Source organism: Sphingomonas sp. GW821-FHT04B01 (assembly GCF_059420425.1).
In genome coordinates, this window is the sequence record NZ_JBWKTR010000002.1 from 338192 (window position 1) to 394899 (window position 56708).

Genomic DNA, 56708 nt, shown 5'->3' on the forward strand with positions numbered 1-56708 from the left:
TGCGCCAGCGGCACGTGGACGGTGATCGGCACGACGCGCAGGCTCGGCCCGGCAAGCATCATCACCGCATCCTCCGCGGCGATGCCGCAGCGTTCGGCGACGAATTCGGTCTGGCCGGGATGGTTGAAGCCGATGCCGTACAATTGCGCTTTGGATACCGGTCCGGTGACCAGCGCCCGCGCCGCGCCGCTGCGGACCAAGGCGATCGACCGTTCCAGCGCCTGCAAGGCCGCCTTCGCACCGCCGACCTCGGGTGCGCCCGGCGTCACCGGTCCGGCATCGCCGACCGCCAGCACCGGCAGCGCACGGTCGAATACCGCCGCGGCCTCATCGAGATCGTCGATCGCCTCGACCGGCCCGCTCCACACCCGCCGCACCGCTGCGGGATCGCCGACGAGCGCGAACTGCGGCAGGCTGCGCAGCGCCCGCACCGCCCAGCTCTTGGCGACGATCTCCGGCCCGATCCCGGCGGGATCGCCCATCGTGATCGCGAGCGGCGCCTGGCTCATGTCAACGATACTCGATGACCGCGTCGCGGCGCAGATCGCGCAGCTTGCTCTGCGCGCGCAGGTTGACGCGCTGCTGTTCGAGCTGGCCCTGGATCTGCGCCGCACCCGGCACCGCCGATTGCTGCGCATCGTCGCGACCGCAGAGCACCAGCGCGCGGACGCCCTCGGTCGGCGAACCGAACGGCGGGGTCGCCTGACCGACCTGCAGCTTGAGCAGGATCTCCTGCAACTGCGGCGGCAGGTCGCGGATGCGGACCGAATCGTTGTCGACCACCTCGGCGCCGATCGTCGCGGCGACCTTCTCGACCGTGCCGCAGCCCTGGATCGACTGGACCGTCTTGGCGAAGGTCGCGGCGCGCACCTGCGCCTGCGCCTGCGTCGTGCCGGCGGGGAAGCCGACCGTGAGCTGCTTCAGGCTGAGCCGCGCATCGCGCGGGTCGGCGGCACCGATCGTGCGCTTGTCGGTGAGATAAAGGATCGAGAAGCCGCCCGGCGTCTCGATCGGGCCGGCGACCTGGCCGACCTGCATCTGCTGCGCCGCATCGGCGAGCGGCTGCGGCAGCGTCACCAGCCGGATCCAGCCGAGATCGCCGCCGACGCCGCGCGTCGACGCTTCCGAATAGTTGCGCGCGAACAGCTCGAACGGCTGCTGCGCCTTCTGGATCTCGCCGATGATCTGCTTGGCCTTGGCGAACACCTCGGCACGGTTGGCGTCGTTCGCGCTCAGGTAGATTTCGCGCAGATTATATTCCTCGGTGCCGCGCGATGCCTCGATCCGCTTCTGGATCGCGCTCACCTCTTCGTCGCCGACGTTGACGAACGGCTCGATCTTGCGGCGCAGATACCGGCTCCAGGCCAGCTCGCCCTCGATCGCACGGCGCAGCGACCGCTCCGACGATCCGGCCTTGCGCAGCGCGACGCGCAATTGCGGCACGGTCATGTTGAACCGCTTGGCGAGACCCGCCTCGCTCTGGTCGAGCTCGGCCGCGGTGACGGTGATCTCGGCGGTCTTCGCCTCCTGGATCTCCAGCGTCTCGTCGATCAGCTGGCGCAGGATCTGCAACTTGAACTCGTCGACCTGCTCCGCCGCCGGGCCGCGGCCGCCGTTGTTGAAGACGGTGAGCGCCAGCCGCTGGTCGACGTCGGTACCGGTGATGACCGTGTCGTTGACGATCGCGGTCGGCTTGCGCACGTTGGGGTCGAGCTTGCCGAAAATCTGCAGATTGGTGGGGATGTTGAGGTTGGTCTCGGGCACCTGCTGGTCGGGCACCGTCTGCGCGACCGCGCCGGTGGCGATCGCCGCCAGCGCGAGCCAGCTCATGGTGCGACCGATCCGGGCGCTGCGTCGATTGTTCTGCGTCACGTTCTTCCGTTACCCCAAAGCTCGGCGTCGCGCATCGGGCACGACGCCTATTCCGGTCATGCCCCGATCCATCTGAACTGCGGCTTAGCGACCGAGGTTGGTCAAGGCCAGCGTCAACAGGAAGCTGTTGCCCGAGCGCGCGTCGCCCGTATCCTGATAGTCGCGCCGCCACGTCATGCCGAGCCGCAGGCAGTCGTCCTCATATTGGACGCCGAGCCGGTGGCGGATCGGATCGAAGCCGTCGGACAGCGACTGCGGGTCCTCGCTGCGGTCGGTGAGGTCGATGACGGTCGAGCCGAACACCGACCAGAAGCGCGCGAACTGCACGCGGCCGGCGAGCCGCACCTCCTCGCGATCCTGGAGATCCTCGATCGCCGGGAAGATGTTGCGGTTGAGCCGCAGATAGCCGGCGAGGACATAGGTCGAGCGCGAGCCGATCGTCGCATCCACCTCGTTGCGGCGCACCGCAAGGCCGTCCTTGTCGAGCCGGTAGCGGTGGATGATCGAGACGAAGTCGCGGATGCGCAGCGTCGTGCGCCCGACGAAGTCGGAAAAGCGGTCGCTCAGCCCGGTACCGCTCGGCAGGATCGTCGGCCGCTCCGACAGGCGATAGCTCTGGCCGATCACCGTGTCGAAGGTCATGCCGGGCACCGCCACCGCCCATTCCGCGCCATAGGTGGCGCGGCTGCTGTCCTCCCACCGGTCGTAGCCGGCGAAGCGGTTGAGCGCGAACAGGTTCGAATCCTCCAGGTCGACCGCACGCGCATCCTCGTTGGGCACGTCGAGATTGGCGACCTTGGGGCTGGCGACGATCTGCAACCGCGGCGTCAGCCGCTGCGTGCCGCCGAGGAACTCGCCGACGAACGGCCATTTGATGTCCGCCGCCAGCGCGCCGATCGCGCGCGCCTGGAAGCCGTCGATGCCGCGATAGCTGGCGACCGTCGTCAGCAGCGAATTGTGCGTGTTATAGGCGTCGGCGCGGGCGTAGGCGGTGAACGTCACCTCCTGGCCCCAGTTGGTCAGCCGCCGCAGGTCCCATTGCCCGGCGACGAACGCGCGCTGCGTGTCCTGTCCCTCGGTACGGGTGATCGCCAGCGTGTTCGCCTGCAACTGCAATTTGCCGCCGGCGAGATCGATCCGCTTGCGGAAGTCCATCTCGGGCAGCGCGATCGGCTGGTTGCCCTGCGGATCGTTGACCCGCAGCGTCTGAATGTACCAGCCGGTCAGCGCGAAATAGGTGTTGGGATCGATCCGCTCGAGCGAGGCGGTGGTGCGCAGCCGGTCGTCGCGCGAGATGTCGTAGCGGCGCAGGAAGGTGCGGTCGCTGGCGATGCGCGCCGATCCGCTGACGCTCCAATTGGGGGTCAATTGGTAGCGTGCGATGCCGTCGATATAGCCGCGGAACGCGCGTTCGGTATCGGTCGGCGTCACCGTGTTGAGATCGTCGCTGCGCCGGCTCTCGGTGACGTAGCCGGTCACCTGGAACGCGCCGTTGGTGCCGAGCGCCTCGTAGCGCGCCTGCATCATCGGCAGCACCGCGGAGAAGACGTGCGGGGTGAGCGTCAGCCCCTTGTTGGGCGCCAGCCGGAAATAATAAGGCGTCACCAGTTCGAGGCCGTTGACCCGGTCGAGCTGGAGGTCGGGCGCGAGCAGGCCGCTTTCCGAACCGCCGCCGACCGGCATCGAGAAAGCGGGCAGGGGGAGCGCCGGCAAGCCGAACAGGTGGAACTGGCCGCCACCGAAATAGACGCGCTCGCGATCGGGCCGATAGGTGATCCGCACCGCGGTGATCTGCCACGACGGCGTCTTCGGGCAGCCTTCGGAGGTCTGCACCGCGCACGGCGTATACGCCGCCTTGTCGAGCTGCATCGAGCCGTCGGTGCGGCGCGTGCCGCGCTCCGCCGCCATCCGGCCGCCCTGTTCGAGCACGACCAGCATGTTCTGGACGACCCCGTCCTTCAGCGAATCGGTCAGCTCGATCGAATCGCCGTAGGCGACGTCGCCCTGCGGATTGGTGACCGCGATGTTGCCGGTCGCGACGACCTTGCCGGTCTTGCGGTTCCACACCACCTTGTCGGCGCGCAGCCGGTCGCCCTGGCGGAACATCCGCACCTCGTCGAGCGCGGTGACCATGTCGGCGTTGCTGTCATAGTCGAGACTGCCGGCGCTGAACTGCACCTGATCGTCGCCGGCGGGCGTCGCCAAGGCGGGATCGCTCGCCGGTGGCGGCGCGACCGGGCGGTTCTGCAGGTCCTGCGCCGCCGCCGGTGCGACGAGGAGGGCCGCGGCGAGCGCACAGCCGGCCATAAGGTCGAAACGCAACACGATTATCCGAATACCCTTTCGGCGTGGCCGGCCCCGCCCTGAACGGCGCCGCACCCCACGCCCGCCTATCGCATCACCCGCGCGGCGCTGCAATCGTTGTGCTTGCCGCCCGGCGACCTTAGATCATGCGCCTGTTCTCGTCCCAGGAAGTCACCCTATATGCAGATCGCCTTCTCGTCCGCCGCTTCCACCGCCCCTGCGATCCTCGCGCTGCCGATCGAGAAGGATCTCGCCGGCCGTGCCAGCTGGGCGGGGCTCGGCGACGGGCATCAGGCGCTCGCCACCGCCGCGGCCCGCGCCGCGCGCTTCGACGGCGAGGCCGGCGCGATCGTCGAGCTGTTCGTCGCCGAGGGCGACGCCACGCGCCAGGTGCTGCTGCTCGGCGTCGGTGCCAATGGCGAGGCGGATTGGGAGAAAGCGGGCGGCGCGCTCGTCGCGAGATTGCTCACCTCCGGCGCCACCGAGGTTACCACCGATCTTTCCGCCGCCAGCCCGACCGCGAAGGCCGCCGCGCGCTTCGCCGCCGCCGCCGCGCAGCGCGCGTGGCGCTTCGACCAATATCGCACCAAGCTGCCCGAAAAGCAGAAGCCGACGCTCGCCACGCTGACCATCGTCGGCGCCCCCGCCGACACCGACGCCGCCTGGGCGGCGCAGCATGCGGTCACCCAGGGTCTCGACCTCACCCGCAACCTCGTCGCCGCGCCGCCCAACATCCTCTATCCCGAAAGCTTCGTCGAACAGGTCCGCGCCAGCGTCGAAGGGCTGGGGCTCGAGATCATCATCGTCGACGAGGCGGAGATGGCTGAACTCGGCATGGGCGCGCTGCTCGGCGTCAGCCAGGGCTCGGTGCGCGAGGCGCGCATCCTCGCGCTTAAGTGGAACGGGGCGGGCGAGGGCGATCCGTCGCTCGCGCTGGTCGGCAAGGGCGTGACCTTCGACACCGGCGGCATCTCGCTCAAGCCAGGCGCGGGCATGGAGGACATGAAGTGGGACATGGGCGGCGCCGGCGCGGTCGCCGGCACGATGAAGGCGCTCGCCGCGCGTAAGGCGAAGCTCAACGTCGTCGGCGTGATGGGACTCGTCGAGAACATGCCCGACGGCAACGCACAGCGTCCCGGCGACGTCGTCACCTCGATGTCCGGCCAGACGATCGAGATCCTCAACACCGACGCCGAGGGCCGGCTGGTGCTCGCCGACGCGATCACCTGGACGCAGAAGACCTTCCGTCCGAAGACGATCATCGATCTCGCCACGCTGACCGGCGCGATGATCGTCAGCCTCGGCAACGAATATGGCGGCGTCTTCGCCAATGACGACGGCCTCGCCGACACGCTGCTCGCCGCCGGCCTCGCGACCGGCGACAAATTGTGGCGCTTCCCGTTGTCGGACGCCTACAACAAGCTGATCGACTCGCCGATCGCCGACATGAAGAACGTCGGCCCGCGCGGCGCCGGCTCGATCACTGCGGCGCAGTTCATCCAGCGCTTCGTCGACGAGGGCGTCGCCTGGGCGCATCTCGACATCGCCGGCATGGTGTGGAGCGACAAGGCCGGCGCCACCTACGACAAGGGCGCCACCGGCTACGGCGTCCGCCTCCTCGACCGCGCCATCGCCGATCATTTCGAAGCCTGACCGCCGTTGCGCCCCTTCCTGCACGGGAGGGGCAGAGCTGGTGCAGATCGCTGATCGGGACGGCGCGACCGTCCTCACACGCCCCGTCATGCCGGACCTGATCCGGCATCCCGCTTCTCCCTATCGTCGGTAGAAGCGGGACCCCGGGGCATGCCCGGGGTGACGAAGCGCATTTGAAAGCGACCGCCGTAGCTCCCCCCAACCACCGACCGCACCGACCCACGCGTCACCACGAGGGGTGACGTCGCCGCACCGCCACGCTACCCCGGCCCGATGCAGGTCGACTTCTACCATCTCACCGCAACCCCGCTCGACCGCGCGCTGCCGCAGATCGCCGCGAAGGTGGTCGAGACCGGCAACCGGCTGCTGATCGTCAGCGCCCGCGACGAGCAGCGCGCCGAACTCGACCGGTTGCTCTGGGTCTATCGGCCCGACAGCTTCCTGCCGCACGCCCAGCTCGGCGCCGGCGACGACGCCCGCCAGCCGATCCTCATCGCACCCGAGGTTCGCGCCGCGAACGGCGCCCGCTACGTCGCGCTGGTCGACGGCGAATGGCGCGACGCCGCGCTCGACTTCGACCGCGCCTTCCATGTCTTCGAGGACGAGTTCATCCGCCCGGCGCGCGACGCGTGGCGCGCGCTCGGCGGTCGCGACGGCGTCGAGCGGCGCTATTGGAAACAGAATGACGCCGGCCGCTGGGAACAGGCGGCCTAGGTCGCGGTCCGGCGCCGGTTTCGCTACCCCGCCGAAGCGGTTGCAAAGCCGGCGCCCCCCGACTAGGGCGGCGCCACTTTCCGCCCGTTCAAGACAGGAGCCCGTGACCATCATGGCCGCGAACCGTACCTTTTCGATCATCAAGCCCGATGCCACCCGCCGCAACCTGACCGGTGCGGTCACCAAGATGCTCGAAGAGGCCGGCCTGCGCGTCGTCGCGTCCAAGCGCATCCAGATGACCCGCGAGCAGGCCGAGGGCTTCTACGCCGTCCACCGCGAGCGTCCGTTCTTCAACGACCTCGTCAGCTTCATGATCTCCGGTCCGGTCGTCGTGCAGGTGCTCGAGGGCGAGAATGCCATGCAGCGCAACCGCGACATCATGGGCGCGACCAATCCGGCGAACGCCGAGCCCGGCACGATCCGCAAGGAACTCGCCGAGTCGATCGAGGCGAACAGCGTGCACGGCTCGGATTCGGACGAGAATGCCGAAATCGAGATCGCCTATTTCTTCAAGCCCGAAGAGATCGTCGGCTGATGACCTGGCGGCTGCGGCGCGCGTCCCCGGAGGATGCGCCCGCGGTCGCACTGGTGGCGGCCGCAAGCTTTCTCACCACCTTCGCCGGCATCCTCGACGGTGCCGACATCGTCGCGCATGTCGCGAAGCACAGTTCGGCCGAGCGCTTCGCCGCATGGACGAACGATCCGGCCAGCGTGGTGACGCTCGCCGAGCATCCCGATGGCGCCGCGCCGGTCGGCTATACGTTGCTCACCACGCCCCATTTGCCGCTGACGATCTATGCGGGCGATATCGAACTCCGCCGCATCTATACGCTGCCGGCCGCTTATGGCTCGGGCCTCGGGCAGGCGCTGATGGCGCGCGCGGTCGACGACGCGCGGGTGATGGGCAGGACCCGCCTGCTCCTCGGCGTCTACGGCGGCAACGATCGCGCGCGGCGCTTCTACGAACGACAGGGCTTCGCGATCGCCGGCCGCCGCCAATATCGGGTCGGCGCGACGCTGTGCGACGACTTCATCTACGCGCGATCACTTTAAATCCTCCCCCGCCAGAGCAGGGCTATCGCATTTGGCCCTCCGTGGGATTCGGAGTACATTCCAAGCCCACTCCGTCACCCCGGACTTGATCCGGGGTCCCGCTTCTCCGGACGGTGCGAAGAAGCGGGATGCCGGATCAAGTCCGGCATGACGGAATAGGAATGCCGTCGCTACACTCCAAATGGTCAACTGCGATTGCCCTGCTCGCCCGGGCGAGGGCTGAATCATTTCGTCACGCCGGTGCGAACACCCCGTCGTCGTCCATCACGTGCAGCTGGCCGTCAGCGATCGCGAAATACGCCCCGCGCAGCTTGAGCGTGCCCGCGGCCTCGCGGTCCGCGACGAACGGGAAGGTGCGCAGGTTGGCGATGCTGACCCGCACCGCTTCATGCTCCAGTTCGCGCTTCGCATCGGCGCCGTCGCCGAACTCCGCCTTCACCTTGTCGCGCGCATCGTCGAGCAGCCCGACCCAGTCGGAGATGAAGCCGCCTTCGCCCGGCTTGCTGTCCTTGAACCCGCCCGACAGCGCCGCGGCGCAACCGCCGCACGACGCGTGGCCCATCACCACCACTTCGGGCACCTCGAGCTGCGTCACCGCGAATTCCACCGCGGCGGAGACGCCGTGATAGCCCTTGCTCGTCTCGAACGGCGGCACGAGGTTGGCGACGTTGCGTACCGTGAAGATCTCGCCCGGCGCGACGTCGAAGATCTGCATCGGGTCGACGCGGCTGTCCGAACAGGCGACTACCATCACCTTGGGGTCCTGGCCCTGGCTGAGCTGGCTCCAGCGCTCGCGCTGTTCGGTCCAGCCATTGGCGCGGAACCGGCGATAGCCTTCGACCATATCGGCGAAATCGGTCATTGTACCTCCATCATGTGTCCGTTTCGGCTGCTATAACGCATATTTGCGGGGAGGGTCCCCCCGACGCGCGGCGGGCAAAGCTTCTTCACAAACGGCATGACGGTTGTTCACAAACCCGGGAGTCGCTATCTCGCGGATCATGAACGAGATGACCCCGCTCGCCCGTCCGGAACGCCTGCGCAAGCCCGACTGGATCCGCGTCAAGGCGCCGACCAGCGCCGGCTTCGCCGCGACGCGCGAATTGATGCGTTCGAAAAGCCTGACCACCGTCTGCGAAGAGGCGGCCTGTCCGAATATCGGCGAATGCTGGTCGAAGAAGCATGCGACGGTGATGATCCTCGGCGACACCTGCACGCGGGCCTGCGCCTTCTGCAACGTCAAGACCGGCATGCCCCGCGCGGTCGATCCGATGGAGCCCAACAACGTCGCCGATGCCGCGGCGCAGATGGGCCTCGAACATATCGTCGTCACCTCGGTCGATCGTGACGATCTGCCCGACGGCGGCGCGAAGCAGTTCGTCAAGGTGATCGAGGCGATCCGCCGGTCGAACCCGAAGACGACGATCGAGATCCTGACCCCCGACTTCCGCAACAAGCACGAGGCGGCGGTCGAGGCGATCGTCGCGGCGCGCCCCGACGTCTACAACCACAATCTCGAGACGGTGCCGCGGCTCTATCCGACGATCCGGCCCGGCGCGCGCTATTATGCGTCGATCCGCCTGCTGGAGAGCGTCAAGAAGCTCGATCCGTCGATCTTCACCAAGTCCGGCGTCATGCTCGGCCTCGGCGAACAGCGGCTCGAAGTGCATCAGGTGATGGACGACATGCGCTCGGCGGACATCGATTTCCTGACGATGGGCCAGTATCTCCAGCCGACGCCGCGCCACGCCAAGGTCGCCGAATTCGTCACGCCCAAGGCGTTCGACAGCTATGCCGCGATTGCGCGCGCCAAGGGGTTCCTGCTGGTCGCTTCGTCGCCGCTGACCCGGTCGAGCTATCACGCCGGCGACGATTTCGCGAAGATGCGCGATGCCCGTGCCGCCAAGCTCGCCCAGGGCGCGGTCGCGCCGACCGCGAGCGTTCGTGCCTAAACATTCCGAGACGCGCCATCTGCCCTACACGCCGGAGCAGATGTTCGACATGGTCGCCGACGTGAAGCGCTACCCGGAGTTCCTGCCCTGGGTCAGCGCGATGCGCGTGCGCCAGGACAGCGACACAGCGACGCTCGCCGACATGATCGTCGGCTTCAAGGGGCTGCGCGAGACCTTCACCTCGAAGGTCGAGAAGACGCGTGCCGAGACGATCCATGTCGAATATGTCGATGGGCCGCTGAAATATCTGCACAATGACTGGCGCTTCCGCCCCGAGGCGGGCGGCTGCGCGGTCGATTTCGCGGTCGACTTCCAGTTCAAGAACCGGATGTTCGAGATGCTGGCGGGGCAGGTGTTCGGCGTCGCGCTGCGCCGGATGATCGGCGCGTTCGAGGATCGCGCCAAGGTCCTCTACGGCAGCAGCAGTTCGAGCGCGACCAGCGCCGCCTGAAGCCGGATTCCGCCGCGGCCGAGATCGCCGAACGCCTTGCGATCGGCATGGACGTCGGACGGATCGCCGCCCTTCTCGGCGCGCGCGAAGACGACGGTGCCGACCGGTTTTTTGATCGAGCCGCCGCCCGGCCCGGCGACGCCGGTGATCGCCACCGCGACGTCCGCGCCGCTGTTGGCGAGTGCGCCCTGCGCCATGCTCCACGCCACCGCGATCGATACCGCGCCGAACGTCTCGAGCACGTCGCTGTTCACCTTAAGCAGCTTCATCTTGGCGTCGTTCGAATAGGTGACGAAACCCGCACCGAACACGTCGGACGAGCCCGGCACCTCGGTGATCGCCGCGGCGACCAGCCCGCCGGTGCAGCTTTCCGCGACGGCGATCGTGCGGCCGGCGGCGCGGTTCGCCTCGACGACGCGGGTCGCCGCCTCGATCAGCTCGCGGGGAAGGACGGTGTCCATCAGCGTTGGCCCTCCGGGCAAAGCGGCAGGTCGGGCACCGCGATCGCCTTGCCCTTCGCCTTCTCCGCCTTGAAATAGCGCAAGGTGGTGACGATCACCCCCGCGGTGTTCTGCGGCGGCAGCGGCGCGAGCTGGGTGACGAAGCGGTCGATCGTCCCGCAGTCCGCCGGATTGATCCGCCCAACCAGCAACGGCGCCAGCGCCGCGGTGAGCAACGGCCGCGCGAATTCCGACTGGAGCAGCGAATCGATCATCGGATCGGACAGTTTGACGATCGCCGCGCGCGCATTCGGCCAGGCACGGTCCGCGGCGTCGCGGTAGCGGCCGAGAAACTCGCTGTCCGTCCGCCGGATCAGGCTGGAGGAGGGCAGGCGCGTCGTGCAGATGATCCCGGTCTGCTGGATGATGTCGGGCAGCGCCACCAGCGTCATCGCCTCCGCCTCGGGCGTGGTGATGCAGCGCGATTGCGCCTCTGCCGACGAGGCGGCGAGCAGCGCGACGATCGCGACCAGCGCCCTCATCGCGGCAGGCTCACGGTCGCGACCGCCTGCGCGGCGATGCCCTCGCCGCGGCCGGTGAAGCCGAGCCGCTCGGTCGTCGTCGCCTTGATGCTCACCCGATTCTCGCTCAGGCCGAGCAGCGCACCGATCCGCGCGCGCATCGCCTCGCGATGCGGCCCGATCTTGGGCGCCTCGCAAATCAGCGTCAGGTCGACGAAGTCGATCCGGCCGCCCTTGTCGGCGATCAGCGTCGCGGCATGCTGCAGGAATTGCGCCGAATCGGCGCCCTTCCACTGTGGGTCGGAAGGCGGAAAGTGCGTCCCGATATCCCCCGCCGCGATCGTCCCGAGCAACGCATCGGTCAGCGCATGCAGGGCGACATCGGCGTCGCTATGGCCGGACAGCCCCTTGTCGTGCGGGATCAGCACCCCGCCGAGCCACAATTCCTCGCCCGCCTCGAGCCGGTGCACGTCAAACCCCGACGCGCTGCGCGTCTCCCGGGTCACACGCGCTTCTGCGGCGGCGAAATCGTCTGGATGCGTTACCTTGTCGAGCATCGCATCGCCCTGCACCAAAGCGACGCTCCCGCCAAGCCGCCGCACCATCTGCGCGTCGTCGGTCGCCTCGTCGGCCGCCGGCCAGCCGGCATGCGCCGCGCGCAGGGCGTCGACGCGAAAGCCCTGCGGCGTCTGCACCCGCACCAAGCCGTCGCGCGGCACCACCGCGCCGTCGCGTACCAACGTATCCGCCACCGCCAGCACCGGCATCGCCGCCTCCGCCTCGTCGAGCGCCGCCAGCACGCGGTCGATCACCGCCGCCGGCACGAACGGCCGCGCCGCATCGTGGACCAGCACTCGCGCGCCGCTCACCGCCGCCAGCCCGCGCGCCACCGACTCGCGCCGCGTCGCGCCGCCCACCACCGTCGGTACGTCGCCGAGGGCCGCTTCGGCCATCGCCTCGGCCCCCGCGGCGATCACCACCACCACCTCGTCCACCGCGGGATGGCGGGCGAAGGCGGCATAGGCATGCGCGAGCAGCGGCTTGCCCGCCACCATCGCATATTGTTTGGGGAGCGCGCCGCCGGCACGCGAGCCGCTGCCCGCCGCCACGATCAGCGCCGTCGTCGAAGGTCGATCCGTCATCGCGTCGCTCTAGCCGCCCGCCCGCAACCTTGCCAGCACCGCCGCAAGCCGCTAGGGAGATGCCCAATTTTCAGGCAGATCATGGCAGCTCTCACGCCCATCCAGATCGGTCCCGTGCGGATCGACCAGCCCGTCGTCCTGGCGCCGATGACCGGCGTCACCGACATGCCGTTCCGCACGCTCGTGCGCCGCTACGGCTCGGGTCTCAACGTCACCGAGATGATCGCCAGTCAGGCGGCGATCCGCGAGACCCGCCAGTCGATCCAGAAGGCGGCGTGGCATCTGTCCGAAGAGCCCGTCTCGATGCAGCTCGTCGGCTGCACCCCCTATGAGATGGCGGAGGCGGCGAAGCTCGCCGAGGATCGCGGCGCCGCGATCATCGACATCAACATGGGCTGCCCGGTGCGCAAGGTCACCAACGGCGACGCCGGGTCGGCGCTGATGCGCGACCTCAAGCTTGCCGCGCAACTCGTCGATGCGGTGGTCAAGGCGGTCAAGGCGCCGGTCACGCTCAAGATGCGGATGGGCTGGGATCTCGACAGCCTCAACGCGCCCGAACTCTCGCGCATCGCGCAGGATCTCGGCGTGCAGCTCATCACCGTCCACGGCCGCACGCGCAACCAGATGTACAAGGGCCAGGCCGACTGGCGCTTCATCCGCACCGTCAAGGATGCGGTGACGATCCCGGTCATCGCCAACGGCGACATCTGCACGATCGACGACGCCGTCGCCGCGCTCGACCAGTCGGGCGCCGACGGCATCATGATCGGCCGCGGTGCCTATGGCCGCCCGTGGCTGCTCGGCCAGGTGATGGAGTTTCTCGCCACCGGCCAGCGTCGTCCCGACCCGTCGCTCGACGAACAATATCGCGTCATCACCGAGCATTACGATGCGATGCTTGACCATTATGGCGACGTCACCGGCGTCAACATGGCACGCAAGCATATCGGCTGGTACACCAAGGGGCTGACCGGCTCGGCCGAGTTCCGCAACGCGGTCAACCAGCAGCCCGACGCCGCGGTGGTCAAGCGCATGCTCGCCGACTTCTACGCGCCGCATCGCGATCAACCGATCCGGCAGGCCGCCTGACGCGTCGATGGAGCAACGCACCGGCTACACCTCCGGCCGGCCCGGTTTCGCCGAGCTGTTCGCGGCGCTGCCGGTCGCGGTCGTGGTGGTCGATCCCGACGATCGCATCGCGCATGCCAATGGCTTCGCCGAACAACTGCTCAACATTTCCGAACGGGTGATGTGCGGCCAGCCGCTCGCGGCGATCCTGCCGCCGCCCGCCGCGGACGACCGCCGCGACGGACAGGGCTTCGCCTTCTACGACACCGAGATCGCGACGCCGCACGGCCCGAAGATCCGCGTCGATTTCGTCGAGGCGGCGGTCCCCGACCATCCCGGCTGGCGCGCGATCACGCTCCACACCGCCGCCAGTACCCGCGGCCTCACCCAGACCGGTCGCAGCGCCGGCGCGCGCGCGGCGAGCGGCGCCGCGGCGATGCTGGCGCATGAGATCAAGAACCCGCTGTCGGGCATCCGCGGCGCCGCGCAATTGCTCGGCACCGGCGAGCTGACCACGCTGATCGTCACCGAGGTCGACCGCATCGCCGCGCTGATCGACCGGATGCAGGATTTTAGCGACACCCGCCCGCTGCCGATCGTGCCGGAGAACATCTATCCGCTGATCGGCCACGCCCGCCGCCTCGCGCTCGCCGGCTTCGCGCGCGGCGTCGCGATCGAGGAGCGGTTCGACCCGTCGCTGCCGCCCGCCGCGATCAATCGCGACGCGCTGCTGCAAATCCTCATAAACCTTCTCAAGAACGCGGTCGAAGCCAGTCGATCGGTACGCAATCCGCGCATCCTCATCACCACGGCCTATCGTCACGGCATGTCGGTGGCGGCCGCCCCCGGCAAGCCGCGCACGCCGCTGCCGATCGAGATCTGCGTGATCGACAACGGTCCCGGCGCCCCCGCCGATATCGCCGACCATCTGTTCGACGCCTTCGTCTCGGGTCGGCCGGAGGGGCAGGGGCTCGGCCTCGCGCTGGTCGACAAACTGGTCCGCGACATGGGCGGCATCGTCCAATATGCCCGCGAAGGAACCCCGGAAATGACGACGCTCCGCCTCCTGCTGCCGCGCGCCGCGGCATGACCCGCATCCTCGTCGTCGACGACGATGCCGCGATCCGTACCGTCGTCGCGCAGGCGCTGCGCCGTGCCGGCCATGACGTGCAGACCGCCGAGACGCTGGCGCAGGTCGACCGCATGCTCGCTACCCGCGTCCCCGACGTGCTGATCACCGACGTCATCCTGCCAGACGGCGACGGCATCGCCCGCGCCAAGGAGATCGGCGAGCGCCTGCCGCAACTGCCGATCATAATCCTCTCGGCGCAGAACACGCTGACCACCGCGGTGCGCGCGGCCGAGGTCGGGGCGTATGAATATCTCCCCAAGCCGTTCGACCTCGACGATCTCACCCGCGCGGTGACCGGCGCGCTCGCCCGCGGCGCGGTGATGCCGCAGCCAGAGGCGAGCGAGGACCCGGCGCTGCCGCTGATCGGCCGCTCGCCGGCGATGCAGGACGTCTATCGCATCATCGCGCGCGTGCTCTCCAACGACCTCACCGTATTGATCTCGGGCGAATCGGGCACCGGCAAGGAACTGGTCGCGCGCGCGATCCACGATCTCGGCGCCCGCCGCGCCGCGCCCTTCGTCGCGATCAACATGGCGGCGATCCCGCGCGAGCTGATCGAGGCGGAATTGTTCGGTCACGAACGCGGCGCCTTCACCGGCGCTGCCGTGCGCAACGCCGGCCGCTTCGAACAGGCCGCCGGCGGCACGCTCTTCCTCGACGAGATCGGCGACATGCCGATGGAGGCGCAGACGCGGCTGCTCCGCGTCCTCCAGTCGGGCGAGTTCACCACCGTGGGCGGCGCGCGGACGATGCGCGCCGATGTCCGCGTCGTCGCCGCCACCAACCGCGACCTCACCCAGCAGGTCGCCTCCGGCCAGTTCCGCGAGGATCTCTTCTACCGGCTCAACGTCGTGCCGATCGCACTGCCGGCGCTGCGCGAACGGCGGCAGGACATTCCGTTGCTCGCCCGCCATTTTCTCGAAATGGCGGCGGCGCAGGGCCTGCCGCGCCGTCAGCTCAGCGATGCGGCGCAGGCATCGCTCACCGCGCACGACTGGCCCGGCAACGTCCGCGAGCTCGAAAATCTGATGCGCCGTCTGGCGGTGCTCGCCCGCGACGAACTGATCGACGCCGCGACGATCCGCGACCTACTCGGCGCCCCCGGCACCAGCGGCGAGACATCCGATCCCGGCATCGCCGAAGCGGTCCGTCATCTGGTCGAGCGTATCGCCCGCGAGCGTCCCGGCGCACTCGACGACGGCACGCTCTACGACCGCGTCATCGGCGAGGTCGAACGCCCGCTGATCGAGGCGATGCTCGCCCGCCACGCCGGCAACCAGCTCCGCGCGGCGCGCGCGCTCGGCCTCAACCGCAACACGTTGCGCAAGCGACTGGACACATTGGGCATCAGCGCACGGGCGGAGGAATGACGGAATAGGGCCTCGTCGTCCGGAACGCCAATCGTTCATTAGAGCCTGCCGTGTTCCAAGCTTCCCCCGTCACCCCGGACTTGTTCCGGGGTCCACCCTGCGGCGAGGAGAACGGCTTGAGGCGACCCCGCTCTCCTGCGGACCCGTGGACCCCGGAACGAGCCCGGGGTGACGAATCTAGCGAGGAAACCAATCGAGCCTCATCGGCGCCGCCAGATGCGATTGCCCGGGGTTCGAAAGGAAAGCGGGATCGGTTCACGCGGAGGCGCGGAGGCGCGGAGGCGCGCAGATGAACCGCCCGCGGCATCGTGGCCTGTTACCGCCAGGGGTGCGATCGAAAGCGCTGCCGCCGCACCGGGGGCGACACCTCCGCGCCTCCGCGCCTCCGCGCCTCCGCGTGAACAAAGTCACGCCCCACCAGCGACGCCCCGCTCATCTTACTGTCACCACAAACCACCGTTGCCGATAAATTATGTGGTTTCCGTGCAACAATCCACGTTGTACGAAGGGTCGAATGAACGCGGCCCCCATGCCCGATCTGATCGCACCCGCCCCGGACCGCCGGCTGCGCATCACGCCCGCCGTCGAGGCGCTGGTGCTCGTGCTAGCCATCGCCATCGCGACGGCGACCTATTTCGTCATCACCGGCAGCAGCAAGCCGGCACAGCCGCTCTCCCCGCCCGCGATCGCCTCGCTGCTCGTCGCCAACCTCGTCCCCAGTATCGCGTTGCTGATGCTGCTCGGCCGCCGCATCGCCCGCAAGCGCGCCGCGGCGTCGCTGGTCGGCGGGGAGGGGGTCCTCCACGTCCGGCTGGTGGCGATCTTTTCGATCATTGCCGCCGTCCCGGCGTTGCTCGTCACTGTCTTTGCCTCGCTGCTCTTCCAGATCGGCGTCGAATTCTGGTCCTCCGACCGGGCCAGCGGCATGCTGGAGAACGCCCGCAAGCTGGTCGGCGAAAACTATCAACGGGAGGCGAACCGGGTCATCTCGCAGGTGCAGGCGATGAGCGGCGATCTCGCCATCGAACTCAGGACCCATGCGATCGACAGCGCATTTTTCCAGAATGCGCTGCTGCTCCAGACCTATCGGCGTGAGCAGTCGGAGGCGATGATCATCGGCCGCGACGATAGCGATCCCCTGATCGTCCTCAATCCCTACGACAAGCCGCTTCAGAACGTCGTTACGCCTGCGGTCGAACAAGCGATCGACAAGGGGGCACGCTACGTACTCGTCCGCAACGACGACCGGATCGGTGCCGTCGTCCCGATTGCCTACGGCAATGGCGCCTATCTGTATTCGTCACGCATCTTCGACCCGCAGCTTGCCAGCCAGATCCGCCGCGGCGATGCGATCATCCGCGATTATCAGGCGCTGCAGAGCCGCTCACGCGCGTTGCAGCTCAAGTTCAACGCCGCGCTGCTGATCCTATCGCTGCTCATCGTGGGCATCGCGGTCTGGGCGGCGTTGGCGGTGGCCGACCGACTCGTCCGCCCGGTCGCCGAGCTGGTGGGGGCCGCGCGCAAGGTGGCCACCGGCGATCTCACCGCGCGGGTTCCCGACCCGCGTCGCAAGGACGAAGTCGGCACGCTCGCCAACGCCTTCAACCAGATGACCGGCCGCCTGCAGGAGCAGAACAGCGCCTTGGTCACCGCCAACGACCAGCTCGAGAATCGCCGCGCACTGATCGAGGCGGTGATGGCCGGCGTGTCCGCCGGCGTCGTCGCCACCGCCGAGGACGGCACGATCCGCCTCGCCAACCGCTCCGCCACCGAATTGATCGGGACGGGGGCGGACGGGCTGATCGGCCGGCCGCTGACCACCATCGCGCCCGAACTCGCCGACCTCGTCCTCGGCCACGAGCGCGAGGCGATCGTCCAGGTCATCCGCAACGGCGAGACCCGGACGCTCGCGGTGCGCATCGCGCGCACCGATGCCGGTCCGATCCTCACCTTCGACGACATCACCCAGCAATTGCTCGACCAGCGCCGCGCCGCCTGGTCGGACGTCGCGCGGCGGATCGCGCATGAGATCAAGAACCCGCTCACCCCGATTCAGCTCGCCGCCGAGCGCCTCCAGCGCCGCTACGGCAGCAAGATCGATCCCGCCGACACCACCTTCGCGCGGCTCACCGACACGATCGTCCGCCAGGTCGGCGACCTGCGCCGGATGGTCGACGAGTTCTCGTCCTTCGCGCGGATGCCCAAGCCGGTGTTCCGCGAGGAATCGCTCGTCGACATCGCCCGGCAGGCGCTGTTCCTGCACGAGGTCGCGCACCCCAATATCCGTTTCGAGCTCGACCACAGCATCCCCGCACCCACGCTCGTCTGCGACCGCCGCCAGCTCGGCCAGGCGTTCACGAACATCGTCAAGAACGCCGTAGAAGCCATTGAAAGCAAAGGCGAAAGTGGTGGATCCGTGATGATGCATGTGCGTGAGGATAGTGATGTTACGACGGTCGAGCTCGCCGACACCGGCGTCGGCCTGCCGCCCGACCGCGACCGGATCGTCGAACCCTATATGACGACGCGCGCCCGCGGCACCGGCCTCGGCCTCGCGATCGTCAAGAAGATCGTCGAGGAGCATCACGGCACCATGACCTTCGCCGACCGCGACGGCGGGGGGACCGTCGTCCGCATGACCTTCGACGCCGCGGCGCTCGCCGCCCTCGACCAGGGGGCCGCGGCGCCCGAGCCGGCTGACGAAGGCCAGCTCGCCGCCCTCACACGCAATCGGAATTAAGACATGCCGCTCGACATCCTCGTCGTCGACGACGAACACGACATCCGCGAACTGGTCGCCGGCGTCCTCGAAGACGAAGGCTATGAGACCCGCTCCGCCGCCAACAGCGACGCGACGCTCGAGGCGATCGCCACCCGCCGCCCGTCGCTGGTGCTGCTCGACGTCTGGCTCCAGGGCTCGCGGCTCGACGGACTGGAACTGCTCGACGAGATCAAGCGCCGCGATCCGTCGATCCCGGTGCTCGTCATCTCGGGCCACGGCAATCTCGACACCGCCGTCGCCGCGATCCGTCGCGGCGCCAGCGACTTCATCGAAAAGCCGTTCGAGGCGGAGCGCCTGTTGCTGCTGGTCGCCCGTGCGACCGAGACCGAGCGCCTGCGCCGCGAGGTCGCCAGCCTGCGCGTCTCGGCGGGGCGCGAGAGCGACCTCACCGGCAGCTCGGGCGCGATCAACGGCGTCCGCGCGACGCTCAAGCGCGTCGCCGCCACCGGCAGCCGCGTGCTGATCATGGGCCCCGCCGGCGTCGGCAAGGAGGTCGCCGCACGCCTGCTCCATGGCTGGAGCAACCGCGCGCAGGCGCCCTTCGTCATCGTCAGCGCCGCCCGCATGACCCCCGAACGCGTCGAGGAGGAGCTGTTCGGCGTCGAGGAAAGCGGCGACCTCGTCCGCCCCGGCCTGCTCGAACAGGCGCATGGCGGCACCTTGTTCCTCGACGAGATCGCCGACATGCCGGTCGCGACGCAGGCGCGTATCCTGCGCGTGCTCACCGACCAGAGCTTCAGCCGCATCGGCGGCACGCGGATCGTCAAGGTCGACGTCCGCGTCGTGTCCGCCACCTCGCGCGACCTGACGCACGAGATCGCCGAGGGCCGCTTCCGCGAGGACCTCTATTACCGCCTCAACGTCGTCCCCGTCGTGCTGCCGGCCCTGTCCGAACGCCGCGAGGACATTCCAGCGCTGGTCGAGCATTTCATGGCGCATTATGCCGCCGATCGCCGCGTGCCGACGCCCGAGATCGCGCCCGACGCGATGGTCGCGCTGCAATCCTACGATTGGCCAGGCAACGTCCGCCAGCTCCGCAACGTCGTCGAGCGGACGATCATCCTCGCCCCCGGCGACCGCATCGGCCGCATCGATCTCGACCTGCTTCCCGCCGAAGTACTCGGCGATCAGGGCGATCTCGGCAGCGGGGGCGGGGGCGCGATCATGGGCGCGCCGCTCCGCGAGGCGCGCGAGACGTTCGAGCGCGAATATCTCCGCGTGCAGATCCGCCGCTTCTCGGGCAACATCAGCCGCACCGCGAGCTTCATCGGCATGGAGCGCTCGGCGCTCCACCGGAAGCTCAAGCTGCTTGGCATCACCGACGTGCGCGAGGATTGAGCGCTGGACGAAGCGCTCCTTCGTTCATAGATGCAAGGTGCCGCCCGACCCGGGCGGCGATCCGACGCCGGGAAACGGCGCGATAGCGGGCAAACGGCTCGCCAAAAACCGAAAGGCTCATCATGGCCGAAAAACAAGGGTCCCTGCAGGACCTCTTCCTCAATGCCCTTCGCCGCTCAAAGACCCCGGTGACCATGTTCCTGGTCAAGGGCGTCAAATTGCAGGGCATCGTCACCTGGTTCGACAATTTCTCGGTGCTGCTGCGCCGCGACGGCCAGTCCCAGCTCATCTACAAGCACGCCATCTCGACGATCATGCCGTCGGGACCGATGGATATCGCCGCGCTGATCGAGTCGGTCGGCGAGGCGCAGCGCAAACAGCCGCTGTTGCAGGAGATCTTCCTCAACGCGGTGCGCAAGTCCGAGGATTCGGTGACGATGTTCCTGATCAACGGCGTCATGCTGCAGGGCCAGATCGCCGGCTTCGACCTGTTCTGCATGCTTCTCCAGCGCGAAGGTATGGCGCAGCTCGTCTACAAGCACGCCGTGTCGACGATCCAGCCGGCGCGCGCGCTCAACCTTGCCGATGACGGGGAGACGGAAGACTGACCGTGACCAATGGCTTCAATCGCGATCGTGACGATTTCGCCCGCGGCGGCCGCACGCTGATCGTCCTGCCCGACCAGGGCGATGCGCATCGCGATGCCGACGCCCGGCTCGACGAGACCGCGGGGCTGGCCGCTGCGATCGGTCTCGTCGTGACCGAAAAGGTCGCGGTGCGGGTGAGGGCGCCCAAGGCGGCGACGCTGATCGGCAGTGGGCAGGTCGAGCAGCTTGCGGTGCAGGTCCGCCAGAACGAGGCCGACCTCGTCGTCTTCGACGCGAGCCTGACACCCGTGCAACAGCGCAATCTCGAAACCGCGCTCGAAGCCAAGGTGATCGACCGTACCGGTCTGATCCTCGAGATTTTCGGCGAACGCGCCGCCACCGCCGAAGGGCGATTGCAAGTCGAACTCGCGCATCTCGACTATCAGGCCGGGCGGCTGGTACGCAGCTGGACCCATCTCGAGCGGCAGCGCGGCGGGTTCGGCTTCCTCGGCGGTCCCGGCGAAACGCAGATCGAGGCCGACCGGCGGCTGATCCGCGACCGTATGGCACGGCTGCGGCGCGAGCTGGAGCAGGTCAGTCGCACCCGCGGCCTGCATCGCGACCGGCGCCAGCGCGCGCCGTGGCCGATCATCGCGCTCGTCGGCTATACCAATGCCGGCAAGTCGACGCTGTTCAATCGGCTGACCGGCGCGCATGTCATGGCCGAAGACCTGCTGTTCGCGACGCTCGACCCGACGTTGCGGCAGATCTCGCTGCCAGGGATCGACAAGGCGATCCTTTCGGACACGGTGGGCTTCGTCTCCGACCTGCCGACGCAGCTCGTCGCCGCTTTTCAGGCGACGCTGGAGGAAGTGGTGTCGGCCGATCTGCTGATCCACGTCCGCGATATCGCGCATCCCGAGAGCGAGGCGCAGCGCAGCGACGTCGAAGCGGTGCTCGCCGAGATCGGCGTGTCCGAACTGACGCCGCGCTTCGAGGCGTGGAACAAGCTCGATCTGCTCGATCCCGAGCGGCACGAGGATGTGCTGGTCGAGGCGGGGCATCGCGACGATGTCGTCGCCATCTCGGCGCTCAGCGGGGAGGGGATCGACGATCTGATCGAACAGGTCGCCGCCAAGCTCACCGCCGGCCATCGCCGCTATTGGATCACGCTCGACGCCGGCGACGGGGCGGGGGCGGCCTGGCTCCACGCGCATGGCGAGGTACTCGGCCAGATGAGCGAGGATCTTCAGACGCAATATGAGGTTCGCCTCGCAGAGCGCGATTACGAACGCTTTTTGCAGCGGTGAGGGGGCGACCTAGCCGCGCTTCACCCGCTGCCAGAGCGCTTCCTTGTCGTCGAGGCTGAGCGCCGGAAAGCTCTCGCCGGCGATCGCCTCCATCGCCCGGAAGCGGCGTTCGAACTTGGCATTGCCGCGGCGCAGTGCCGTTTCCGGATCGACGCCGAGATGCCGCGCCCAATTGACCGCAGCGAAGAGCAGATCACCGATCTCGTCTTCGATTTCATCGCCGGTCGCGGCATCGACCTCTTCGATTTCTTCGTGCAGTTTCGCGCGGGAACCGTCTGCGTGGGGCCAGTCGAAGCCGACACGGGCGGCACGCTTCTGGAGCTTCACTGCGCGCATCAACGCCGGCAGCCCGGCAGCGACGCCTGCCAGCGCACTCGCATCGCTCTTGCCGCTGCGCTCGGCCGCCTTGAGTTCCTCCCAGCCGGGGCTCTGCGCCGCATCGCCGAAGATATGGGGGTGGCGACGTTCCATCTTCTCGCTGATCGACGCCACGACATCGTCAAGCGTGAAGGCGCCGGCTTCCTCGGCGATCCGGCTGTGAAAGACGACCTGAAGCAACAGGTCGCCGAGCTCGTCCTTGAGATCGGCCGCATCGTCGCGGGCGATCGCGTCGGCGACCTCATAGGCTTCCTCGATCGTGTACGGCGCGATCGTCGCCCAGGTCTGCGCGACGTCCCAGTCGCAGCCACGCTCGGGATCGCGCAGCCGCGCCATGATCGCTACCAGCCGTTCAACCGTCATGCGCCCCCTCTCACCGACCCAAGACTAGGATCGATAATAGACATTATGTAAAATTTTGATGGTGGTGTGGTTCGAGGATCAGCGTCTGCCCCTCGACCCGCCACGAGTTCAGCTTGGACAGGAAGTTCATGCCCAGCACGTCGGTATCGCCGAATGCCGGCGAGACGACGACGCGGAGGCCACGCGCGGCGATATCGCCCAGCCGCAATTCGCGGACCGTCGCGGTCTGCGCGCTGATCTGGCCATTGGCGGTGTTGAGGATCATCGGGAACGCGCTGTTGCGCACGTCGAGCGCGGCGGCCTGCGCGGTGCGCGTCGACAGCGCGGTCACCGTCGCGCCGCTGTCGATCAGCATCCGCCGCGGGACACCGTCCAGCGTCACCCGCGCCCAGAAATGCCCGTCGGCGGCCATGCGAATCCGCGTCTCGCGCCCGACGACCGTCTGGTCGGCGATCTTCAGCACGCTGGCGATCCGCTGCAGATACGGATCGAACCGTTCGCGCTGGCCGACGACGATGACGAGCAGACCGATGATGAGCGCCCAACTTGCCAGCGACAGGACGATGCGGAGGATCGGGACGCGTCGGGCGATCAACGCCGAAATCGGGAGGATGAGCAGCACCAGATAGAAGAGCGCCGAGCCGCCCAGATCCGTGTTCATGGCGTGAATTCGAGTCCGTCGTAGCCAGGTTCGACGCCTGGCGGCAGCGTCGCCATCAACGTCGCATAATCCATACTATGGTCCATATGTATGAAGGCTGACCGCCCCGGGCGAAGCTGTTCGATCCAGTCGAGCACCGCCGGTACGTCGGGATGCGTCGGGTGCGGCGCATAGCGCAGCGCATCGACGATCCAGACGTCGAGCCCTGTATAAAGCGCGCGCATCGCCGGAGTGAGTTCGTGAAAGTCGGTGGCATAGCCGACCACCGCGTCGCCGGCGGAAAACCGCAGTCCGGCCGAGGTGATATGGCCATGCGGCTGGTCGACCACGTCAATCGTGATGCTGCCGATCGTCAGTCGATCGGGCAGCTCCGCCGCCTGTAGCGTCGGCGGATACCCCTGCCGGCCGGCGAAGACATAGGTGAACTTTTCGTGCAAGGCCGCCAGCGTCGTCGGCCGGGCGAAGCCTTGTACGGGTCTGCCGAGCGCATGGTAGATCTGGCGGACATCGTCGATGCCGTGACAGTGATCGGCGTGATCGTGCGTCCAGATGATCGCATCGACCGCCGCAACGTCGGCGGCAAGCAATTGCTCGCGCATGTCGGGCCCGGTATCGATGAGAATGCGCGTCCCGTCATGCTCGACCAGCAGCGACGCGCGGGTACGCCGGTTGCGTGGTTCGCCGGGGTCGCAGGCGCCCCAATCGTTGCCGATCCGCGGCACGCCAGACGAGGTGCCCGAGCCGAGGATACGGACCTTCACCGCTGTGCTTTATTGAACAAGGTGAAGAAGTTGTCGGCGGTTCTTGCGGCCAGCTCCTCAAGTGGCTCGCCGCGCAGCTTGGCAAGAAAGGCGGCCGTATCGGCGACGAAGGCCGGTTCGCCCGGCTTGCCGCGATTGGGCACCGGCGCGAGGAACGGCGCGTCGGTCTCGATCAGCAAGCGGTCGATCGGCAGCCGTGCGGCGGTCTCTTGCAGATCGCGCGCGTTCTTGAACGTCACGATTCCCGAAATCGAGATATAGAAGCCCAGATCAAGGGCCGTGTCGGCGAACGCTCCGCTCGCGGTGAAGCAATGGATGACGCCGCGATAGGCCCCCTGCTCCATCTCGTCGCGCAGGATCGCCAGCGTATCCTCCTCCGCGTCGCGGGTGTGGACGATTAATGGCAATCCCGTCTCGCGACAGGCGGCGATATGCGTGCGGAAGCTCGCCTGCTGCCGTGCCCGATCGGAATGCTCGTAGTAATAATCCAGTCCCGACTCACCGATCGCGACGACACGCGGATGCGCAGCGCGATCGACCAGCGTCGCGCGACCGACGTCGGGGTAGGCGTCGGCCTCGTTGGGGTGGATGCCGATCGCGGCCCAGACGTCGGGCTCGCGCTCTGCGGTGGCGACCACCGCATCCCATTCGCTCTCGCGCGTCGAAATGTTGAGCATCGCTCCGACGCCCCTCGCCCGCGCCCGGGCCAGCACCTCGCCCTGCTGCTCGAACACGCCCTTGTAGTTGAGGTGGCAGTGGCTGTCGGCGAACATCATTCCGTCACCGGCAGCTCGAGCCGCGGGAAGACCGGCGACGGGGGTGCGATCACGAAGCCGGACGCCGCCTGACGCGCATACCAGCCGTCATCGTCGATCGCGGCGTGATCGCGCGCATCGGCGCCGATTTGGTCGAGCACCTTGGCCGCCGCATCCGGCACCACCGGCAGGATCGCGATTGCCAACATCCGGATCGCGCGGACGAGCGTGCCGAGCACGGCATGCATCCGCTCGGGGTCGGTCTTGCGCAGCGCCCAGGGTGCCTGCGCATCGATATATTGGTTGCAGGCGAACACGCCGCGCATCCACGCCTCGATCCCCTGGCTCAGCATCAGATCGTCGAACGCGGTCTTGAGCCCAGCACAGGCGACGACGATCTCCTCGATCAGCATCGCATCGGCGGGATCGCTGCGGCCCGCATCGGGTAACGCACCGCCGAGGTTCTTGGCGATGAACGACAGCGTCCGCTGTGCGAGATTGCCGAAGCTATTGGCGAGCTCCGCGTTGACCCGCGTCACGATCGCCTCGGCCGAATAGCTGCCGTCCTGCCCGAAGCTGACCTCGCGGAGCAGGAAATAGCGGACCGCATCGACGCCGAACGCCTGCGTCAGCTCGTCGGGGCTGACGACATTGCCGACCGATTTCGACATCTTCTCGCCGCGATGGAGCACGAAGCCATGCGCGAACACCTGTTTCGGGATCGGCAGGTTCGCCGACATCAGGAACGCCGGCCAGTAGACGGTGTGAAAGCGCGTGATATCCTTACCGATCAGATGCAGATCGGCCGGCCAGAAGCGCGCCAGCGCTTCGCTGTCGTCCGGATAGCCGGCACCGGTCAGATAATTGGTCAGCGCATCGACCCAGACGTACATGACGTGGCCGGGGCTGTCCGGCACCGGCACGCCCCAGTCGAAGCTGGTCCGCGACACCGACAGGTCGGACAGGCCGCCCTCGACGAAGCGCATCACCTCGTTCCGCCGAGTTTCCGGACGGATGAAATCGGGATTGGCGGCGTATAGGTCGAGCAAGGGCTGCTGGTATTTCGACAGGCGGAAGAACCACGTCTCCTCCGCGGTCCATTCGACCGGCGTGCCCTGCGGCGAGAGGCGCTGCCCCCCCTCCCCGTCGATCAGCTCCTTCTCGTCGTAAAAGGCTTCGTCGCGAACCGAATACCAGCCCTCGTAGCGGTCGAGATATAGGTCGCCGCTGTCGCGCATCGCGCGCCAGATCGCCTGGCTCGCGGCATAATGAGCCGGCTCGACGGTGCGGATGAACCGATCGTAGGAGATGTTAAGTGTGTCCGCCATTTCGCTGAAATGGGACGACATTTCGTCAGCGAAAGCGCGCACCTCGACGCCCCGGGCCCGCGCCGTCTGCGCCATCTTGAGGCCATGCTCGTCGGTGCCGGTCTGAAAGCGGACGTCGCGGCCCGCCTGCCGCTGGAAGCGCGCGATCGCGTCGGCGGCGATCATCTCATAGGCATGGCCGATATGCGGACGCCCGTTCGGGTAATGGATCGCGGTGGTGATATAATAAGGATCGGCCATGCCGGGCCTCCTAGTCGATCCTCCGGGCGAGGTGAAGCGGGGTCAGCGCAGCGCCGCGACGATCGCCGCCATCTCGAACACCGTCGCCTGCGCATCGAGCGACAGGCCCAGCGCCGCACCGGCGAGATCGCGCGCCGCCGCCTGCGCGTCGAGCGCCGTCTTGAGCCGCGTGCCCGACCGGGTCCGCGCCTCGCGCGCGATCATCGCCGGCACGCGATCGAGGAAGGCTTCGTAGCGCGCGGCATTGCCCTTCCCCGCCAGCGCTTTGGCGAGCGCGGCGCGACGCGCATTCATCGGGTCGCCATCCTCGGCGATGCCTGCAATCGCCCGGTCGAGCCCGTTGATATCGAGCCCGGCATAACGCAGAGCACGGCCGGGCGCCCCCTCCCCGGTCCGCACCAGCGCGGCGATCTCGTCCCCATCGGCCTCGGGCAGCGCCTGCCGCAGCGCCTTTGCCATATCGTCGTCGTCGAGCGCGGCGAAGCGCAGCAAGCGGCAGCGCGAGCGGATCGTCGGCAGCAGCCGGCCCGGCGCATGGCTGACGAGCAGGAAGATCGTGCCCGCCGGCGGCTCTTCGAGGTTCTTGAGCAGCGCATTGGCACCGTTGCGCTCGAGATCGTCGGCGGCATCGATGATGACGACGCGGCGCGCGCCCATCGACGGCGTCGTCGCGAACAGCGGCTGGAGACTGCGCACCTGCGCGATCGTGATGCTGCGCGCCAGATCCTGATCGGGCTTGTCGGGAACCTTGGGCAGCCGCTGCATCACGCGCAGATCGGGGTGCGAGCCGGCATCGACCAGCGCGCGGGTCGGATGGCCCTCCGGCACGACCAGCCCCGGCGCCGAGACACCGGTCGCGCTGGCCTCGGCAAGCATGCGCAGTGCCGCGGTCTGCGCGAAGCGCGCCTTGCCGACGCCCTCCGGCCCGACCAGCAGCCAGGCATGATGCAGGGCGCCGCCGCGCAGCGCCGCGACGAAGGCGGCCTGCGCGTCGGCGTTGCCGAACAATTCGGTCACGGCCGCGGCATCAGCCGAAGAGCGAGGTCAGCCCCGCCCAGGCGCGACCAAAGAAGCCCGCCTCGCCGATATCCTTGTCGGCGACCAGCGGCAGCCGCTGTTCGGGCAAATCGGGCGCCTTGACGACGAGATCGGCGATATGCTGGCCGGCCTTGATCGGCGCGCGGATCGGCCCTTCGTAGACGACCTTGGCGCTCATCTGCGGCACCGCACCCGCCGGCACGGTGACGGTGAGTTGCCGCGGCGCGACGAGGCCGACGCTGCTCGCGCTGCCCATCTGCACCTCGGCGGTCGACACCTGCTTGCCTGCGGCGACGACCGGCTTGGCCTGCCAGGCGCGGAAGCCCCATTCCATGAAGCGCACAGATTCCTCGGCGCGGCCGTTCGACGAGGTCAGCCCGGCGACGACCATCACCAGCCGCCGGCCGTTCTGCTCCGCCGAACCGGTGAAGCCGAAACCCGCCTCCTCGGTATGGCCGGTTTTGAGCCCGTCGGCGCCGGCGACGCGGCCGAGCAGCGGATCGCGATTGGCCTGGGTGATGTCAGCACCGGCGCCGAGCGTCTTGCCCCAGGTGAAGCTGCGCAGCGAATAGAAGCGCTTGTAGAGATCCGGGAAGTCCTTGATCGTCGCGCTGGCGAGATGCGCGAGATCCTTGGCGGTGACATAGGTCACGCCATTGTCGGGCCAACCATTCGACGTGCCGAAATGGCTGTTGGTCAGGCCGAGCTTCTTCGCCTGATCGTTCATCCGGTCGGTGAAGGTCTGTTCGGTGCCCGAAATCCCCTCCGCGAGCACCACGCAGGCATCGTTGCCCGACAGCGTGACGATGCCCTTCAGCAGATTCTCGACGCTGACGTTCTCGCCGGTCGACAGGAACATCGTCGAGCCGGCCTGCGGCCCGTGCCAGCGCTGCCACGTCTCGGGCCGGACCTGAAACGTCTGGCCGAGCTTCAACTCGCCCTTTTTGATCATGTCGAAGGCGACATAGACGGTCATCATCTTCGCCATCGACGCCGGCGGCATGCGGCGGTCGGCATCGCGCTGATAGAGCACCGCGCCCGACGACAGGTCTTCCATATAGGCGATCGGCGCGGTCCCCTGGAACTGGGGCGCGGCGGCGACCGACGGGACGGCGGCGGCGACGATCGCGAGGGGGGCGGCGAGCAGCTTGTTCATGACGGCGATGGGGCTTTCCGGGAGGTTAAGCGGGAATGATGCTGGCATAGCGCCGCGCGCGGGCGGCGTCAGCCCTCAACCGCATCGGCGAGCAGGCCGACCGATAGCGCGTAGAAGTTCGAGCAATTGTAATCGAGGATCACTCGATAATTGCCGGTAAGCAGATAGGCGGTCGCGCCGGAACCGTCGGGCTCGATCAGCGTCGCCTGCACGCTGTCGGCGGGCCATCCCCTGCCCTGCGGCACCACGCCCAGCGCGCGCCACTCCGCCATCGTCCGCCAGCGGCTGTGCCGCTCGAACACGCGCGGGCAGCGCGGCGACACGAGCCGGCTGGTCAGGCCGCTACGGTCGAGCCCCGCCGGAACGCTGACCGCAAGGCCCCATGGCTGACCGGGACGCCAGCCAGCATTGGCAAAATAATTGCCGATTGAGGCCAGCGTATCCGCCGGGCTGGTCCAGATATCGGCCCGCCCATCGCCATCGCCGTCGCGTGCGAGGCGGAGATAGACCGAGGGCAGGAACTGCGGATTGCCCGTCGCGCCCGCCCAGCTGCCCTTCAACTGCTCGCGCGGAATGCCGCGGTCGAGGATCTTGAGCCCGGCGATGAACTCGCCCGCGAACAGGCTGCGCCGCCGCCCCTCATAGGCGAGGCTGGCGAGGCTGCGCAGCAGATCGAAATTGCCGGTATAGGCACCGTAATTGGTCTCATGGCCCCAGATCGCGACCATGATCGATTCGGGGACGCCGGTCTCGCGCTCGACGCGCGCCAAGCGCGCCCGCTGCGCCTGATAAGTGGTGCGACCGCGGCCGATCCGCGCGGCGTCGACATGGCTCGCCTTATACGGCGCGAACGGCGGCGTCGCGGTGCTGCCGGGATTGCCCGGCTGGGCGCGGTCGAGCTGGATCGTGCGGTCGCTGAGCGTCAGCGTCGGGAAGACGGCATCGACCGTCCGCTGCGTCACGCCCTCGGCCAGCGCCTGCCGGCGAAGCTCCTGCAGATAGGTCTGGAACCCGGCTTCGTCCTGCGCCGCGACGGGCGCGGCGGCGCTAAGCGCCAAGGTCGTTGCCATTACGCCGGTCGTCAGCGCGCGTCGCAGTCGTTGCCCCCACATGCCGGCCGTGGTGCCACAGCGGGCGGGTGGCGTGAACCTCTTATCGTCGCAGGGGTTGCACGGGCAGCCGCGGTGCGACTATCCGGGGTCACCACGGAGGGATGGCCGAGTGGTTTAAGGCAGCGGTCTTGAAAACCGCCGTAGGTGGAAGCCTACCGTGGGTTCGAATCCCACTCCCTCCGCCAACTGCTGCGTCCCCGATCAAAGACCGGGGACGCGCGTAGGTCACTTCGCCGGGCCGAGCAGCTTCTGCGCGAAATAGGTCATCTGGAGCGCCTGCAACCGCGCACCCTGTTCGATGTCGGCATCGCCAGAATGGCCGCCGGCGGTATCCTCGTAGAACAGATACGGCAGGCCGTATTCCTTCAGCCGCGCGGCGAACTTGCGCGCGTGCTGCGGGCCGACGCGGTCGTCCTTGGTTGTCGTCCAGATATAGGGCTCCGGATAGGCCACGCCCTTCCTGATGTTCTGATAAGGCGAGATCGTCGCGAGGAACGCCTTTTCCTCCGGCACCGACACCGAACCATATTCGTCGACCCACGACGCGCCCGCCGCGATCCCTTCGTAGCGCAGCATGTCGAGCAGCGGCACCTGGATGGTCACCGCCTTCCACAGATCGGGATGCTGGTTGAACTCGACGCCCATCAGCAGGCCACCGTTCGAGCCGCCATAGATGCCGAGCGTCTGCGCACTGGTCAGTTTGCGCGCGATCAGGTCCTTCGCGACGCTCGCGAAATCGTCGTAGATCACCTGCCGCTTGGTCTTGCGACCGGCGTCGTGCCATTTGGGGCCGAACTCGCCGCCGCCGCGGATATTGGCGAGGACGTAGCTGCCGCCGCGCTCGAGCCACAATTTGCCGGTGATCGCCGAATAGCCCGGCAGCATCGGCAGCTCGAACCCGCCGTAAGCCGTCATGATCGTCGGCGTCGTACCGTCGAGCGCGATGCCCTTCTTGTGGACGATGAAATACGGCACCTTGGTGCCGTCGGTCGAAGTCGCCTCATGCTGCTCGACGACAAGGTTGCTCGCGTCGAACTTGGCGGGCAGCGTCTTGACCGGCCTCACGGCGCTCGCCGTGGCGGCGTCGAGCGGCAGCAGCGTCGTCGGCGTCAGGAAGCCGGTAACGGTGAGATAGCCGTGGTTGCTCTTGTCGTCGGCGCTGGCGACGCCGAGCGAGACATTGTCGGGCAAGGCGATCGGTTTCGACGTCCAGCCGGCCTTGCCCGGCGTGTAGACCGACGCGCGGCCCCGGACGTTGTCGTTGTAGATCAGGACGACATGGTCTTTCGTCGTCACCACCTCGTCGACCGACTGGCGCGGCGTCGGCGCGAACAGCACGACGGGCCGGATCGCATTGGCCTGCACCTCGGCGAGTGGCGCCGACGCGACCGAGCCGGCGGTCACCGCACCCCATGGATCGCTGGTCTGGAACAGCACCTGCCCCGCGACCATGCCGACCGGACTGGTCCGCGCCGGAATGTCGAGCTTCTTCGTCCCCTCCGGCGTCCAGACGTGCGTCTCGCCGCCGAAGAAGGTGATGCGCCGTTCGATCGCGACCAGCCGGTTGCCCTGGCCATCGGTGATCACGCCGGCATAGGTACCGAGCTGGTCGGTCGGCTGACCGCGGAAAATCTCCTGCGCCGCGTCGAGCGACTGGCCGCGCTTCACCAGCTTGACGACGAAGGGATAGCTCGACGCGGTCATCGTCCCCTGCCCCCAGTCGCGGCTGACCAGCAGCGTGTCCTTGTCGAGCCAGCTCGCGCCCTGCTTCGACTTGGGCAGCGCGAAGCCGCCGGCGACGAACTGGCCGGTGGCGAGATCGAACTCGCGATAGCTGATCGCGTCCTCGCCCCCTTCGGACAGCGCGACGAGGCAGAGGCGTTCCTCGGGATGCAGGCAGGACGCGCCCTTCCATACCCATTTCTTGCCCTCGGCCTTCGACAGCGAGTCGAGGTCGAGCACCGTCGTCCATTGCGGCTGCGGCTGGGCGTAGCTCGCCTCTGTCGTCCAGCGCCAGATGCCCTGCGGATGATCGGCGTCGCGCCAGAAATTGTAGATGCGGCCATAGAGCTGGCTCGGCATCGGGATACGGTCCTTGGCGGACGCGATCGCCAGCGCTTCGGCATAGAAGGTCCGGTAGCGTGGATCGTTCTGCAGCCGCGGCAGCGTCTTGGCGTTCTCCGCCTCGACCCAGGCGAGCGGCCTGGCGCCGTCCTTGTCCTCGAGCCAGATATAGGGGTCGGTTTCGGTGGTCTGGGTGGTCGTCATCGGCCTGCTCTGCGCGAGCGCGGGCGCGGCGGCAAGGATCGTCGAGGCGATCAGCAGCGTGCGGAGGATCATCGGCGCGGTTTCTCCCTGTGATGGACCGGTCTTGCCGGGCAATGCGTTGGCGCGCAATCCGCCCGTATGCCTGGACCCTATCCGATGACCGATGGCCTGACCCTGCCCCGCCGCTATGTCGCGATCGGCGCGATCTCCGCGGGGACCGCGCTGGTCATCCTCGACGGCGGCATCGCGACGGTGGCGCTGCCGACGATCGCGCGCGACCTGCACGTCGGCAACAGCGCGGTGGTGGCGGTGGTCACCGTCTACCAGCTCATCCTCGCGATGATGATTCTGCCCTTCGCGGGGCTCGGCGACAAATTCGGGCTCAAGCGCACCTATCAGTTCGGCCAGCTCGTCTTCACCGTCGCGACGCTGCTCTGCTTCTTCGCCAAGAGCCTGCCGTTCCTGCTCGTCGTCCGCGCCGCGCAGGCGCTCGGTGCGGCGGCGGCGCTCAGCGTCTCGTCGGCGCTGATCCGCTCGATCTATCCCGCCAAGCAATTGGGGCGCGGGCTCGGGATCAATTCGGTGGTGGTGTCGAGCTCGGCGGCGCTGGCGCCGACGATCGGCGGACTGGTACTCGGCATCGCGCCGTGGCCCTGGGTGTTCGCCAGCGCGGTGCCGTTCGCGTTGCTCAGCCTTGCGCTCGGACGCGCGCTGCCCGCGCCCGAGCCGCGCGACGAAAAGTTCGACGTGCTTGGCGCGGTGATGTGCGCGAGCATGATCGGCCTCGTCATCTCGGGGGCGGAAAGCGCGGTACACGGCGATAGCCCCGTGGTGTCGGCGGCGATCGTCGCGGTCGGTGCGGGCATCGGCTGGATCTTCGTCCGGCGCGAGCGCGGCGAGGAAAAACCGATCCTGCCGATCGACCTGCTCGCGCGGCCGGTGATCGCGCTATCGGCGATCGGTGCCTATACGGCATTCACCGCCTCGATGACGCTGCTGCTGTCGACGCCGTTCCGGTTGCAGCACGGTTATGGCTTCAGCGCGGCCGAGGTCGGCGCGGCGATCGCGCCCTGGCCGCTCACCAACATGATCGTCGCGCCGCTCGCCGGCTGGCTGTCCGACCGGGTGCCGGCGGGGCTGCTCGGCGGGATCGGCATGGCGGTGTCGATCGTCGCGCTGCTGCTGATCGCGACCCTGCCCGCCGATGCCGCCTATTTCGACATCGCGTGGCGGATGGCGTTGTGCGGCTCGGGGTTCGGCCTGTTCCTGCCGCCCAATGCCCGGCTCATCATCGGCTCCGCCCCGCGCGAGCGCGCCGCGGCGGCGGGCGGCCTCGTCGGCACGGTGCGGCTGGTCGGGCAGACGACGGGCGCGACGCTGGTCGCGGCGCTGCTCGCGATGAACGTCGGCGCGGGAATGGCGCCGCCGCTGGTCGCCGCGGGCCTCGCTCTGGTTGCCGGCCTGTGCAGCCTCGCCCGGCTGCGCCCGTCGATCCGCAATCCATCGAGCGACGAGGCGGAGGACGAGCAACCGGGGACGCAGGTGTCGCGGTGAGTCTTCCCCTTCCAGCCGACCGGCGACATGTCCGCAACCGTTCGTGCTGAGCCTGTCGAAGCACGATGAGACTCACCTGCCCTTCGACAGGCTCAGGGCGAACGGAAGGACGAAGGCCACGTCGGCCGGTCAAAACACAGCCCGCGCCGTCTCCTCGCCCATCATCCGCTGCCGCACCAGCGGGATCGCCGGGCCGCCATAGCTCAGGAACTGGTCGTGGAACGCCTTCCACGCCTTGCGGCCGCCGCGGGTGGCGGTCCAGTCGTCGCGCAGTTTTCGGATCATCAGCTTGCCGAGCGTATAGTTGAAATAGGCCGGATCATAGGTGCCGCGCGCCGCCTGCTGGCGCGAATTGCCCTCGTCCTGATAGCATTGCTCGCGGAACATCTTGAGGCTCTGCTCTTGCGTCATGCCGCGCGCATGCATGCCGATCGCCGACAGGAAGCGGCAGTCGCGCAGCAGCGCGTTGCTGATCTGGCCGATATGCGTCTCGGGATCGCCGTTATCGAGGCCCGCTTCCCACATCATCTCCTCGGCATAATGCGCCCAGCCCTCGGCGAAGGCATAGCCGACGAACACCCGGCCGAACATCGACTTGGACCGGTTGGCGTGGAGGAACTGGAGGAAATGCCCCGGCATCACCTCGTGCACCGAGGTGAACAGCAGATCCTTCCTGCCCGGCACGAAGGCGTCCTGCGTCTTCTTGTCCCACGACGGATCGGGCGGCGAGATGTAATAGACCGACGGCACGTTCTTCTCATACGGACCGGCGGGATCGATATAGGCCGAGTTCTGGCGGTTGTAGGGCGGGCTTTCCTCGACCTTCGCTTCCTCGGTGCCGGGAATCGTGACGAGGTCCTTGGCGACCACGAAGGCGCGCAACGTCGGGATCTGTCGCCGCGCCTCCGCCACCGGGCCGTCGGCCGACTTGTTGGCGTTCATCTTTTCGATGCAAGCCGGAATCGTCTGGCCGGGCGCGAACTGCTTGCAGGCGGCGGCGAGCGCATCCTGGTTGCGCTTGAGGTCGGCGCGGCCCGCCGCCTCCAGCGTCGCGAGCGACGCGTCGACGCCCTCGGTGGCGCGTACCATCCGCTGGAAGCGATCGGCGCCGAGCGCGAAATCGCCCGTCGCGGTGCCGCGCTGCGCCGCGAGCCAGCTGGCGAGTTCGCGCACCGCCTTGCTCGCCCCCTCCGAGGAGGTCATGAGTTGCGCCTGCAAGGCCGGATCGCGGACGTCCGCGAACGCCTTGCGCGCGTCGCCGACGTAATAATCCGCGAAGCCGTTGAACCCGGCGACGCCGTAGTCGATGAACGATCGCGGCATCGGCGTCTTTAGATTGGCGCGGATCGCCTGCGCCGCCGCCGGCACCCGCCCGAAGAAGGCGATCAGCGCCTTCAGCCGGGTCGGCGCGTCGGCATAGGGTCGGGCGATATAGACGTTAGGGTCGAGCCCGCCGCCGACATAATAGGCCGGGTTGCTATGCGGCTGGTCGGCATCCTCGAGCCAGAACAGCTTCCCCTCGGCGACCCGGATCAGATAGTCGCGTTCGAACCGCTCGTCGGGGCTGAGATCGGCATCGCCGAACGCGCGGGCGCGGTCGATGGCGTGGTGGAGGAAGGCGGACTGGCGTTGCAGCCCGGCGCCGCTCCAGTCGGGCAACTGGCCGTCGAAATCGTGGCGGCCCTGATAGACCGCATTGGCCGGATCGAGCTTGAACCAGCCCTCGATGAAGCCGTCGCGGAATTGCGCGAAGCCGTTGCTGTGCGCCGGTTGCGCCGCCGCGCTCTCGTTGGTCGCGGAGGGCGCGCCGCCCGAACAGCCTGCTACGGCGAGCGCAAGCAGCGAGGCCGCCACGAAGATACGCATAACCTGATCCCCTGATTCGTGTTTCGCCGCGATGCTGGCATCCGGCCGTCGCGAACGCCAGCCCGGGCGAGGAACGGCCCGCGGCGCGCCACGTTGACCGCGCTGACACTACGAGAGGACGGTTTCATGCCCTACGTCAAAACGCGCGACGGCACCGACATCTACGTCAAGGATTGGGGATCGGGCCGCCCGGTCATCCTGCTGCACGGCTGGCCCTTGTCATCCGACAGCTGGGACCCGCAGATGATGGCGCTCGCCGACGCCGGTTTCCGGGCGATCGCCTACGACCGCCGCGGTTTCGGCCGGTCGGGCCAGCCGTGGAGCGGCTATGACTATGACACGCTCGCCGACGATCTCGCCGACGTGATGGCGGCGACCGGCGCCGATACCGACGCCACGCTCGTCGGCTTCTCGATGGGCGGCGGCGAGGTCGCGCGCTACATGAGCCGCCACGGCGGCAAAGGCGTGATCGCCGCGGCGCTGGTCGCCTCGGTCGTGCCGTACATGTTGAAGACCGAGGACAATCCGCACGGCACGCCCGAGGACAAGCTCGCCGAGATCGGCGAGAACATCCAGAAGGACCGCGCGCATTTCTTCCGCGACACTTTCTTCAAGCAATTCTTCGGCGTCGGCGTGATCAGCCATCCGGTCAGCGACGACGTGCTCGACTGGGCGACGACCACCGCGTTGCAGGCGGGGCTCAAGCCGACGCTCGCCTGCGCAGAGGCGTTCGGCCATACCGACTTCCGTCCCGACCTCGCGTCGTTCAACGTCCCGACGCTGATCATCCATGGCACCTCCGACCAGACGGTACCGATCGACGCGGCCGGCCGTCCCGCCTCGCTCGGCATCGCGAACAGCCAGCTCGTCGAATATGACGGCGCGCCGCACGGTCTGTTCGCCACGCACGGCGATCGCCTGACCAACGACCTGCTGACCTTCCTCGGCCGGTAACGGCTGGCATCCTGCCGGCCGCTCCATTATCCACCCTCGCGGGCGCCCGACGGCGCCCGCTTCATCATCATGGCGGGGATGCGTTGCGTGACCGATCCTGAAATCTACCCGATCACCGGCGACTGGACCAACGCCAGCCTCGACCCCAAGAAATACGAAGACCTCTACGAAGCCGCGGCGAGCAGCCCGGGCAGCTTCTGGCTCGATCAGGCGACCAAGCGGCTCGACTGGATCACGGCGCCGACGATCGGCGGCGACTGGTCGTTCGCCAAGGCCGACTTTCACATCAAATGGTTCGCGGATGGCGAACTCAACGTCGCAGCGAATTGCATCGACCGTCATCTCGCCAAGTACGGCGATACCGTCGCGATCATCTGGGAACCCGACGAGCCGTCTGAAGAGCCGAGGCGCATCACCTATCGCCAGCTCCATGACGAGGTTGGCCGTTTCGCTAACGTGCTCAAGGCGCATGGCGTCGGCAAGGGCGACCGCGTCACGCTCTACATGCCGATGATCCCCGAGGCGGCCTATGCCGCGCTCGCCTGTGCGCGGATCGGCGCGATCCATTCGGTCGTGTTCGGCGGATTCTCCGCCGATGCGCTTGCCGGCCGGATCGAGGATTGCGGGTCGAAGATCGTCATCACCGCCGACGAAGGCCGTCGCGGCGGCAAGAGGATCAAGCTCAAGGCGTGCGTCGACGAAGCCGCCGCGCGCGCGCCGACGCTGGAGACGGTCATCGTCGTCAAGGCGACCGGTGCCGAGGTGGCGATGGGGCCGCGCGACATCTGGTATCACGAGGCCGCCGCCGGCGTCGGCAGCGACTGCCCGGCGGAGACGATGGCGGCGGAAGACCCGCTGTTCATCCTCTATACCAGCGGTTCGACCGGCAAGCCGAAGGGCGTTCTCCACACCTCCGCCGGCTATCTCCTATGGGCGGATTTCACCTTCAAGATCGCGTTCGATTACAAGCCGGGGCAGGTCTTCTGGTGCGCCGCCGATATCGGCTGGGTCACCGGCCATACCTATCTGCTCTACGGCCCGCTCTCCAACGGCGGTACGACATTGATGTACGAAGGGCTGCCGACCTGGCCCGACGCCAGCCGCATCTGGCATGTGGTCGACCGCCACAAGGTCCATACGCTGTTCACCGCGCCCACCGCGCTGCGCGCGCTGATGAAGGAGGGCGACGACTTCGTCCGCAAGACCGATCGGTCGTCGCTCAAGCTGCTCGGCTCGGTCGGCGAACCGATCAATCCGGAGGCGTGGCGCTGGTATCACGACGTCGTCGGCGAAGGCCGCGCGCCGATCGTCGACGCCTGGTGGCAGACCGAGACCGGCGGGATCATGATCGCCCCCCTGCCCGGCGCGGTGCCGATGAAGCCGGGGTCCGCCTCGAAACCGCTGCCCGGCGTCGTGCCGCAGCTCGTCGACGACAAGGGAACAGTGCTGACCGGCGCGGCGCAGGGCAATCTGTGCATCACGCAGAGCTGGCCCGGCCAGATGCGCGGCGTGTGGGGCGATCAGGATCGCTTCTTCCAGACCTATTTCACCACCTACGAGGGCAAATATTTCACCGGCGACGGCTGCCGCCGCGACGGCGGCGGCTATTATTGGATCACCGGCCGGGTCGACGACGTCATCAACGTCTCGGGCCATCGCATGGGGACTGCCGAGGTCGAGAGCGCGCTGGTGCTGCACGAGGCGGTCGCCGAGGCGGCGGTGGTCGGCATGCCGCACGAGGTGAAGGGTCAGGGCATCTACGCCTATGTGACGCTCAACGCCGGGCGGGAGGGCGACGAGGCGTTGCGCAGCGCATTGGTGGCCTGGGTGCGGCAGGAGATCGGCCCGATCGCCAGCCCCGACAAGCTGCAATTCGCGCCGGCCTTGCCCAAGACGCGCTCGGGCAAGATCATGCGCCGCATCCTGCGCAAGATCGCCGAGGGCGACGTGACCGCGCTGGGCGACACCTCGACGCTGGCGGACCCGGCGGTGGTCGACGATCTGGTGGCGAACCGCATCGTCTGATCGTCCTTGACCGGGAGGGGAGCGGGTTGCCCTCTCCTCCCGCCCCCTTTAGGCACGCCGCCAAAGGGGGACGGATCGATGACCTTCGCGAGCAGGATCGGATGGATCGTCGTCGCGCTGATCGGCGCCGGCGCCCTCGCGGTGGTGGCGACCGCCCGCGGCGAGACCGTCAATGCGGTGTGGATCGTCGTCACGGCGGTCTCGGTCTATCTGATCGCCTATCGCTTCTATTCGCTCTATCTCGCCAAGGTCGTGGTCGGCATCGATCCGGCGCGCCCCACCCCGGCGCAGCGCCACCCCGACGGGCTCGACTTCGTCCCGACCGACCGTCGCGTGCTGTTCGGCCACCATTTCGCCGCGATCGCCGGTGCGGGGCCGCTGGTCGGCCCGGTGCTCGCGGCGCAGATGGGGTATCTGCCGGGCATGTTGTGGATCCTCGCCGGCGTCGTGCTGGCGGGCGCCGTGCAGGACTTCATGGTGCTGTTCCTGTCGATGCGGCGCGACGGCCGCTCGCTCGGCGAACTGATCCGGATGGAGATGGGGGCGGTGCCGGGGACGATCGCCTTGTTCGGTGCGTTCATGATCATGATTATCATTCTGGCGGTGCTGGCGCTGATCGTCGTGCGCGCGCTCGCCGACAGCCCCTGGGGGATGTTCACCGTCGCCGCGACGATCCCGCTCGCGATCCTGATGGGCGTCTATACCCGCTGGATCCGGCCCGGCCGGATCGGCGAAGTCTCGTTGCTCGGCCTCGTCGGGCTGATCCTCGCGATCGTCTACGGCCAGAACGTCGCCGCCTCGACCAGTCTGGCGCCGTGGTTCACCTATACGCCGGTGCAGCTCTGCTGGATCCTGATCGGCTATGGCGCGGTCGCCGCGCTGCTCCCCGTGTGGCTGCTGCTCGCGCCGCGCGACTATCTGTCGACCTTCCTCAAGATCGGCGCTATCGCCGCGCTGGCGATCGGCATCGTCGTCGTCGCGCCGCCGATGCGCATGCCGGCGCTGACCCGGTTCGTCGACGGCAGCGGCCCGGTCTGGTCGGGTTCGCTCTTCCCCTTCCTGTTCATCACCATCGCCTGCGGTGCGGTGTCGGGCTTCCATGCGCTGATCGCCAGTGGCACCACCCCCAAGCTGATCGCCAGCGAGGGCGATGCGCGCTTCATCGGTTATGGTGCGATGCTGATGGAGAGCTTCGTCGCGATCATGGCGCTGGTCGGTGCGTCGATCATCGATCCCGGCGTCTATTTCGCGATGAACAGCCCCGCCGCGGTCGTCGGCACCGACCCGGCCAGCGCCGCCGCGGCGGTATCGGCGATGGGCTTCGCGATCACGCCCGAGACGATCGCCGCCACCGCCCGCGACGTCGGCGAGAAGACGATCATCAGCCGCGCCGGCGGCGCGCCGACGCTCGCGGTCGGCATGGCGCAGATCTTCAGCCATCTGATCGGCGGGCGCGCGATGATGGCCTTCTGGTATCATTTCGCGATCCTGTTCGAGGCCTTGTTCATCCTGACCGCGGTCGACGCCGGCACCCGCGCCGGCCGGTTCATGTTGCAGGACGTGATCGGCCTCGCGGTGCCGCGCTTCCGCAACTCGACCTCGTTCGTCCCGGGGCTGATCGCCACCGCCTTGTGCGTCGCGGCCTGGGGCTTCTTCCTGTATCAGGGCGTCACCGATCCGCTCGGCGGGGTGAACACCTTGTGGCCGCTGTTCGGCATCTCGAACCAGATGCTCGCCGCGGTGGCGCTGGTGCTTGCCACCGTCGTGCTGTTCCGGATGAAGCGCGCGCGTTATGCCTGGGTGACGATCCTGCCGGCGACGTGGCTGGTGCTGTGCACGGTGACCGCCAGCCTGCTCAAGCTCTTCTCCGGCGATCCGAAGGTCGGCTTCCTCGCCCACGCCCGCCGCTTCGCCGACGCGGCGGCGCGCGGCGAGACGCTGGCACCCGCCAAGTCGCTCGGCGAGATGGGGCGGATCGTGATGAACGACCGGATCGACGCGGCGCTCTGCGCGCTGTTCCTCGCGGTGGTGGTGTCGGTCATCGGCTATGGCATACGCACCTGCCTGATCGCGCGCCGTCTCGACGCGCCGAGCGTCAGCGAGATTCCCGCGCTGGCAGTGGCAGCGGAATGAACGTCGGGACGATCCTGCGTGGCATCGCCGAAACCGGCCGTTTGATGGTCGGCGTGCCGTCCTATCGCACCTATGTGGCGCATATGGCGGCGGCGCACCCCGATGCGCCGGTGATGAGCGAGGCGGCCTTCTTCCGCAACCGGCAGGAAGCCCGCTATGGCGGACGCAACGGCGGTCGCTGCTGCTGACGTTAAGCGCGACCGCCGGGCGGATCAGCCCAACAGGGCGAACGTCACCGCGCAGATCGACAGCGCCGCACCGCTCGCGCAGCACAGGATGCCGAAGCCGCATTGGCACAAGGTCGGCTGATACCGGTCCATAGCACCTCTCCTCAACGTCGCTCTTCCGGCGACGAACAGAGGCTAACACAGGCCGATCCGGATGCAATAGGCGTCAGCGCCGTGGACGCGCCTCTTCCGCGTCGAGCGCCGTCGAAAGGGTGTCAACCATGCCGGCAAGCGCAAGCCGCTCCTCGACGGTAAGCGCGCCGAACACGCCGTTGATGAGCTCGTGGCGCAGCGGTTCGGTCTCGCCGATCACCCGCCGCCCCTCGTCGGTGATCGACACCTGTTTGACGCGCCGGTCCCGCTCGTCGGGCGTGCGCATCACCAACCCGTCGCGTTCGAGCCCGTCGATCGCCTCGGTCACCGTCCGCGGCGCGTAATCGAAGAAGTCGGCGATGTCCGCCGCGCGCGACGGCCCCCGCTTGTACAGGAACAGCAGCAATTTGGTCCGCGCCAGCGACGCGCCCTGCTCCGCCATCCGCCGGTTCATCAGACGCTGCATCCGGAAGAAAAGCCGGAACAGCTCGGCGGCAAGGGGTTCGCAATCAGACATATGTGAGGACCCTCATTAAATGGTCTTGCACAATGCTGCAAGTGCGAGCATCACGACGCCGATCCAAGCAAGAAGATGAAGCTGATGGCCGAAAACGAGCAAAATCGGGATGATAGCGCCGAATCGCAGGGCGACTCGGACCAGGCGCGAAGCAAGCCTTCGCCGCTCAAGAACCCGCGGGTGCGGATCATCCTGCTGATCGTGATCGCCGTCGCGGTGATCGGCGGCGTCTTGTGGTACGTGCGCTACCAAAGTGTCGGCAAGTTCATGCAGGGCACCGACGACGCCTATATCCAGGCGGATGCGGTAACGATCTCGCCCAAGGTGTCGGGCTATGTCGACAAGGTGTTCGTCGCCGACAACCAGCAGGTGAAGGCCGGCACGCCGCTCCTCCAGATCGACGCGCGCGACTATAACGCGCAGGCGGCGCAGGTGGAGGCGCAGATCGATGTCGCCCGCGCCAATGCCGAGGGCGTGCGCGCGCAGATCCGCGAACAACAGGCGGCGATCGACAAGGCTCACTCGGACCTTAGCGCGGCGCGCAGCGATGCCGCCTTCGCGCATGCCGAGGTCGTCCGCTACCAGCCGCTCGCCGCCTCCGGTGCCGAAACGCGTGAAAAGCTGTCGCAGCTGCTGAACCAGGCGCGTCAGGCGGATGCGCAGGTCGCCTCGGCGCAGGCCGCGCTGACCAGCGCGACGCGCCGCGTCGGCACGTTGCAGGCGCAGGTCCAGCAGGCGAACGCGCAGGGCGAGGCCAGCCGCGCGCAGCTCGCCGCCGCCAAGGTCAACGTCGGTGCGACGATCCTGCGGGCCAGTATCGATGGCCGCGTCGGCGACAAGACGGTGCGCATCGGCCAATTCGCCCAGGCCGGTACCCGGCTGATGTCGATCGTTCCGGTGCAGCAGATCTACGTCGAGGCGAATTTCAAGGAAACGCAGCTCGGCCTGATGCGCGTCGGCCAGCCGGTCACGCTGGACGTGGACGCGCTGCCCGGTGTCGAGATCCACGGCCGCGTCGAGAGCGTCTCGCCGGGCACCGGTGCGCAATTCTCGCTGCTGCCGCCGCAGAATGCGACCGGCAATTTCACCAAGATCGTTCAGCGCGTACCCGTCCGCATCGCGCTCGACGCGGGGCCCGAAACGCGCAAGCTGCTGGTTCCCGGCATGTCGGTCGACGTGACGGTCGATACCCGTTCCGCCAAGGGCAGCGTGCAGCGCATCCGCGACGAGCAGGACCAGCATAACGAGCGGCGCGGCCGATGAGCGCGGCCGCCGCTCCTGCGGCTCAGGGCAATCGGGCGCGGGCCGCCACGCCCGAACGCGCCGATCTCGCCGCTTGGCTGGCGGTGGCGGCGGGCAGCCTCGGCGCGCTGATGGCGACGCTCGACATCTCGATCGTCAATTCGGCGCTGCCGGTGATCCAGGGCGAGATCGGCGCGAGCGGCACCGAGGGTACGTGGATCGCTACCTCCTATCTTGTTGCCGAGATCATCATCATCCCGCTCTCCGCCTGGCTTGAGCGCGTGCTCGGCCTGCGGACCTTCCTGCTGATCGCATCGATCCTGTTCACCGCCTTTTCGGTGGTCTGCGGCCTGTCGACGACGCTGACGATGATGATCATCGGCCGCGCCGGCCAGGGCATCACCGGCGGCGCGCTGATCCCGACCGCGATGACGATCATCGCGACGCGACTGCCGCGCTCGCAACAGCCGATCGGCACCGCGCTGTTCGGCGTCACCGCGATCCTGGGGCCGGTGCTCGGGCCGCTGATCGGCGGCTATCTCACCGAGAACGTCAGCTGGCATTACGCCTTCTTCCTCAACGTCCCCGTCGGCGCGGTACTTCTGGTGCTGCTCCTCGTCGGCCTGCCGCACCAGAAGCCGCATCTTCGCGAATTGCTCAAGGCGGACTGGCTCGGCATCGCCGGCCTCGCACTGGGTCTTGGTGGCCTCACCGTCGTTCTCGAAGAGGGACAGCGCGAGCAATGGTTCCAGTCGGCGCTGATCATCAAGCTGACCGTGCTCACCGTCTTCGGGCTCGCGATGCTGTTCGCCGGGCAGTTCATTGCCGAAAAGCCGGTGGTCAAGCTGCGCCTGCTGATCGACCGTCAGTTCGGCAGTGTCGCGATCATGGGGCTGGTACTCGGCATGGTGCTGTACGGCAGCAGCTATGTCATCCCGCAGTTCCTCGCGGCGATCGCCGACTATAACGCGCTGCAATCGGGCAAGGTGGTGCTGCTCAGCGGCATTCCCAGCCTGTTGATGATGCCGCTGGTGCCGCTGATGATCCGCCATCTCGACATCCGCGTCGCGGTCGCCTCCGGGCTGCTGCTGATGGCGCTGAGCTGCCACCTCGACACGACGCTGACCGCGCAATCGGTGGGAAGTGCCTTCACCGATTCTCAATTGCTGCGCGGCGTCGGCACGATCCTCGGCTTCGTCTTCCTCAACCAGGCGGCGATCGCCTCGGTGCGGCCAGAGGAAGCCGGCGATGCCGCCGGCCTGTTCAGCGCGGCGCGCAATATCGGCGGTTCGTTCGCACTCGCCGGCATCGCCACCTTGCAGGACCAGCGGAGCTATCTGCACAGCCGGCGGATTGACGAAGTGCTCAACGCCAATTCGGTCGCGCTGCAGGATTATCTCGCCGCCACCGGCCGGTCGCTCGGTGGCGCCGCCACCGCGATCCAGTCGCTTGGCGGCACGATCCAGCGCGAGGCGCTGGTGATGACCTATAACGACCTGTTCTGGCTCCTGTCGGTCGGCATCTGCTGCGTCGTGCCGCTCGTCCTGTTCCTCCGCCCGCTGCCGCAGGGCGGCCCCGTTGCGATGCATTGAGGCGATGATGCAAATTCTCCGCTCCCCTTCCCTTCTGCTGATCCCGGCATTGGCGCTCGGCGCCTGTACGGTCGGCCCGAATTACGCCGGTCCGCCCAGGACGCTCGCCGACACCGCCGCCCCCGCCGGTTTCAAGCGCGGCGGCCCGCTCGCCTCGCCGGCGGCGCCGGGCGTCGCAGCCTGGTGGACGCAGCTCAACGATCCGCTGCTCACCGAGCTCGAGACGCAGGCGCTCGCCGCCAACCCGAACGTTGCGGTGGCGACGGCACGGCTGCGGCAGGCGCGCGCCTCGCTGCGGCTGGAGCGCGCCAATCAGGCACCGAGTGCGAATGCCTCGGCCGTTTATTTGCACGCCCGCATTCCCGGTTTCGACTTCGGCGGCACGAGCGGCAGCGACACCGGCGCCAGCGCGGTCGACGTCTACAACCTCGGCTTCGACGCGAGCTGGGAGGTCGATCTGTTCGGTGGCCGCCGCCGCTCGGTCGAGGCCGCACGGGCGCAGGCCGAGGCGGCAGAGGCGAACGTCGCCGATGCGCAGGTCAGCCTCACCGCCGACGTCGCTCAGGCCTATGTCAATCTGCGCGACGTCCAGCGCCGCATCGCCTTGGCGCGCGACGCGGCGCGGATGCAGCAGCAGATGCTCACGCTTACCCAGCAGCGGTTCGGGCAAGGCGCCGCCTCCGATCTCGATGTCGAGCGGCTGCGTGGCCAGGTTGAGTCGACCAACGGCCAGATCGTGCCGCTTCAGGCCGAGCTCGAAAGCTACCTCAACGCGCTGGCGGTCCTGACCGGGCAGGAGCCAGGCGCCCTCGATGCGCGACTGAGCCCGATCGGCGCAGTGCCGTTGCCCCCCGCCGCGGTCGCGGTCGGCGATCCCGCAGCCTTGCTTCAGCGCCGTCCGGACATTCGCGCGGCCGAGCGCCAATTGGCGCAGCGCACCGCGCAGGTCGGCGTCGCCGACGCGGCGCGCTTCCCGCGGCTCAACATCCTCGGGCTGATCGGCCTCGGCGGAACCAAGCTCTCCGACATCAGCCCGGACAAGCTGGTCGGCCTCGCCGCGCCGATGCTGCAATGGAATTTCCTCGACTTCGGTCGCAACCGCGCGCGGATCAATCAGGCCGAGGGCCAGCGCGACGAGGCCGAGGCGCAATATCGCGGCACCGTGCTCGGCGCGCTGAAGGATGCGGAGGATGCCCTCTCCCGCTTCGGCCATCGCCGCGAGACGGTCGCCAGCCTGTTGCGCAGCAAGGCGAGCGCCGATCGTGCCGCCGATCTGATGCAGCAACGCTTCCGCGCCGGCACCGCGACGTTGATCGACACGCTCGACGCCGAACGGCAACGGGTTGCCGCCGAACAGAATCTGTCGGCGGGCACGGCGGGGCTGACCGGCGACTTCATCGCCTTGCAGAAAGCGCTCGGCCTGGGCTGGGGGGCAGCGCCGCCAGCGGTGTGATCCGATTTGCAATATGTTGATCTTGCGGCCGGATTCTGGAAGAGGACCGTATACGCGTCGCGATCGTCGCGCTGGGAAACAAGCCGATGAGCATCGTCGTACGGACCCTTTCCGATCAGGTCTTCGAAATCGTCCGCGAACGGATCGTCGATGGATCGATCCGCGCCGAAGCGCCGATCCGGCAGGATGCGCTCGCCGCGGAATTGGGGGTCAGCAAGATCCCGCTGCGCGAGGCGCTCGTCCGGCTCGAACACGAAGGGCTGATCCACAGCCAGGCGAACCGCGGCTATTCGGTGCGTGCGCTATCGGCGGAACAGGCGGATGAGATCTATGCGCTGCGCCTGGCGATCGAGCCGCGCGCCGCGGCGATCGGTGCAGCGGAGGCGGATGGCGACGACCGCAGCTATGCGACGACCTCACTTGCCGCGCTCGAAGAGGCGCGTGGCGCCGCGCCGACCGAGATCGCGGTGCGCCATCGCCGCTTCCACGTCGCGCTGGTGCGGCCCGGCGACCGCATGCTGACGACCCAGCTGATCGAGCGGCTGGCGATGCTCGCCGAACGTTATGTCATCGCGCATCTGGAGCCTGCCGGCCGGTTCGCGCGTGCCGACCGCGAACATCGCGATTTGCTTGCCGCCTGGCTCGACGGCGACGGCGACACGGTCGAGCAGCTCATGATCCAGCATCTCGAACTGACCCGCGCCGATCTGCAGGCCGAGCTGCAACACCTGCGCAGCCGATAGATCTGCGCCGCGACGGCGCTTACGCAATCTGCAATGTCATTGGCTGGAGATCCCGCGGGATCGATCCGGCTCGCCCGTCCCGAGCGAATGAAATGGTCGGGGCGACAGGATTCGAACCTGCGACCCCCACACCCCCAGTGTGATGCGCTACCAGGCTGCGCTACGCCCCGACCGAGGGACCGTCAGCACATGGCCATCGATCCCGGAGCGGGGCCTGTAGGCGGGTCCGCCGGGGGATGCAAGCGGCCTTTATCGATGCTGCGCCGGGAAGAGCCGTTGCAGCGGCGCAACATTGCGCGCCGCCCTAACCGATGCTAGCGCGCGGATTATCTTGTGCGGAGGATTTCCCCCGCCGATCAGCCATGCACGGATACGATGTTGATCTCTCCAGCTTATGCCCAGACCGCCGGCAGCGCCGCTGATGCCGGCGGGTACGCCTCGCTCATCAGCTTCGCGCCGCTGCTTCTCATCTTCATCGTCTTTTACTTCCTGATGATTCGCCCGCAGCAGACCCGCATGAAGGCGCTGCAGCAGGCCGTGGCCGCGGTGAAGAAGGGCGACAGCGTCGTCACCGCCGGCGGTGTGATGGGCAAGGTCACCAAGGTCGAGGATGCGTTCGTCGAAATCGAGATCGCGCCGAATACCCGCATCCGGGTCGTCAAGGCGACGCTCGCCGAGGTGACCGGCCTCAACACGAAGCCGGCGAACGACTGATGCTCGACTTTCCGCGCTGGAAGGTAGCGTCGATCTGGGCGGTGCTCGCGCTGCTCTGCGCGCTGTCGATCCCCAGCTTCCTGCCCGAGTCCGTCACCAACAGCTGGCCGTTCCACCCGCGCATCAACAAGGGCCTCGACCTTGCGGGCGGCAGCTATCTGATGCTCGAGGCGGATACGCAGGATCTCGCGAACACGCGGATCGAGGCGATGCGCGAACAGATCCAGGGCACGATGCGCAACGGCACGCCGCGGATCGACATCGGCGACGTCTCGACGCGCAACAACCAGATCAGCTTCATGCTGCGCGACCCCAGCCAGGTCGATGCCGCGCGCGAGCGGCTGCTCGGCATCACCGGTGGCGGCGCGGGGATGACCGGCCAGCGCGAATGGGACATCCAGGTCGTCGATTCGAGCCGGTTCGTGCTCTCGCCGACGCAGGCCGGCCTGCAGCAGGCGATCAAGACGGCGATGGAAGACGCCACCGACGTCGTCCGCAAGCGCATCGACGCGCTCGGCACGCGCGAACCGACCATCGTCCGCCAGGGCGACAACCGCATCCTCGTCCAGGTGCCGGGCCTGCAAAATCCGCAGGCGCTGAAGGATCTGCTCGGCAAGACCGCCAAGCTCGAATTCAAGCTGGTCGATCAGACGGTCACCAACCCGGCGGATCTCGTCAAGGGCATCGCCCCGATCGGCAGCCAGATCCTGCCCTATCCGAAAAACCCGTCAGGCGTGCCCTTCATCGCCGTCAAACGCTCGGTGATGATCTCGGGCGACCAGCTCGCCGACGCACGCCAAGCGTTCGATCAGCAGACCAACCAGCCCAACGTCCAGATCACGTTCAACGCGGCGGGCGGCAACCGGTTCGCGCGCGTGACGCAGGCCAATGTCGGCAAGCCGTTCGCGATCATCGTCGACAATCAGGTCGTCACCGCGCCGAACATCGAGACCGCGATCCTCGGCGGCTCGGCGGTCATCAACGGCGGGTTCACCGTCGACAGCGCCAACCAGCTCGCGATCGCGCTGCGTTCGGGCAAGCTGGCGATCAACCTCAAGGTCATCGAGGAATCGACCGTCGGCCCCGACCTCGGCGCGGATTCGGTGCGGGCCGGCATCCTCGCCTGCTCGGTCGCGGTCGCGCTGGTCGTCGCCTTCATGTTCCTTACCTATGGCCGGTTCGGCCTCTATGCGAACATCGCCGTCGTCATCAACGTGTTCGTCATTCTCGGCGTGCTGGCGCTGCTCAACGGCACGCTGACGCTGCCGGGCATCGCCGGCTTCGTCTTGACGATCGGCACGGCGGTAGACGCCAACGTGCTCATCAACGAACGTATCCGCGAGGAACGCCGGCGCGGACGTTCGGTCGTCCAGGCGGTCGAACTCGGCTACAAGGAAGCCAGCCGGACGATCTTCGAGGCCAATATGACGCATGCCATTTCGGGCATCATCATGTTCGCGCTGGGCTCCGGTCCGGTGAAGGGCTTCGCGGTCGTGCTGCTGATCGGCATCGCCACCTCGGTCTTCACCGCCGTCACCTTCACGCGCATGCTCGTCGCGCAGTGGATCCGGCGCGAGAAGCCCAAGACGATCAACATCTGAGGCGAAAGGCCAAGACATGCGCCTCCTGAAAATCGTACCCGACAACACCAACATCGACTTCGTCCGGCTGCGCGGCCTCGCCTTCGGGCTGACGCTGCTGCTGAGCGTGATCGCGGTCGGGTTGACCGTCTACAAGGGCCTCAACTTCGGCGTCGACTTCGTCGGCGGCCTGATGATCGAGGAGAAGTTCGCCAGCCCGCCCGATCAGAACAAGGTGCGTTCGGTGATCGACGGCCTCGGCGTCGGTGAAGCCGCGTTGCAGCAGCAGGGCGGTCCGCAGACGCTGATCATCCGCCTGCCGGTGCAAGAAGGTGCGGACGAAGGTGCGACCAACGCCGTCGTGAAGAAGGTGGAAACCGCGCTGGCACGCGCCTTCCCCGGGGCGACGTTCAGCCGTTATTCGACCGTGTCCGGCAAGGTGTCCGGCGAGCTGATCCGCAACGGCGTGCTCGCGGTCGTGCTCGCGGTGCTCGGCATCGGCCTGTTCGCGATCCTGCGCTTCGAATGGCAGTTCGGCGTTTCCACCATCGTCGCGATCGTCCACGATCTGCTAATGACGGTCGGCTTCTTCGCCCTGTCGCGGTTCGAGTTCGACCTCAACATCATCGCCGCGGTGCTGACCATCATCGGCTATTCGATCAACGACAAGATCGTCATCGACGATCGCATCCGCGAGAACATGCGCCGCTATCGCAAGATGGACATGCGCGAGATCATCAACCTGTCGGTCAACGAAACGCTGCCGCGCACCGTTATGACCTCGGTGACGATCCTGCTCGCGCTCGTCGCAATGCTGCTGCTCGGCGGCCACGTGCTGCGCGGCTTCACCGCCGCGATGATCCTCGGCATCGTCGTCGGTACCTATTCGTCGATCTACGTGTCGTCGTCGCTGCTCATCACGCTCGGTCTTCGTGCCGAGCCGACCGGCGGCGACAAGCCGACCCGCGGCGTCGCCGACAATGCGGAGCGCGTCGGCCCGCGCGAGGGCTGAGGCGATGCGGATGCAGGCAGACGCGCAGACCGGCGGCCCGATCGTCCGCGGCTTCGTTGGCAGTGGGTATCGCGTCGACGACGAGCATGTGGCACGCGCTCTGCTGATGACGCATGAGACGGCGGTCGAATGGACCCCGCCGGCGCTTTCGGTGCTCGGCGAGGATGCGTTGCAGTTGCTGATCGACGCCGCTCCGGAGTTCATCCTGATCGGCACCGGGGCGACGTTGGTGCGGCCGCCGGTCGCGCTGGTCAGCGCGCTCGAGGATCGCGGGATCGGCGTCGAGGCGATGGATAGCCGTGCCGCCGCGCGCGCCTGGGGCGTGCTGCGTGGCGAGGGGCGCGTGATCGGTGCGGCGCTCTACCCGCTAGACGCCTGACGCGTCCGGATCGTCCTGCGCCGGCCGTGGCGAACGAGCCCGCGTAGATGATCGACCAAGGCGGCGGTATTCGCCTCCCAGGTGAAGGCCGACGCGGTGGCGCGCACCGCCTTCGGCTCCGGCGGCGCCGCGAGCAGGTCGGCAATCGCCACGGCGAACGATGCCGGATCGCGGTGCGCGATGCGCCCGGCGGCGCGTGAGGCCACGACCTCGCGTGCACCACCCGCATCGGAGATGACGATCGGCGTCCCGCAGGCGAGCGCCTCCAGCCATGCGTTGGCCAGCCCCTCGGACGTGGAGGCCAGCGCCATGACGTCCGCCGCCGCACAGATCGCCGGAAGTTCGCCGTGCGGCACCGCACCGAGCAGGTGCAGGCGATCCGCACATCCCAATTCGTCGGCCAGAGCCAGCAGCCGCGCGCGCTCCGGTCCATCGCCTGCAATCGCCAATGCGACTCCCGGCAAGGCCGCCACGGCCCGGAGCACCAGATCGTGGCCCTTGCGTGAAATCAGCGCGCCGAGCGACAGCACCAGCGGCCCCGTCAGCCCCAGCGCCGTCCTCGCGGCCGGGCGGTCCGCGACCGGCCGGAACCGTGCCAGATCCACGCCGGTGAGATGAACGCGGATACGCTCCTCCGGCATGCCGAGCGCCGCCATGTTCGTCCGCATGGCGGCGCTGACCGCGAGCAGGCCGTCGGCGCCGTGCGAGGCGGCGATGACCTGCGCGGCGGTCGGGCCGCTGGTGCCCCAATGGTGGATATCGGCGCCGCGCGCCTTGATCGACACCGGCACGCCATAGCGCTCGCCCAATGCCACCGCGGCCGGGCCGTCCGGAAAGAAGAAGGAGGCGTCGATGACATCAAAGGCGAAGTCGGTGCGGATGTCGTCGAGCAGCGGCACGAGCGCGCGGACCAGATGGTGTGCGTGCCAACGCCCGCCGACGCCGGGGATCGAGGTGAAACGCGGCCGATGGACGGGCAACCCGTGCCATATCTCGTGCAAGGGCAGCGTCAGCTTGTCGGCATGATGGATCAGCGCCAGCGGACCGGGCGGCAGGCCGATCGGCGCGACGACGCGAACCTCGACATCCTCGGCAGTGGCGAGGCCACGCGTCTGCCGTTCGACGAATATCCCGAAGTTCGGTCGGGTAGCGTCCGGAAACAAGGTCGAGAGCGTCAGTACGCGGAGCATGACCCGCGTACTAACCACTCGAAGTTAAAGCTTTCTCCCGACCCGTCCGGTCAGATGCGCCGGGTGCCCGGATAGGCGAACAGCAGGTCGGCGCCGGCGCTGGTGGTGATCGTCTCGCTGCCGCTGACGGTGAGGCATTCGCCCGCCTTGAAGGCGGTACCGGCGACCTCGCCCGAGCCGCTGATCGGCACCAGCCAGCCCGTCTGCCCTTCGGCCAGGGCGACGTCATGGCTGCCGGCGGACCAGCGTTCGAGGACGAATTTCGGCCCCTCGACGAGGATCGTCCGCCCCTCCCCGGCTGCGCCCGGCGAGGTGATCGGCTGATAGGGGGTCAGATGCGCCACCGCGACGCCGTCATCGAGGTGCAATTCGCGGTCGCTGCCATAATCGTACAGGCGATAGGTGGTCTCGCTATTCTGCTGCACCTCGATCAGCGTCAGCCCGCCGCCGATCGCGTGGATCGTGCCCGATGGCGCATAATAGAAATCGCCCGCCTTGACCGGCACCCAGTCGAGATCGTCCTCGATCGAACCGTCCTGCGCGTCGGTGCGCAGCTGCTCGGCAGAGATCGGTGCCTTGGGGCCGAGTGCGATCGTCGAATCGGGACGCGCCGCCAGGATCGTCCAGCATTCGTCCTTGCCGCGCGGCAGGCCGCGGGCATGCGCCTGCTCGTCGTCGGGATGGACCTGCACCGACAGTTTCTGGCCGGTGAACAGATATTTGATGAGCAGGTCGGGGGACGTGTCACCCGGCTCCTGGAACCAGATTTCGCCGATCGGCTCGCCGTCGGCAGGCGCATCCTCGAACCCGAAGCCCAGATCATGCCGGCCCCATGGCTTTTCGACGCGATGGGTGTGGAGCAGGGTAGCAGGCATGCGGGTCCTTTCGTGATCGTATCAACTCGGCGCCAACGTGCGACAGGGGGGATTGTTCGCACGGGCGGGCTTACGCTAAGAGCCTTAGCCGATGCGTATCCCCCAGTCCAAGGCGCTTGCCGCAGCGCTGATCGCCGTCCTCGCGCTTCCCGTCGCGGGCTGCGCCCGCAATCGTGCGAAGTCCGACCTGCCCTATGTCGCGCGCGACGTCGGCACGCTCTATTCGACCGCGCGCAAGCGGCTCGACCAAGGGCGCTACAAGGAAGCGGCGGTGCTGTTCGACGAGGTCGAGCGCCAGCATCCCTATTCGATCTGGGCGCGCCGCGCGCAGCTGATGAGCGCGTTCAGTTATTATCTGAACAAGGATTACACGCAGAGCATCCAGTCGGCGCAGCGCTTCCTGTCGGTCCATCCCGGCAACCGCGACGCCCCCTATGCCTATTACCTCGTCGCGCTGAGCTATTACGAGCAGATCCGCGACGTCACGCGTGACCAGAAGATCACCCGCCAGGCGCTCGACGCGCTCGGCGAACTGACCCGCCGCTATCCCAACACGCGCTATGCTTCCGACGCCCGGCTGAAGATCGACCTCGTCAACGATCACCTTGCCGGCAAGGAGATGGAAGTCGGCCGCTTCTACGAAACGCGCGGCCAGTGGCTCGCCGCGACGCTGCGGTTCCGCACCGTGATCGACAAGTTCCAGACGACCACGCACACGCCCGAAGCGCTGATGCGGCTGACCGAGAGCTATCTCGCCGTCGGCCTGCCCGACGAGGCGCAGAAGGCGACCGCGGTGCTCGGCGCCAATTATCCGGGAAGCGACTGGTACAATCACGCTTACGAGTTAATGCAGAAGCATCCGGTCAAGCCCGTCGCGCCGATCCCGGCGGGGCAGCCGATCATCCCGGCCGGCACGCCCGGTGCGAAGGCACAGACGCTGCCCGGCGAATCGGGCACCGCGACGCCCAAGGCCGAGGCCCCCGGTGCGCCGACCCCGGTCGGGACCACCGGCGGCACCACCGGCGGGCCGGTGCCGAGCACCGAGACGCCGACGAGCTGATGGATCGCGGCGCGCCGGCCGACACTTTCGTGACAGACCGGAACGTTTAGGGATCAACATCCCGGTAACGCCGCGCTATATCGACCGCGATGCTGACCGCGCTGTCCATTCGCGATGTGGTGCTGATCGAGGCGCTCGACCTGGAATTCGGGCACGGGCTCGACGTGCTCACCGGCGAGACCGGGGCGGGCAAGTCGATCCTGCTCGATGCCCTGGGGCTGGCGCTTGGCGGCCGTGGCGAGACGGGTCTCGTCCGTCATGGCGCGACCCAGGCGGTCGTCACCGCGACCTTCGATCCGCCGAACGGCCCGCTTGCCGCGTTGCTCGACGACAATGGCGTGGAGATCGAGCCGGGAGAGCCGTTGCTGGTGCGCCGCATCGTCAAGGCCGACGGCGGCAGCCGCGGCTTCGTCAACAACCAGCCCGCCGGCGCTGCGCTGCTCCGCGAGATGGCGCCGATGCTCGTCGAGATCCACGGCCAGCACGACGACCGCGGCCTGCTCAATCCGCGCGGCCATCGCGCCTTGCTCGACGCCTTCGGCCGGGTCGATCCGGGTGATACGGCGCGCGCCTGGACGACGCTCCGCGCGGCGGAAACCAAGCTGGCCGCCGCGCGTGCCGAGATCGAGACCGCGGCGCGGGATCGCGAATGGCTGGAACATGCGGTCGGCGAGCTTACCACGCTGGCCGCCGAGCCCGGCGAGGAGGAAGCGCTGGCCGACAAGCGGCGCGGGATGCAGCGCGCCGAGAAGATCGCCGACGAGCTTGCCGCGATCGACGACTATCTCGAAGGATCGAACGGCGGCCTCGCGCAGCTCCGCCAGGCGGCACGCGTCCTCGAACGGATCGCCGAGGATCATGCCGCGCTGGGCGAGGCGCTCGCCGCGATCGACCGCGCGGTGATCGAGGCGACGGTCGCCGAAGAGCAATTGGCCGAGGCGCGACGCGACCTCGCCTTCGACCCGCGCGCGCTGGAGGAGGACGAGGCACGCCTGTTCGAGCTGCGTGGCATGGCGCGCAAGCATCGCGTCCAACCCGACGAACTCGCCGCGCTGACCGAGGATCTTCAAACCAAGCTGGAACGGCTCGAAGCCGGCGAGGACGGCATCGCCGTGCTGGAGACCGCCGTCGCCGCGGCACGGGCCGATTACGACGCCGCCGCCGACATCCTGTCCCGGCGCCGCCATGCCGCCGCCGAACGGCTCGACGTGGCGGTGGCCGGCGAGCTGGCGCCGTTGAAGCTCGACGCGGCGCGCTTCCGCACCGTCGTGGCCACGCATGCGCCGGACGGCTGGTCGTCGCATGGCAAGGATCGGGTCGAGTTCGAGATCGCGACCAACCCGGGCGCGCCCTTCGCGCCGCTCGCCAAGATCGCCTCGGGGGGCGAGCTGTCGCGCTTCATCCTCGCGCTCAAGGTCGCGCTGGCGGAGGAAGGCGGCGCGGCGACGATGATCTTCGACGAGATCGACCGCGGCGTCGGCGGGGCGGTGGCGAGCGCGATCGGCGAGCGGCTGGCGCGGCTCGCCGAACACACCCAATTGCTGGTCGTCACCCACTCGCCGCAGGTCGCCGCGCGCGGTGCCGAGCATCTGCTGATCGCCAAGAGCCACGACGGCACGGTGACGCGTACCGGCGTCCGCGTGCTCGACGAGGCGGAACGGCGCGAGGAGATCGCGCGGATGCTGTCGGGCGCGACCGTCACCGACGAGGCGCGCGCGCAGGCGGAACGGCTGCTCGAAACGGCCTGACCGCGGGGCCGGCGAATCGGCCCCGCGCTATCCGGTCAGATCGCGCCCGTGCCGCCATTGGCGCCGAACGCGCTGCCCGTCGTGAAGCTGTTGCCGCCATCCGCCAGCGCCACGTAGAGGCCGGCAAGCTCCGCCGGCTGCCCCGCCCGCCCCATCGGCGTGTCCTGCCCGAATTCGTGCATCTTGCCGGGCAATTGCCCGCCGGCAACCTGCAACGGCGTCCAGATCGGTCCGGGTGCCACCATGTTGACGCGGATACCCTGTTTGCCGAGCTGCTTGGCGAGCGCCTTGGTGAAGATCAGGATCGCCCCCTTGGTCGAGGCGTAATCGAGCAACTCCTCCTCGGGCGCGACCGAATTGACCGAGCCGGTGTTGATGATCGCCGCACCCGGCTTCATCAGCGGGATCGCCGCCTTGCTGAGATGGAACATCGCATAGACGTTGGTCTTCATCGTCCGGTCGAATTGCTCGGCGGTGATCTCGGCGATCGATTGCTTCGACTGTTGATAGGCGGCGTTGTTGACGAGGATGTCGATCCCGCCGAGCTCGCGATTGGCGCGGACGATGAGGTCGCGGCAGAATTTCTCGTCGGTCAGGTCGCCGGGGATCAGCACGACCTTGCGCCCCTCCGCCCGCAACAACCGCGCGACGTCCTGCGCATCGGGCTCCTCGGTCGGGAAATAGTTGATCGCGACGTCGGCACCCTCGCGCGCGAAGGCGATCGCCGCGGCGCGGCCGATGCCCGAATCGCCGCCGGTGACGAGCGCCTTGCGCCCGGCCAGCTTGCCCGAGCCGCGGTAGCTCGCTTCGCCGCAGTCAGGCACCGGCTTCATCTCGCGCTGCAACGCCGGCCATTTCTGCTTCTGTTCGGGGAAAGGCTGGTTGGTGAACTTCGTCCGCGGGTCGGCGGGCGCCGCGGCGGGGCCGGTCTGCGCGATCGCCGATCCGGCGACGGCAGCGGCGCCGACGACGGCGGCACCCTTGAACAGGTCGCGGCGGTTGGTCTGATCGGTCATGGCAGGGCTCCGGAAGGCGTTCGGAGGAAAAGCTCCCGCACGCCCCGATAGTTCATCGATCGAGGAAGATTATTGCTGTTTTACAGCAAGATATTCGATGACGGGGTTTGCCCGTCGCGGCGAGCCTTGCCCGACCGGCCCTTGCTCCCCTACCCCGCTGCCATGACCGACCTGCCCAAGACCGCGCCGGATGCCGCCGCCGAGCTCGAAACACTCGCGGCCGAGATCGCCTATCACAACCAGCGCTATCACACCGAGGATGCGCCCGAGATCTCCGACGCCGCCTATGACGCGCTGGTCCGGCGCAACGCCGCGATCGAAGCGGCCTTCCCGGAGCTGGTCCGTGCCGATTCGCCGAACCGGCAGGTCGGCGCCGCCCCCGCCGCGCATCTGGCCAAGGCGCCGCATGCCCGGCCGATGACCAGCCTCGACAATGCGTTCAGCGAGGAAGACGTCGTCGAATTCGTCGCGCGTATCCGGCGCTTCCTGCGGCTCGACGCCGACGAGCCGGTCCTGCTCACCGCCGAGCCCAAGATCGACGGCCTGTCGTGCTCGCTGCGCTATGTCGACGGCGTGCTCGAACAGGCCCTGACCCGCGGCGACGGCCGGATCGGCGAGGACGTCACCGCCAACGTCCGCCATATCGCCGACATCCCGCAACGCCTCCCCGCCGACGCCCCGGCGGTGTTCGAGGTCCGCGGCGAGGTCTATATGGCGAAGGCCGATTTCACCGCGCTCAACCGGCGCCTGCTCGACGAGGCCGAGGACCCCGACAAGGCGCGCCAATTCGCCAATCCGCGCAACGCCGCCGCCGGCTCGCTGCGCCAGAAGGACGCGCGCGTCACCGCCACCCGGCCGCTGCGCTTCTTCGCCTGGGGCTGGGGCGATCACGACACATTGCCCGAGACGACGCAGTCGGCGATGGTCCAGCATGTCCGCAACTGGGGCTTTCGCGTCGCGGACGACGATCTGATCACGCCGCTGAC

General features: G+C 68.0%; 50 protein-coding genes and 2 tRNA genes (2 of these 52 running past the window's edge). 30 read left to right on the forward strand and 22 right to left on the reverse strand.

Going from position 1 to position 56708, the window contains the following annotated elements; all coding sequences use genetic code 11:
* The 3 genes from pdxA to AC07UH_RS07825 form a co-directional block, all read right to left on the reverse strand.
* Positions 1 to 509 carry the 5' portion of a 4-hydroxythreonine-4-phosphate dehydrogenase PdxA gene (gene pdxA / locus AC07UH_RS07815; protein WP_495180231.1) on the reverse strand. The gene continues 484 nt to the left of window position 1, outside the view, so 509 of the gene's 993 nt are visible here — the first part of the coding sequence; its start codon is at positions 507 to 509; the stop codon falls past the left edge of the window.
* Between the two features lies 1 nt (position 510).
* The gene (locus AC07UH_RS07820) at positions 511 to 1830 is read right to left on the reverse strand and encodes a peptidylprolyl isomerase (protein ID WP_245640824.1); all 1320 of its coding nucleotides are present in this window, start codon (positions 1828 to 1830) and stop codon (positions 511 to 513) included.
* A 126-nt stretch (positions 1831 to 1956) separates the two neighbouring features.
* Positions 1957 to 4179, reverse strand: coding sequence for an LPS-assembly protein LptD (locus AC07UH_RS07825; protein WP_495180490.1), 2223 nt, complete (start codon positions 4177 to 4179; stop codon positions 1957 to 1959).
* Between the two features lie 177 nt (positions 4180 to 4356).
* On the opposite strand from AC07UH_RS07825, the gene AC07UH_RS07830 reads away from it, so the two are divergent.
* The 4 genes from AC07UH_RS07830 to AC07UH_RS07845 all read left to right on the forward strand — a co-directional run bounded on the left by AC07UH_RS07830 (position 4357) and on the right by AC07UH_RS07845 (position 7596).
* Complete coding sequence (locus AC07UH_RS07830) at positions 4357 to 5829, forward strand: leucyl aminopeptidase (RefSeq protein WP_137897302.1); 1473 nt, start codon at positions 4357 to 4359, stop codon at positions 5827 to 5829.
* Positions 5830 to 6102: 273 nt separating this feature from the next.
* Complete coding sequence (locus tag AC07UH_RS07835) at positions 6103 to 6543, forward strand: DNA polymerase III subunit chi (protein ID WP_495180230.1); 441 nt, start codon at positions 6103 to 6105, stop codon at positions 6541 to 6543.
* 112 nt (positions 6544 to 6655) lie between these two features.
* Positions 6656 to 7078, forward strand: a complete 423-nt coding sequence (ndk, locus tag AC07UH_RS07840; RefSeq protein ID WP_038659321.1) for a nucleoside-diphosphate kinase — start codon at positions 6656 to 6658, stop codon at positions 7076 to 7078.
* On the forward strand, positions 7078 to 7596 hold the full coding sequence (locus AC07UH_RS07845) for a GNAT family N-acetyltransferase (RefSeq protein WP_495180229.1): 519 nt from the start codon (positions 7078 to 7080) through the stop codon (positions 7594 to 7596). Before ndk ends, AC07UH_RS07845 begins: the two co-directional genes overlap by 1 nt.
* A 232-nt stretch (positions 7597 to 7828) precedes the next feature.
* Here AC07UH_RS07845 and AC07UH_RS07850 read toward each other — a convergent pair whose 3' ends face one another.
* Positions 7829 to 8458: a carbonic anhydrase gene (locus AC07UH_RS07850; protein WP_495180228.1), complete on the reverse strand. Its 630-nt coding sequence runs from the start codon at positions 8456 to 8458 to the stop codon at positions 7829 to 7831.
* 139 nt (positions 8459 to 8597) lie between these two features.
* On the opposite strand from AC07UH_RS07850, the gene lipA reads away from it, so the two are divergent.
* Both lipA and AC07UH_RS07860 read left to right on the forward strand, forming a co-directional pair.
* A complete protein-coding gene (gene lipA / locus AC07UH_RS07855; RefSeq protein ID WP_495180227.1) occupies positions 8598 to 9548 on the forward strand; it encodes a lipoyl synthase in 951 nt (316 codons plus the stop codon).
* Positions 9541 to 9999 carry a type II toxin-antitoxin system RatA family toxin gene (locus tag AC07UH_RS07860; protein WP_038659333.1) on the forward strand — a complete coding sequence of 153 codons (459 nt, stop codon included), beginning with the start codon at positions 9541 to 9543 and terminating at the stop codon, positions 9997 to 9999. The genes lipA and AC07UH_RS07860 overlap by 8 nt, the downstream gene beginning before the upstream one ends.
* Here AC07UH_RS07860 and AC07UH_RS07865 read toward each other — a convergent pair.
* The 3 genes from AC07UH_RS07865 to AC07UH_RS07875 are packed head-to-tail and all read right to left on the reverse strand — an operon-like array spanning position 9960 to position 12102.
* A complete protein-coding gene (locus tag AC07UH_RS07865) occupies positions 9960 to 10460 on the reverse strand; it encodes a CinA family protein (protein ID WP_038659336.1) in 501 nt (166 codons plus the stop codon). The genes AC07UH_RS07860 and AC07UH_RS07865 overlap by 40 nt on opposite strands.
* Positions 10460 to 10981, reverse strand: coding sequence for a hypothetical protein (locus AC07UH_RS07870; RefSeq protein WP_495180226.1), 522 nt, complete (start codon positions 10979 to 10981; stop codon positions 10460 to 10462). Before AC07UH_RS07870 ends, AC07UH_RS07865 begins: the two co-directional genes overlap by 1 nt.
* Positions 10978 to 12102: a bifunctional 2-C-methyl-D-erythritol 4-phosphate cytidylyltransferase/2-C-methyl-D-erythritol 2,4-cyclodiphosphate synthase gene (locus AC07UH_RS07875; RefSeq protein ID WP_495180225.1), complete on the reverse strand. Its 1125-nt coding sequence runs from the start codon at positions 12100 to 12102 to the stop codon at positions 10978 to 10980. Before AC07UH_RS07875 ends, AC07UH_RS07870 begins: the two co-directional genes overlap by 4 nt.
* Positions 12103 to 12183: 81 nt before the next feature.
* On the opposite strand from AC07UH_RS07875, the gene dusB reads away from it, so the two are divergent.
* The 7 genes from dusB (at position 12184) to hflX (ending at position 21689) form a co-directional block, all read left to right on the forward strand.
* Positions 12184 to 13191 (forward strand): tRNA dihydrouridine synthase DusB, encoded by a 1008-nt coding sequence (gene dusB / locus AC07UH_RS07880; protein WP_495180224.1) that lies wholly within the window; start codon positions 12184 to 12186, stop codon positions 13189 to 13191.
* A 7-nt stretch (positions 13192 to 13198) separates the two neighbouring features.
* The gene (locus AC07UH_RS07885; protein ID WP_495180223.1) at positions 13199 to 14260 is read left to right on the forward strand and encodes a two-component system sensor histidine kinase NtrB; all 1062 of its coding nucleotides are present in this window, start codon (positions 13199 to 13201) and stop codon (positions 14258 to 14260) included.
* Complete coding sequence (gene ntrC, locus AC07UH_RS07890) at positions 14257 to 15672, forward strand: nitrogen regulation protein NR(I) (RefSeq protein WP_038659351.1); 1416 nt, start codon at positions 14257 to 14259, stop codon at positions 15670 to 15672. Before AC07UH_RS07885 ends, ntrC begins: the two co-directional genes overlap by 4 nt.
* A gap of 514 nt (positions 15673 to 16186) precedes the next feature.
* Positions 16187 to 18412, forward strand: coding sequence for a sensor histidine kinase (locus tag AC07UH_RS07895; protein WP_495189835.1), 2226 nt, complete (start codon positions 16187 to 16189; stop codon positions 18410 to 18412).
* Between the two features lie 3 nt (positions 18413 to 18415).
* Positions 18416 to 19792, forward strand: coding sequence for a nitrogen assimilation response regulator NtrX (gene ntrX / locus AC07UH_RS07900; RefSeq protein WP_038659353.1), 1377 nt, complete (start codon positions 18416 to 18418; stop codon positions 19790 to 19792).
* A 122-nt stretch (positions 19793 to 19914) separates the two neighbouring features.
* Positions 19915 to 20400, forward strand: coding sequence for an RNA chaperone Hfq (gene hfq, locus AC07UH_RS07905; protein WP_038659355.1), 486 nt, complete (start codon positions 19915 to 19917; stop codon positions 20398 to 20400).
* Positions 20401 to 20402: 2 nt separating this feature from the next.
* Positions 20403 to 21689 (forward strand): GTPase HflX, encoded by a 1287-nt coding sequence (gene hflX, locus AC07UH_RS07910; RefSeq protein ID WP_495180221.1) that lies wholly within the window; start codon positions 20403 to 20405, stop codon positions 21687 to 21689.
* A 9-nt stretch (positions 21690 to 21698) separates the two neighbouring features.
* On the opposite strand, the gene mazG is transcribed toward hflX, so the two are convergent.
* From mazG to AC07UH_RS07950, 8 genes are all read right to left on the reverse strand, one after another.
* A complete protein-coding gene (gene mazG, locus AC07UH_RS07915) occupies positions 21699 to 22430 on the reverse strand; it encodes a nucleoside triphosphate pyrophosphohydrolase (protein ID WP_495180220.1) in 732 nt (243 codons plus the stop codon).
* A 43-nt stretch (positions 22431 to 22473) separates the two neighbouring features.
* Positions 22474 to 23091 carry a retropepsin-like aspartic protease family protein gene (locus AC07UH_RS07920; protein WP_495180219.1) on the reverse strand — a complete coding sequence of 206 codons (618 nt, stop codon included), beginning with the start codon at positions 23089 to 23091 and terminating at the stop codon, positions 22474 to 22476.
* Positions 23088 to 23852: an MBL fold metallo-hydrolase gene (locus AC07UH_RS07925; RefSeq protein WP_495180218.1), complete on the reverse strand. Its 765-nt coding sequence runs from the start codon at positions 23850 to 23852 to the stop codon at positions 23088 to 23090. The genes AC07UH_RS07920 and AC07UH_RS07925 overlap by 4 nt, the downstream gene beginning before the upstream one ends.
* On the reverse strand, positions 23849 to 24625 hold the full coding sequence (locus AC07UH_RS07930) for a TatD family hydrolase (RefSeq protein WP_495180489.1): 777 nt from the start codon (positions 24623 to 24625) through the stop codon (positions 23849 to 23851). Before AC07UH_RS07930 ends, AC07UH_RS07925 begins: the two co-directional genes overlap by 4 nt.
* Entirely contained in the window at positions 24625 to 26175 is a 1551-nt protein-coding gene (metG, locus tag AC07UH_RS07935) for a methionine--tRNA ligase (protein ID WP_495180217.1), read from the reverse strand. Before metG ends, AC07UH_RS07930 begins: the two co-directional genes overlap by 1 nt.
* A gap of 42 nt (positions 26176 to 26217) precedes the next feature.
* Positions 26218 to 27192 (reverse strand): DNA polymerase III subunit delta', encoded by a 975-nt coding sequence (locus AC07UH_RS07940; RefSeq protein ID WP_495180216.1) that lies wholly within the window; start codon positions 27190 to 27192, stop codon positions 26218 to 26220.
* A 10-nt stretch (positions 27193 to 27202) separates the two neighbouring features.
* Positions 27203 to 28369, reverse strand: coding sequence for a D-alanyl-D-alanine carboxypeptidase family protein (locus tag AC07UH_RS07945; RefSeq protein ID WP_495180215.1), 1167 nt, complete (start codon positions 28367 to 28369; stop codon positions 27203 to 27205).
* A 68-nt stretch (positions 28370 to 28437) separates the two neighbouring features.
* Complete coding sequence (locus AC07UH_RS07950) at positions 28438 to 29439, reverse strand: lytic murein transglycosylase (protein WP_495180214.1); 1002 nt, start codon at positions 29437 to 29439, stop codon at positions 28438 to 28440.
* A 137-nt stretch (positions 29440 to 29576) separates the two neighbouring features.
* Between AC07UH_RS07950 and AC07UH_RS07955 the strand changes: the two genes are divergently transcribed.
* Positions 29577 to 29666 (forward strand) — tRNA-Ser (locus tag AC07UH_RS07955).
* A 40-nt stretch (positions 29667 to 29706) separates the two neighbouring features.
* Here AC07UH_RS07955 and AC07UH_RS07960 read toward each other — a convergent pair.
* The gene (locus tag AC07UH_RS07960; RefSeq protein WP_495180213.1) at positions 29707 to 31821 is read right to left on the reverse strand and encodes a prolyl oligopeptidase family serine peptidase; all 2115 of its coding nucleotides are present in this window, start codon (positions 31819 to 31821) and stop codon (positions 29707 to 29709) included.
* 84 nt (positions 31822 to 31905) lie between these two features.
* Between AC07UH_RS07960 and AC07UH_RS07965 the strand changes: the two genes are divergently transcribed.
* Positions 31906 to 33303 carry an MFS transporter gene (locus tag AC07UH_RS07965; protein ID WP_495180212.1) on the forward strand — a complete coding sequence of 466 codons (1398 nt, stop codon included), beginning with the start codon at positions 31906 to 31908 and terminating at the stop codon, positions 33301 to 33303.
* A 129-nt stretch (positions 33304 to 33432) separates the two neighbouring features.
* Here AC07UH_RS07965 and AC07UH_RS07970 read toward each other — a convergent pair whose 3' ends face one another.
* Positions 33433 to 35169, reverse strand: coding sequence for a DUF885 domain-containing protein (locus AC07UH_RS07970; RefSeq protein WP_495180211.1), 1737 nt, complete (start codon positions 35167 to 35169; stop codon positions 33433 to 33435).
* A 126-nt stretch (positions 35170 to 35295) separates the two neighbouring features.
* Between AC07UH_RS07970 and AC07UH_RS07975 the strand changes: the two genes are divergently transcribed.
* The 4 genes from AC07UH_RS07975 to AC07UH_RS07990 all read left to right on the forward strand — a co-directional run bounded on the left by AC07UH_RS07975 (position 35296) and on the right by AC07UH_RS07990 (position 40469).
* Complete coding sequence (locus AC07UH_RS07975; protein ID WP_137897323.1) at positions 35296 to 36123, forward strand: alpha/beta fold hydrolase; 828 nt, start codon at positions 35296 to 35298, stop codon at positions 36121 to 36123.
* Positions 36124 to 36210: 87 nt separating this feature from the next.
* Positions 36211 to 38148 (forward strand): acetate--CoA ligase, encoded by a 1938-nt coding sequence (acs, locus tag AC07UH_RS07980; RefSeq protein WP_495180210.1) that lies wholly within the window; start codon positions 36211 to 36213, stop codon positions 38146 to 38148.
* A gap of 78 nt (positions 38149 to 38226) precedes the next feature.
* The gene (locus AC07UH_RS07985; RefSeq protein WP_495180209.1) at positions 38227 to 40281 is read left to right on the forward strand and encodes a carbon starvation CstA family protein; all 2055 of its coding nucleotides are present in this window, start codon (positions 38227 to 38229) and stop codon (positions 40279 to 40281) included.
* Positions 40278 to 40469 (forward strand): YbdD/YjiX family protein, encoded by a 192-nt coding sequence (locus AC07UH_RS07990; protein WP_038659396.1) that lies wholly within the window; start codon positions 40278 to 40280, stop codon positions 40467 to 40469. Before AC07UH_RS07985 ends, AC07UH_RS07990 begins: the two co-directional genes overlap by 4 nt.
* 205 nt (positions 40470 to 40674) lie before the next feature.
* Here the strand turns inward: AC07UH_RS07990 and AC07UH_RS07995 are convergent, their stop codons facing one another.
* Positions 40675 to 41118, reverse strand: coding sequence for a MarR family winged helix-turn-helix transcriptional regulator (locus tag AC07UH_RS07995; protein ID WP_038659399.1), 444 nt, complete (start codon positions 41116 to 41118; stop codon positions 40675 to 40677).
* 84 nt (positions 41119 to 41202) lie between these two features.
* Between AC07UH_RS07995 and AC07UH_RS08000 the strand changes: the two genes are divergently transcribed.
* From AC07UH_RS08000 to AC07UH_RS08015, 4 genes are all read left to right on the forward strand, one after another.
* Positions 41203 to 42381, forward strand: coding sequence for an HlyD family secretion protein (locus AC07UH_RS08000; protein WP_495189834.1), 1179 nt, complete (start codon positions 41203 to 41205; stop codon positions 42379 to 42381).
* Positions 42378 to 43952: an MDR family MFS transporter gene (locus AC07UH_RS08005; RefSeq protein WP_137897328.1), complete on the forward strand. Its 1575-nt coding sequence runs from the start codon at positions 42378 to 42380 to the stop codon at positions 43950 to 43952. The genes AC07UH_RS08000 and AC07UH_RS08005 overlap by 4 nt, the downstream gene beginning before the upstream one ends.
* Before the next feature lie 7 nt (positions 43953 to 43959).
* The gene (locus tag AC07UH_RS08010; RefSeq protein ID WP_495180207.1) at positions 43960 to 45405 is read left to right on the forward strand and encodes an efflux transporter outer membrane subunit; all 1446 of its coding nucleotides are present in this window, start codon (positions 43960 to 43962) and stop codon (positions 45403 to 45405) included.
* An 86-nt stretch (positions 45406 to 45491) separates the two neighbouring features.
* On the forward strand, positions 45492 to 46148 hold the full coding sequence (locus tag AC07UH_RS08015; protein ID WP_137897329.1) for a GntR family transcriptional regulator: 657 nt from the start codon (positions 45492 to 45494) through the stop codon (positions 46146 to 46148).
* Between the two features lie 93 nt (positions 46149 to 46241).
* Here the strand turns inward: AC07UH_RS08015 and AC07UH_RS08020 are convergent.
* Positions 46242 to 46318 (reverse strand) — tRNA-Pro (locus AC07UH_RS08020).
* A 205-nt stretch (positions 46319 to 46523) separates the two neighbouring features.
* Here AC07UH_RS08020 and yajC point away from each other — a divergent pair.
* The 4 genes from yajC to AC07UH_RS08040 are packed head-to-tail and all read left to right on the forward strand — an operon-like array spanning position 46524 to position 49833.
* A complete protein-coding gene (yajC, locus tag AC07UH_RS08025) occupies positions 46524 to 46862 on the forward strand; it encodes a preprotein translocase subunit YajC (RefSeq protein WP_495180206.1) in 339 nt (112 codons plus the stop codon).
* Positions 46862 to 48463: a protein translocase subunit SecD gene (secD, locus tag AC07UH_RS08030; protein ID WP_038659411.1), complete on the forward strand. Its 1602-nt coding sequence runs from the start codon at positions 46862 to 46864 to the stop codon at positions 48461 to 48463. The genes yajC and secD overlap by 1 nt, the downstream gene beginning before the upstream one ends.
* 16 nt (positions 48464 to 48479) lie before the next feature.
* Complete coding sequence (gene secF, locus AC07UH_RS08035; RefSeq protein WP_038659414.1) at positions 48480 to 49454, forward strand: protein translocase subunit SecF; 975 nt, start codon at positions 48480 to 48482, stop codon at positions 49452 to 49454.
* A 10-nt stretch (positions 49455 to 49464) separates the two neighbouring features.
* Positions 49465 to 49833, forward strand: a complete 369-nt coding sequence (locus AC07UH_RS08040; RefSeq protein WP_495180488.1) for an MTH938/NDUFAF3 family protein — start codon at positions 49465 to 49467, stop codon at positions 49831 to 49833.
* On the opposite strand, the gene AC07UH_RS08045 is transcribed toward AC07UH_RS08040, so the two are convergent.
* Both AC07UH_RS08045 and AC07UH_RS08050 read right to left on the reverse strand, forming a co-directional pair.
* The gene (locus tag AC07UH_RS08045) at positions 49815 to 51023 is read right to left on the reverse strand and encodes a glycosyltransferase (RefSeq protein ID WP_495180205.1); all 1209 of its coding nucleotides are present in this window, start codon (positions 51021 to 51023) and stop codon (positions 49815 to 49817) included. The genes AC07UH_RS08040 and AC07UH_RS08045 overlap by 19 nt on opposite strands.
* A 50-nt stretch (positions 51024 to 51073) precedes the next feature.
* A complete protein-coding gene (locus AC07UH_RS08050) occupies positions 51074 to 51898 on the reverse strand; it encodes a pirin family protein (RefSeq protein ID WP_137897331.1) in 825 nt (274 codons plus the stop codon).
* 91 nt (positions 51899 to 51989) lie between these two features.
* On the opposite strand from AC07UH_RS08050, the gene AC07UH_RS08055 reads away from it, so the two are divergent.
* Positions 51990 to 52958 carry an outer membrane protein assembly factor BamD gene (locus AC07UH_RS08055; protein ID WP_038659425.1) on the forward strand — a complete coding sequence of 323 codons (969 nt, stop codon included), beginning with the start codon at positions 51990 to 51992 and terminating at the stop codon, positions 52956 to 52958.
* An 89-nt stretch (positions 52959 to 53047) separates the two neighbouring features.
* Positions 53048 to 54706, forward strand: a complete 1659-nt coding sequence (recN, locus tag AC07UH_RS08060) for a DNA repair protein RecN (protein ID WP_495180204.1) — start codon at positions 53048 to 53050, stop codon at positions 54704 to 54706.
* Positions 54707 to 54741: 35 nt separating this feature from the next.
* Here the strand turns inward: recN and AC07UH_RS08065 are convergent, their stop codons facing one another.
* On the reverse strand, positions 54742 to 55722 hold the full coding sequence (locus tag AC07UH_RS08065; RefSeq protein ID WP_495180203.1) for an SDR family oxidoreductase: 981 nt from the start codon (positions 55720 to 55722) through the stop codon (positions 54742 to 54744).
* 162 nt (positions 55723 to 55884) lie between these two features.
* On the opposite strand from AC07UH_RS08065, the gene ligA reads away from it, so the two are divergent.
* A protein-coding gene (gene ligA, locus AC07UH_RS08070) for an NAD-dependent DNA ligase LigA (RefSeq protein ID WP_495180202.1) crosses the window boundary here: on the forward strand, positions 55885 to 56708 show its beginning. 1327 nt of this gene lie beyond the right edge of the window; only the first 824 of its 2151 coding nucleotides appear in the window; its start codon is at positions 55885 to 55887; its stop codon lies off the right edge, out of view.

Bases quoted from the DNA above. Each gene is read 5' to 3' on its own strand.
- AC07UH_RS07945 (WP_495180215.1), bottom strand. From the start codon at position 28,369: ATGAACAAGCTGCTCGCCGCCCCCCTCGCGATCGTCGCCGCCGCCGTC.
- AC07UH_RS08040 (WP_495180488.1), top strand. From the start codon at position 49,465: ATGCAGGCAGACGCGCAGACCGGCGGCCCGATCGTCCGCGGCTTCGTT.
- secD (WP_038659411.1), top strand. From the start codon at position 46,862: ATGCTCGACTTTCCGCGCTGGAAGGTAGCGTCGATCTGGGCGGTGCTC.
- AC07UH_RS08000 (WP_495189834.1), top strand. From the start codon at position 41,203: ATGGCCGAAAACGAGCAAAATCGGGATGATAGCGCCGAATCGCAGGGC.
- dusB (WP_495180224.1), top strand. From the start codon at position 12,184: ATGGCAGCTCTCACGCCCATCCAGATCGGTCCCGTGCGGATCGACCAG.
- AC07UH_RS07870 (WP_495180226.1), bottom strand. From the start codon at position 10,981: ATGAGGGCGCTGGTCGCGATCGTCGCGCTGCTCGCCGCCTCGTCGGCA.
- AC07UH_RS08010 (WP_495180207.1), top strand. From the start codon at position 43,960: ATGCAAATTCTCCGCTCCCCTTCCCTTCTGCTGATCCCGGCATTGGCG.
- AC07UH_RS07825 (WP_495180490.1), bottom strand. From the start codon at position 4,179: ATGGCCGGCTGTGCGCTCGCCGCGGCCCTCCTCGTCGCACCGGCGGCG.
- ndk (WP_038659321.1), top strand. From the start codon at position 6,656: ATGGCCGCGAACCGTACCTTTTCGATCATCAAGCCCGATGCCACCCGC.
- mazG (WP_495180220.1), bottom strand. From the start codon at position 22,430: ATGACGGTTGAACGGCTGGTAGCGATCATGGCGCGGCTGCGCGATCCC.
- AC07UH_RS07965 (WP_495180212.1), top strand. From the start codon at position 31,906: ATGACCGATGGCCTGACCCTGCCCCGCCGCTATGTCGCGATCGGCGCG.
- secF (WP_038659414.1), top strand. From the start codon at position 48,480: ATGCGCCTCCTGAAAATCGTACCCGACAACACCAACATCGACTTCGTC.
- AC07UH_RS07885 (WP_495180223.1), top strand. From the start codon at position 13,199: ATGGAGCAACGCACCGGCTACACCTCCGGCCGGCCCGGTTTCGCCGAG.
- recN (WP_495180204.1), top strand. From the start codon at position 53,048: ATGCTGACCGCGCTGTCCATTCGCGATGTGGTGCTGATCGAGGCGCTC.
- hfq (WP_038659355.1), top strand. From the start codon at position 19,915: ATGGCCGAAAAACAAGGGTCCCTGCAGGACCTCTTCCTCAATGCCCTT.
- AC07UH_RS07960 (WP_495180213.1), bottom strand. From the start codon at position 31,821: ATGATCCTCCGCACGCTGCTGATCGCCTCGACGATCCTTGCCGCCGCG.
- AC07UH_RS07820 (WP_245640824.1), bottom strand. From the start codon at position 1,830: ATGAGCTGGCTCGCGCTGGCGGCGATCGCCACCGGCGCGGTCGCGCAG.
- AC07UH_RS07995 (WP_038659399.1), bottom strand. From the start codon at position 41,118: ATGTCTGATTGCGAACCCCTTGCCGCCGAGCTGTTCCGGCTTTTCTTC.
- AC07UH_RS07975 (WP_137897323.1), top strand. From the start codon at position 35,296: ATGCCCTACGTCAAAACGCGCGACGGCACCGACATCTACGTCAAGGAT.
- AC07UH_RS08065 (WP_495180203.1), bottom strand. From the start codon at position 55,722: ATGACCGATCAGACCAACCGCCGCGACCTGTTCAAGGGTGCCGCCGTC.
- AC07UH_RS07835 (WP_495180230.1), top strand. From the start codon at position 6,103: ATGCAGGTCGACTTCTACCATCTCACCGCAACCCCGCTCGACCGCGCG.
- ntrX (WP_038659353.1), top strand. From the start codon at position 18,416: ATGCCGCTCGACATCCTCGTCGTCGACGACGAACACGACATCCGCGAA.
- yajC (WP_495180206.1), top strand. From the start codon at position 46,524: ATGTTGATCTCTCCAGCTTATGCCCAGACCGCCGGCAGCGCCGCTGAT.
- AC07UH_RS07920 (WP_495180219.1), bottom strand. From the start codon at position 23,091: ATGAACACGGATCTGGGCGGCTCGGCGCTCTTCTATCTGGTGCTGCTC.
- AC07UH_RS07875 (WP_495180225.1), bottom strand. From the start codon at position 12,102: ATGACGGATCGACCTTCGACGACGGCGCTGATCGTGGCGGCGGGCAGC.
- AC07UH_RS08050 (WP_137897331.1), bottom strand. From the start codon at position 51,898: ATGCCTGCTACCCTGCTCCACACCCATCGCGTCGAAAAGCCATGGGGC.
- AC07UH_RS07985 (WP_495180209.1), top strand. From the start codon at position 38,227: ATGACCTTCGCGAGCAGGATCGGATGGATCGTCGTCGCGCTGATCGGC.
- AC07UH_RS07845 (WP_495180229.1), top strand. From the start codon at position 7,078: ATGACCTGGCGGCTGCGGCGCGCGTCCCCGGAGGATGCGCCCGCGGTC.
- AC07UH_RS07865 (WP_038659336.1), bottom strand. From the start codon at position 10,460: ATGGACACCGTCCTTCCCCGCGAGCTGATCGAGGCGGCGACCCGCGTC.
- lipA (WP_495180227.1), top strand. From the start codon at position 8,598: ATGAACGAGATGACCCCGCTCGCCCGTCCGGAACGCCTGCGCAAGCCC.
- AC07UH_RS07895 (WP_495189835.1), top strand. From the start codon at position 16,187: ATGAACGCGGCCCCCATGCCCGATCTGATCGCACCCGCCCCGGACCGC.
- AC07UH_RS07930 (WP_495180489.1), bottom strand. From the start codon at position 24,625: ATGTTCGCCGACAGCCACTGCCACCTCAACTACAAGGGCGTGTTCGAG.
- ntrC (WP_038659351.1), top strand. From the start codon at position 14,257: ATGACCCGCATCCTCGTCGTCGACGACGATGCCGCGATCCGTACCGTC.
- AC07UH_RS07950 (WP_495180214.1), bottom strand. From the start codon at position 29,439: ATGGCAACGACCTTGGCGCTTAGCGCCGCCGCGCCCGTCGCGGCGCAG.
- AC07UH_RS08055 (WP_038659425.1), top strand. From the start codon at position 51,990: ATGCGTATCCCCCAGTCCAAGGCGCTTGCCGCAGCGCTGATCGCCGTC.
- AC07UH_RS07830 (WP_137897302.1), top strand. From the start codon at position 4,357: ATGCAGATCGCCTTCTCGTCCGCCGCTTCCACCGCCCCTGCGATCCTC.
- AC07UH_RS08005 (WP_137897328.1), top strand. From the start codon at position 42,378: ATGAGCGCGGCCGCCGCTCCTGCGGCTCAGGGCAATCGGGCGCGGGCC.
- AC07UH_RS07970 (WP_495180211.1), bottom strand. From the start codon at position 35,169: ATGCGTATCTTCGTGGCGGCCTCGCTGCTTGCGCTCGCCGTAGCAGGC.
- AC07UH_RS08015 (WP_137897329.1), top strand. From the start codon at position 45,492: ATGAGCATCGTCGTACGGACCCTTTCCGATCAGGTCTTCGAAATCGTC.
- AC07UH_RS07990 (WP_038659396.1), top strand. From the start codon at position 40,278: ATGAACGTCGGGACGATCCTGCGTGGCATCGCCGAAACCGGCCGTTTG.
- metG (WP_495180217.1), bottom strand. From the start codon at position 26,175: ATGGCCGATCCTTATTATATCACCACCGCGATCCATTACCCGAACGGG.
- AC07UH_RS07850 (WP_495180228.1), bottom strand. From the start codon at position 8,458: ATGACCGATTTCGCCGATATGGTCGAAGGCTATCGCCGGTTCCGCGCC.
- AC07UH_RS08045 (WP_495180205.1), bottom strand. From the start codon at position 51,023: ATGCTCCGCGTACTGACGCTCTCGACCTTGTTTCCGGACGCTACCCGA.